At 68.2% G+C, this 55,880-nt stretch carries 51 protein-coding genes (1 of these 51 cut by a window edge); 24 read left to right on the top strand and 27 right to left on the bottom strand.

Annotated elements, in window-relative coordinates; translation table 11 throughout:
- From HMPREF2716_RS24880 to HMPREF2716_RS24890, 3 genes are all read left to right on the top strand, one after another.
- A partial coding sequence (locus tag HMPREF2716_RS24880; RefSeq protein ID WP_070622036.1) for a DUF1302 domain-containing protein occupies window positions 1-1,598 on the top strand: 1,598 nt, incomplete at its 5' end.
- A gap of 60 nt (window positions 1,599-1,658) precedes the next feature.
- Window positions 1,659-3,026, top strand: coding sequence for a DUF1329 domain-containing protein (locus HMPREF2716_RS24885; RefSeq protein ID WP_003103009.1), 1,368 nt, complete (start codon window positions 1,659-1,661; stop codon window positions 3,024-3,026).
- Between the two features lie 332 nt (window positions 3,027-3,358).
- Complete coding sequence (locus HMPREF2716_RS24890) at window positions 3,359-6,079, top strand: winged helix-turn-helix domain-containing protein (protein WP_003103006.1); 2,721 nt, start codon at window positions 3,359-3,361, stop codon at window positions 6,077-6,079.
- A 31-nt stretch (window positions 6,080-6,110) separates the two neighbouring features.
- On the opposite strand, the gene copA1 is transcribed toward HMPREF2716_RS24890, so the two are convergent.
- The gene (gene copA1, locus HMPREF2716_RS24895; RefSeq protein ID WP_003110791.1) at window positions 6,111-8,489 is read right to left on the bottom strand and encodes a copper-translocating P-type ATPase CopA1; all 2,379 of its coding nucleotides are present in this window, start codon (window positions 8,487-8,489) and stop codon (window positions 6,111-6,113) included.
- 503 nt (window positions 8,490-8,992) lie between these two features.
- Between copA1 and HMPREF2716_RS24900 the strand changes: the two genes are divergently transcribed.
- The 11 genes from HMPREF2716_RS24900 to HMPREF2716_RS24950 all read left to right on the top strand — a co-directional run bounded on the left by HMPREF2716_RS24900 (window position 8,993) and on the right by HMPREF2716_RS24950 (window position 20,438).
- The gene (locus tag HMPREF2716_RS24900; protein WP_003093038.1) at window positions 8,993-10,384 is read left to right on the top strand and encodes a PhoH family protein; all 1,392 of its coding nucleotides are present in this window, start codon (window positions 8,993-8,995) and stop codon (window positions 10,382-10,384) included.
- 273 nt (window positions 10,385-10,657) lie between these two features.
- Window positions 10,658-11,140: a cyclic pyranopterin monophosphate synthase MoaC gene (gene moaC, locus HMPREF2716_RS24905; RefSeq protein WP_003093030.1), complete on the top strand. Its 483-nt coding sequence runs from the start codon at window positions 10,658-10,660 to the stop codon at window positions 11,138-11,140.
- Window positions 11,137-11,388, top strand: a complete 252-nt coding sequence (gene moaD / locus HMPREF2716_RS24910) for a molybdopterin converting factor subunit 1 (protein ID WP_023084006.1) — start codon at window positions 11,137-11,139, stop codon at window positions 11,386-11,388. The genes moaC and moaD overlap by 4 nt, the downstream gene beginning before the upstream one ends.
- 4 nt (window positions 11,389-11,392) lie before the next feature.
- On the top strand, window positions 11,393-11,845 hold the full coding sequence (gene moaE / locus HMPREF2716_RS24915; protein WP_003093025.1) for a molybdopterin synthase catalytic subunit MoaE: 453 nt from the start codon (window positions 11,393-11,395) through the stop codon (window positions 11,843-11,845).
- A gap of 101 nt (window positions 11,846-11,946) precedes the next feature.
- Window positions 11,947-12,504, top strand: a complete 558-nt coding sequence (moaB, locus tag HMPREF2716_RS24920; protein ID WP_003093023.1) for a molybdenum cofactor biosynthesis protein B — start codon at window positions 11,947-11,949, stop codon at window positions 12,502-12,504.
- Window positions 12,501-13,724, top strand: a complete 1,224-nt coding sequence (gene glp, locus HMPREF2716_RS24925; protein ID WP_023084007.1) for a molybdopterin molybdotransferase MoeA — start codon at window positions 12,501-12,503, stop codon at window positions 13,722-13,724. Before moaB ends, glp begins: the two co-directional genes overlap by 4 nt.
- Before the next feature lie 114 nt (window positions 13,725-13,838).
- A complete protein-coding gene (locus tag HMPREF2716_RS24930; RefSeq protein WP_003093020.1) occupies window positions 13,839-14,834 on the top strand; it encodes a ubiquinone anaerobic biosynthesis protein UbiU in 996 nt (331 codons plus the stop codon).
- Between the two features lie 11 nt (window positions 14,835-14,845).
- On the top strand, window positions 14,846-15,736 hold the full coding sequence (locus HMPREF2716_RS24935; RefSeq protein WP_003132621.1) for a U32 family peptidase: 891 nt from the start codon (window positions 14,846-14,848) through the stop codon (window positions 15,734-15,736).
- Window positions 15,730-16,245 (top strand): ubiquinone anaerobic biosynthesis accessory factor UbiT, encoded by a 516-nt coding sequence (locus HMPREF2716_RS24940; RefSeq protein ID WP_003104247.1) that lies wholly within the window; start codon window positions 15,730-15,732, stop codon window positions 16,243-16,245. The genes HMPREF2716_RS24935 and HMPREF2716_RS24940 overlap by 7 nt, the downstream gene beginning before the upstream one ends.
- Window positions 16,246-16,496: 251 nt before the next feature.
- Window positions 16,497-18,059 (top strand): alkaline phosphatase D family protein, encoded by a 1,563-nt coding sequence (locus HMPREF2716_RS24945; RefSeq protein ID WP_033862817.1) that lies wholly within the window; start codon window positions 16,497-16,499, stop codon window positions 18,057-18,059.
- A 36-nt stretch (window positions 18,060-18,095) separates the two neighbouring features.
- Entirely contained in the window at window positions 18,096-20,438 is a 2,343-nt protein-coding gene (locus HMPREF2716_RS24950; RefSeq protein ID WP_015502394.1) for an endonuclease/exonuclease/phosphatase family protein, read from the top strand.
- Window positions 20,439-20,630: 192 nt separating this feature from the next.
- Here HMPREF2716_RS24950 and tsiT read toward each other — a convergent pair whose 3' ends face one another.
- From tsiT to HMPREF2716_RS24980, 6 genes are all read right to left on the bottom strand, one after another.
- The gene (gene tsiT / locus HMPREF2716_RS24955; RefSeq protein WP_023089432.1) at window positions 20,631-21,350 is read right to left on the bottom strand and encodes a type VI secretion system immunity protein TsiT; all 720 of its coding nucleotides are present in this window, start codon (window positions 21,348-21,350) and stop codon (window positions 20,631-20,633) included.
- Window positions 21,347-22,132, bottom strand: coding sequence for a type VI secretion system effector protein TseT (tseT, locus tag HMPREF2716_RS29190; protein ID WP_003104240.1), 786 nt, complete (start codon window positions 22,130-22,132; stop codon window positions 21,347-21,349). The genes tsiT and tseT overlap by 4 nt, the downstream gene beginning before the upstream one ends.
- Window positions 22,129-22,512, bottom strand: a complete 384-nt coding sequence (locus HMPREF2716_RS24965; protein ID WP_003132626.1) for a hypothetical protein — start codon at window positions 22,510-22,512, stop codon at window positions 22,129-22,131. Before HMPREF2716_RS24965 ends, tseT begins: the two co-directional genes overlap by 4 nt.
- On the bottom strand, window positions 22,505-23,032 hold the full coding sequence (locus tag HMPREF2716_RS24970) for a DUF4123 domain-containing protein (protein ID WP_003104236.1): 528 nt from the start codon (window positions 23,030-23,032) through the stop codon (window positions 22,505-22,507). The genes HMPREF2716_RS24965 and HMPREF2716_RS24970 overlap by 8 nt, the downstream gene beginning before the upstream one ends.
- On the bottom strand, window positions 23,029-23,424 hold the full coding sequence (locus HMPREF2716_RS24975; RefSeq protein ID WP_003093006.1) for a PAAR domain-containing protein: 396 nt from the start codon (window positions 23,422-23,424) through the stop codon (window positions 23,029-23,031). Before HMPREF2716_RS24975 ends, HMPREF2716_RS24970 begins: the two co-directional genes overlap by 4 nt.
- Window positions 23,425-23,808: 384 nt before the next feature.
- A complete protein-coding gene (locus HMPREF2716_RS24980) occupies window positions 23,809-25,392 on the bottom strand; it encodes a peptide chain release factor 3 (RefSeq protein WP_003093004.1) in 1,584 nt (527 codons plus the stop codon).
- A gap of 220 nt (window positions 25,393-25,612) precedes the next feature.
- On the opposite strand from HMPREF2716_RS24980, the gene ivy reads away from it, so the two are divergent.
- On the top strand, window positions 25,613-26,074 hold the full coding sequence (gene ivy, locus HMPREF2716_RS24985; RefSeq protein WP_003093002.1) for a lysozyme inhibitor Ivy: 462 nt from the start codon (window positions 25,613-25,615) through the stop codon (window positions 26,072-26,074).
- Window positions 26,075-26,169: 95 nt separating this feature from the next.
- Here ivy and fecA read toward each other — a convergent pair whose 3' ends face one another.
- From fecA to mdrR1, 4 genes are all read right to left on the bottom strand, one after another.
- Window positions 26,170-28,524 (bottom strand): TonB-dependent Fe(3+) dicitrate receptor FecA, encoded by a 2,355-nt coding sequence (fecA, locus tag HMPREF2716_RS24990; protein ID WP_043494407.1) that lies wholly within the window; start codon window positions 28,522-28,524, stop codon window positions 26,170-26,172.
- A gap of 94 nt (window positions 28,525-28,618) precedes the next feature.
- Window positions 28,619-29,572, bottom strand: coding sequence for a FecR domain-containing protein (locus tag HMPREF2716_RS24995; protein ID WP_003453883.1), 954 nt, complete (start codon window positions 29,570-29,572; stop codon window positions 28,619-28,621).
- Entirely contained in the window at window positions 29,569-30,078 is a 510-nt protein-coding gene (locus HMPREF2716_RS25000; protein WP_003092999.1) for a sigma-70 family RNA polymerase sigma factor, read from the bottom strand. Before HMPREF2716_RS25000 ends, HMPREF2716_RS24995 begins: the two co-directional genes overlap by 4 nt.
- Before the next feature lie 100 nt (window positions 30,079-30,178).
- Entirely contained in the window at window positions 30,179-31,060 is an 882-nt protein-coding gene (mdrR1, locus tag HMPREF2716_RS25005) for an efflux pump transcriptional regulator MdrR1 (protein WP_003122048.1), read from the bottom strand.
- A gap of 125 nt (window positions 31,061-31,185) precedes the next feature.
- Here mdrR1 and HMPREF2716_RS25010 point away from each other — a divergent pair, with 125 nt between their 5' ends.
- A complete protein-coding gene (locus HMPREF2716_RS25010; RefSeq protein ID WP_003092997.1) occupies window positions 31,186-32,088 on the top strand; it encodes a DMT family transporter in 903 nt (300 codons plus the stop codon).
- 17 nt (window positions 32,089-32,105) lie between these two features.
- Here the strand turns inward: HMPREF2716_RS25010 and HMPREF2716_RS25015 are convergent, their stop codons facing one another.
- Both HMPREF2716_RS25015 and HMPREF2716_RS25020 read right to left on the bottom strand, forming a co-directional pair.
- Complete coding sequence (locus HMPREF2716_RS25015; RefSeq protein ID WP_003104226.1) at window positions 32,106-33,083, bottom strand: 2-hydroxyacid dehydrogenase; 978 nt, start codon at window positions 33,081-33,083, stop codon at window positions 32,106-32,108.
- A gap of 94 nt (window positions 33,084-33,177) precedes the next feature.
- A complete protein-coding gene (locus HMPREF2716_RS25020; protein WP_003092994.1) occupies window positions 33,178-34,131 on the bottom strand; it encodes a LysR family transcriptional regulator in 954 nt (317 codons plus the stop codon).
- Window positions 34,132-34,376: 245 nt separating this feature from the next.
- Between HMPREF2716_RS25020 and HMPREF2716_RS25025 the strand changes: the two genes are divergently transcribed.
- From HMPREF2716_RS25025 to HMPREF2716_RS25040, 4 genes are read left to right on the top strand one after another with little or no spacing between them, the layout of a single operon-like run.
- On the top strand, window positions 34,377-35,867 hold the full coding sequence (locus tag HMPREF2716_RS25025; protein ID WP_003105655.1) for an efflux transporter outer membrane subunit: 1,491 nt from the start codon (window positions 34,377-34,379) through the stop codon (window positions 35,865-35,867).
- On the top strand, window positions 35,864-38,059 hold the full coding sequence (locus HMPREF2716_RS25030) for an FUSC family protein (protein ID WP_003119252.1): 2,196 nt from the start codon (window positions 35,864-35,866) through the stop codon (window positions 38,057-38,059). Before HMPREF2716_RS25025 ends, HMPREF2716_RS25030 begins: the two co-directional genes overlap by 4 nt.
- Window positions 38,049-38,249 carry a DUF1656 domain-containing protein gene (locus tag HMPREF2716_RS25035; protein ID WP_003082823.1) on the top strand — a complete coding sequence of 67 codons (201 nt, stop codon included), beginning with the start codon at window positions 38,049-38,051 and terminating at the stop codon, window positions 38,247-38,249. The genes HMPREF2716_RS25030 and HMPREF2716_RS25035 overlap by 11 nt, the downstream gene beginning before the upstream one ends.
- Window positions 38,250-38,285: 36 nt before the next feature.
- Window positions 38,286-39,194 carry an efflux RND transporter periplasmic adaptor subunit gene (locus HMPREF2716_RS25040; RefSeq protein WP_003113767.1) on the top strand — a complete coding sequence of 303 codons (909 nt, stop codon included), beginning with the start codon at window positions 38,286-38,288 and terminating at the stop codon, window positions 39,192-39,194.
- A gap of 127 nt (window positions 39,195-39,321) precedes the next feature.
- Here HMPREF2716_RS25040 and HMPREF2716_RS25045 read toward each other — a convergent pair whose 3' ends face one another.
- The 4 genes from HMPREF2716_RS25045 to HMPREF2716_RS25060 are packed head-to-tail and all read right to left on the bottom strand — an operon-like array spanning window position 39,322 to window position 42,817.
- A complete protein-coding gene (locus tag HMPREF2716_RS25045) occupies window positions 39,322-40,485 on the bottom strand; it encodes an osmoprotectant ABC transporter ATP-binding protein OsmV (RefSeq protein ID WP_003113768.1) in 1,164 nt (387 codons plus the stop codon).
- Between the two features lie 12 nt (window positions 40,486-40,497).
- Window positions 40,498-41,160, bottom strand: coding sequence for an ABC transporter permease (locus tag HMPREF2716_RS25050; protein ID WP_003119254.1), 663 nt, complete (start codon window positions 41,158-41,160; stop codon window positions 40,498-40,500).
- Window positions 41,160-42,095: a glycine betaine ABC transporter substrate-binding protein gene (locus HMPREF2716_RS25055; RefSeq protein WP_003105663.1), complete on the bottom strand. Its 936-nt coding sequence runs from the start codon at window positions 42,093-42,095 to the stop codon at window positions 41,160-41,162. The genes HMPREF2716_RS25050 and HMPREF2716_RS25055 overlap by 1 nt, the downstream gene beginning before the upstream one ends.
- Window positions 42,095-42,817, bottom strand: coding sequence for an ABC transporter permease (locus tag HMPREF2716_RS25060; RefSeq protein WP_023517995.1), 723 nt, complete (start codon window positions 42,815-42,817; stop codon window positions 42,095-42,097). Before HMPREF2716_RS25060 ends, HMPREF2716_RS25055 begins: the two co-directional genes overlap by 1 nt.
- Window positions 42,818-43,259: 442 nt before the next feature.
- On the opposite strand from HMPREF2716_RS25060, the gene HMPREF2716_RS25065 reads away from it, so the two are divergent.
- Entirely contained in the window at window positions 43,260-44,534 is a 1,275-nt protein-coding gene (locus HMPREF2716_RS25065) for a cation:proton antiporter (RefSeq protein ID WP_003105667.1), read from the top strand.
- Window positions 44,535-44,592: 58 nt separating this feature from the next.
- Here HMPREF2716_RS25065 and HMPREF2716_RS25070 read toward each other — a convergent pair whose 3' ends face one another.
- From HMPREF2716_RS25070 to narX, 10 genes are all read right to left on the bottom strand, one after another.
- The gene (locus tag HMPREF2716_RS25070; RefSeq protein WP_003092978.1) at window positions 44,593-44,838 is read right to left on the bottom strand and encodes a YgjV family protein; all 246 of its coding nucleotides are present in this window, start codon (window positions 44,836-44,838) and stop codon (window positions 44,593-44,595) included.
- 29 nt (window positions 44,839-44,867) lie between these two features.
- On the bottom strand, window positions 44,868-45,767 hold the full coding sequence (locus HMPREF2716_RS25075) for a TIGR01459 family HAD-type hydrolase (protein ID WP_023517994.1): 900 nt from the start codon (window positions 45,765-45,767) through the stop codon (window positions 44,868-44,870).
- Window positions 45,768-45,871: 104 nt separating this feature from the next.
- Entirely contained in the window at window positions 45,872-46,528 is a 657-nt protein-coding gene (gene tpbA, locus HMPREF2716_RS25080; RefSeq protein ID WP_003105672.1) for a tyrosine phosphatase TpbA, read from the bottom strand.
- Between the two features lie 94 nt (window positions 46,529-46,622).
- Entirely contained in the window at window positions 46,623-47,009 is a 387-nt protein-coding gene (locus tag HMPREF2716_RS25085; protein WP_023517993.1) for a hypothetical protein, read from the bottom strand.
- Window positions 47,010-47,029: 20 nt separating this feature from the next.
- Entirely contained in the window at window positions 47,030-47,860 is an 831-nt protein-coding gene (locus HMPREF2716_RS25090; RefSeq protein WP_023083316.1) for an SDR family oxidoreductase, read from the bottom strand.
- A gap of 86 nt (window positions 47,861-47,946) precedes the next feature.
- On the bottom strand, window positions 47,947-48,696 hold the full coding sequence (locus HMPREF2716_RS25095) for a class I SAM-dependent methyltransferase (protein ID WP_033862818.1): 750 nt from the start codon (window positions 48,694-48,696) through the stop codon (window positions 47,947-47,949).
- A 15-nt stretch (window positions 48,697-48,711) separates the two neighbouring features.
- Window positions 48,712-49,176 carry a hypothetical protein gene (locus tag HMPREF2716_RS25100; protein ID WP_023517991.1) on the bottom strand — a complete coding sequence of 155 codons (465 nt, stop codon included), beginning with the start codon at window positions 49,174-49,176 and terminating at the stop codon, window positions 48,712-48,714.
- Window positions 49,177-49,347: 171 nt separating this feature from the next.
- A complete protein-coding gene (anvM, locus tag HMPREF2716_RS25105) occupies window positions 49,348-49,743 on the bottom strand; it encodes an anaerobic/virulence modulator AnvM (RefSeq protein WP_003092971.1) in 396 nt (131 codons plus the stop codon).
- Between the two features lie 84 nt (window positions 49,744-49,827).
- Entirely contained in the window at window positions 49,828-50,487 is a 660-nt protein-coding gene (gene narL / locus HMPREF2716_RS25110) for a two-component system response regulator NarL (RefSeq protein WP_003092968.1), read from the bottom strand.
- Window positions 50,484-52,352: a two-component system sensor histidine kinase NarX gene (gene narX, locus HMPREF2716_RS25115; protein ID WP_070622037.1), complete on the bottom strand. Its 1,869-nt coding sequence runs from the start codon at window positions 52,350-52,352 to the stop codon at window positions 50,484-50,486. The genes narL and narX overlap by 4 nt, the downstream gene beginning before the upstream one ends.
- 174 nt (window positions 52,353-52,526) lie before the next feature.
- Between narX and HMPREF2716_RS25120 the strand changes: the two genes are divergently transcribed.
- The 3 genes from HMPREF2716_RS25120 to HMPREF2716_RS25130 all read left to right on the top strand — a co-directional run.
- Window positions 52,527-53,822, top strand: coding sequence for a nitrate/nitrite transporter (locus tag HMPREF2716_RS25120; protein ID WP_003105298.1), 1,296 nt, complete (start codon window positions 52,527-52,529; stop codon window positions 53,820-53,822).
- A gap of 11 nt (window positions 53,823-53,833) precedes the next feature.
- Window positions 53,834-55,240 carry a nitrate/nitrite transporter NarK2 gene (gene narK2 / locus HMPREF2716_RS25125; RefSeq protein ID WP_003105301.1) on the top strand — a complete coding sequence of 469 codons (1,407 nt, stop codon included), beginning with the start codon at window positions 53,834-53,836 and terminating at the stop codon, window positions 55,238-55,240.
- 75 nt (window positions 55,241-55,315) lie between these two features.
- Window positions 55,316-55,880: the 5' portion of a nitrate reductase subunit alpha gene (locus HMPREF2716_RS25130; protein ID WP_003092960.1), read on the top strand. It continues 3,221 nt past the right edge of the window; only the first 565 of its 3,786 coding nucleotides appear in the window; it begins with the start codon at window positions 55,316-55,318; its stop codon lies off the right edge, out of view.

The following is a 55,880-nucleotide window of genomic DNA, read 5'->3' on the forward strand; positions in this document are numbered from 1 at the left end:
GCAAGTACTGGTACGACTTCGAGCTGAAGGACGAGCACCGCGAGTTCAAGGACATCGACGACAGCGGCCGCAAGACCCTGGCCAAGTCCTCCGGCGCCGAACTGCTCGACGCCTTCATCTACCACAACTATGCCATCGGCGACCTGCCGGGCAGCGTGCGTCTGGGCAAGCAGGTGGTGAACTGGGGCGAGAGCACCTTCATCCAGAACGGCATCAGCGCCATCAACCCGATCGACGTCACCGCCTTCCGCCGGCCCGGCTCGGAGATCAAGGAAGGCCTGATCCCGGTGAACATGTTCTACCTGTCGCAGAACCTCACCGACAACCTGTCCGCCGAAGGCTTCTACCAGATCGAGTGGGACCAGACGGTGGTCGACAACTGTGGCACCTTCTTCTCCCAGCCGGACGTGGTGGCCGATGGCTGCGACCAGAACCTGGCGGTGCTGACCAACAACAAGGCGTCCATCAACCTGCTCAACAACGTGCTCGCCGGGGCTGGCCTGAGCGTTACCCCGTCGCCCTGGGACGAGGGCATCCTGGTCCGCCGCGGGCCGGACCGCGACGCTCGCGACAGCGGCCAGTACGGCTTCGCCCTGCGCTACTTCGCCGACGAACTGAACACCGAGTTCGGCGCCTACTACATGAACTACCACAGCCGCCTGCCGATCTTCAGCGGCCAGGGCGCCTCGGCCAGCACCATGGCGGCGATCAACGACCTCGCCACCCGCCTCGCCGCGATCAACCCGGCACTGGCCGCCCAGGCTGCGGCGGCGGCCACCGCCGGCAACTCCAGCTACTTCATCGAGTACCCGGAAGATATCCGCATGTTCGGCCTGAGCTTCTCCACCACGTTGCCCAACGGCACCGCGTGGAGCGGCGAAGTCAGCTACCGGCCCAACGCGCCGGTGCAGTTGAACACCACCGACATCCTCTTCGCCGGCCTCGACCCGGTGAGCATCGGGGGCAACCGCCCCTACGACAACGCCTCGGTGCTGAACGGCCAGGCCGGGCAGGACCTGCACGGCTATCGGCGCAAGGAGATCACCCAACTGCAGACCACCCTGACGCACTTCTTCGACCAGGTGATGGGCGCCGAGCGCCTGACCCTGGTGGGCGAGATCGGCTGGACCCACGTCGGCGGCCTGGAAAGCACCTCCAAGGCACGCTACGGGCGTGACCCGGTCTTCGGACCGGGGCCGCTGCCGGGGACCATCTCCGGCCTGGCCAGCTGCCAGGCGCTGAACGTCAGCACGCTGGGCACCGCCGAAGCGAACAACGTCAGCCGCTACTGCGAGAACGATGGCTATACCACCTCGGACGCCTGGGGTTATCGCGCCCGTGCGATCTGGGACTACAACGACGTGTTCATGGGCGTGAACCTCAAGCCCAGCGTGGCCTGGTCGCACGACGTCGATGGCTATTCGCCCGGTCCCGGCGCCAACTTCGAGGAAGGCCGCAAGGCGGTCAGCCTGGGGGTGGACGCGGAGTACCAGAACACCTACACCGCGAGCCTCTCCTACACCAACTTCTTCGACGGCAAGTACACCACCGTGGACGATCGCGACTTCGTCGCGCTCAGCTTCGGCATGAACTTCTGATGTACGCCGGCCCGGTGCGAACCGGGCCGGCGAGCAGGACTTAACGAGGACGACGAGCGAATGAAAACAACGAAGATTCTTCTGCATACCGGTGTACTGGCCCTGAGCCTGCTGGCCACCCAGGTGATGGCGGCGGTATCCGCCGACGAAGCGGCCAAGCTCGGCACCAGCCTGACTCCGTTGGGGGCGGAGAAGGCCGGCAACGCCGACGGCAGCATCCCCGCCTGGGACGGCGGCCTGGCGACCAACGCCGGCAGCGTCGACAGCCGTGGCTTCCTCGCCAACCCCTATGCCAGCGAGCAACCGCTGTTCACCATCACCGCGCAGAACGTCGACCAGTACAAGGACAAGCTGACTCCCGGCCAACTGGCCATGTTCAAGCGCTACCCGGATACCTACAAGATCCCGGTATACAAGACCCACCGCAGCGCCACCGTCCCGGCGGCGGTGCAGGAGGCGGCCAAGCGCAACGCCACCACCACCAAGCTGGTGGAAGGCGGCAACGGCCTGGAGAACTTCGATACCGCCAACCCGTTCCCGATCCCGCAGAACGGCCTGGAGGTGATCTGGAACCACATCACCCGCTATCGCGGCGGCAGCGTCCGGCGCCTGGTGACCCAGGCCACTCCGCAGGTCAACGGCTCCTACCAGCTGGTCTACTTCCAGGATGCCTTCACCTTCCGTACCAACCTGAAGGACTACAACCCGAACAAGCCGAGCAACGTGCTGTTCTACTTCAAGCAGCGGGTCACCGCGCCCTCGCGCCTGGCCGGTAACGTGCTGCTGGTCCACGAGACCCTCAACCAGGTCAAGGAGCCGCGCCTGGCGTGGCTCTACAACGCCGGCCAGCGCCGCGTGCGGCGGGCTCCGCAGGTGTCCTACGACGGTCCCGGCACCGCCGCCGACGGCCTGCGCACCTCGGACAACTTCGACATGTACAACGGTGCGCCGGACCGCTACGACTGGAAGCTGGAAGGCAAGAAGGAAATCTACATTCCCTACAACAGCTACAAGCTCGACGATCCGAAGATCAAGTACAGCGAAATCGTCAAGGCCGGCCACATCAACCAGGACCTGACCCGCTACGAGCTGCATCGCGTCTGGCATGTGGTCGCGACCCTGAAGCCGGGCGAGCGGCACATCTACGCCAAGCGTGACTTCTACATCGACGAGGACACCTGGCAGGCCGCCGAGATCGACCATTACGACGGTCGCGGCACCCTGTGGCGCGTGGCCGAGGCGCATGCCGAGCAGTACTACGACAAGCAGGTGCCCTGGTACGCGGTGGAAACCCTCTACGACCTGCTCTCCGGCCGCTACCTGGCGCTGGGCATGAAGAACGAGGAGAAACAGGCCTACGACTTCAACTACAGCGCTTCGGAAAGCGACTACACCCCGGCGGCGCTGCGCCAGGAAGGGGTACGCTGAGAAACGGCGTTCCTAGCCACGAAGAAACCGGCCTTGTGCCGGTTTCTTCGTTTTCGCGGGCGGCGTGCCGCTCCGGCCGTCAATTCATTACAAAGTGTTTTCCCGCCTCGCCCGCGGATTCCGTCGTCGCCATCCTCCCGGCGGGCACCTGTGTGGCCGGGAAACGTTTGCCGCGCCTGGACCGCGCCGGGAAACCGGTCTTTCCTTGGTTATCGAGCTGAAGCGCCGGTGCGCTATTTCGTCCGAGCCGATGGATAGTGCTTCAAATAGCCATCACTTGTGGTTAGTCTCCGGAGCGTTCACGCCCCATACATAAACCAAGAAACCGGGTGATGACTGACTTCTCGCGCACCTTCTCGGGCACTCCATCCGCCGTCCTGCCGACGGCCAACCGCTTTTTCCGCCCCCCGCTGCCGTCGGCCCATGTGGCGCGCCCGCGTCTTTGCCGTCGACTGCGCGACGGACTGGACGGTCGCCTGCTGCTGATCGCCGCGCCCGCCGGATTCGGCAAGAGTTCCCTGGCCATCGAGTTCTGCGAAAGCCTCGATCCGCGCTGGCAGAGCCTCTGGCTGGGACTGAGCAGCCGCGAGAGCGATCCCGGACGTTTCCTCGAACGCCTGCTCGATGGCTTGCGACAGTACCACCCGACCCTGGGCGAAGAGGCCCTCGGCCTGCTGAAGATGCGCCAGCGTCACCAGCCGTTCGCCTTCGAGACCTGGCTCGACGACCTGCTCGACGAACTCGCCCCCTGCCTGGACCCGCAGCGTCCCCTGCTACTGGTGCTGGACGATTACCACCTGGCCCAGGGCGCGGTGCTCGACCGTTGCCTGCAATTCCTCCTCAATCACCTGCCCGAGGGCCTGGTGCTGCTGGTCACCAGCCGGCAGCGGCCGGACTGGCACCTGGCGCGCCTGCGCCTGTCGCGGCAATTGCTCGAACTCAGCGAACAGGACCTGCGCCTGACCGCCGAGGAGAGCGGGGCGCTGATGGCCGCCAGCGGCCTCGAACTCGACGAGGACGCGCTGGACGCGCTGCTCGAGCGCAGCGAAGGCTGGGTCGCCGGGCTACGCCTCTGGCTGCTGGCGCGCGGCGATCCAGAGGAGCAGGTCAGCCCCGGGGTACACGGCGCCGACGAACTGATCCGCGACTACCTGCTGGAGGAGGTGATCGAGCGGCAGCCGCCCGAGGTCCAGGCGTTCCTCGCCCAGACCGCGCGCTTCGAGCGCTTCTGCGCCGAGCTCTGCGATACCGTGCGCGAGGCCGGCGACAGCGCGGCGATCCTCGACCACCTGCAGCAGCACCAGGTTTTCCTCGTGCCGCTGGACGAAAACGGCCAGTGGTTCCGCTACCACCACCTGTTCTCCGACCTGCTGCTGGCGCGTCCCTTGCCCGACTTCGGTCCGTCCGCCGGCTCCCTGCACCTGCGCGCCTGCGGCTGGTTCAGCCGCCATGGCCTGCTCGACCAGGCGGTGGAGCAGGCGCTGCGCGCCGGCCAGCCGGACGTGGCGGCGAGCCTGGTGCAGAACCTGTCGGAAGAGCAACTGCTGGCGGAGCAGAACATCGCCACCCTGCTGCGCTGGAAGATGGACCTGCCGGACAGCCTCCTGGCGAGCACGCCGCGCCTGATCCTGCTGTACGGCTGGGCGCTGGCGCTGGCCTGCCAGCTGGATGCCGCGGAAGAGCTGGCCGGCCAACTGGCGCGTTTCCTGCCGGCGCCGGACGAGTCCGCGCAGCGCGACCTGCTGGCCCAGTGGCAGGCCCTGAGCGGGGTGATCGCGCGCGGCCGCGGCGATATCGACAAGGCCGAGGCGCACTGCCGCGAGGCCTTGCAGGACCTCGCCGGGGAGCGCTATGGCACCCGCCTGCAATGCCTGTCGACGCTGAGCAACCTGGCGGTGACCCGTGGCGACTTCTGGCAGGCGCGCAACTACAACCGCGACGCCCTGGAGTTCGCCCAGCGCTACGGCAACCCGCTGTTCGAGGCACTGGTCCATTACGACCGCGCCCGCGTCCTCCAGGCGCGCGGCGAGGTGGCGCGCGCCGAGGAGGAGGTGCGCCAGGGCCTGGAACGCCTCCAGCACCTGCCGGCGCAACGCCGCTACGCGGTGCGCGGGCGGCTCCTGCTGTACCGCGGCTACCTGCGCAGCCTGGCGCTGCAGCCGGACGAAGCGCGCAAGTGGATCAAGCAGGGAATCGAGGAAACCCGCAGCTGCCGGGATGTCAGCCTGGTGATCGGCTATTGCGTCCTGGCCAGCCTGGAAGGGCGCCTGGGCAACTACGCGGCGGCGTTCGCCCGGCTTGGCGACGTCGAGCGGTTGATGCATGCCTGGGATATCCCGCCGATCTACTACCTGGCGGCGATCACCCTGATCAAGTGCGAACTCTGGCTGGCCCAGGGCCAGACCGAACTGGCCGGCGTCTGGCTACAGCGCCTGGGCGGCACCTACGGTGGGCAGGCGGCCACGCCGCCGGAATGCAGCCCGCTGCTGCCGCTGCATGTGGAGTTGCTCCAGGCCGGCCTGGAGCGCCGCGAAGGACGCCCGGAGGAAGCCGCCCGGCGCCTGGATCGGCTGGCCCGCTCGACGCGGGAGAACGGCGCGTTGCTGCCGGCTCGCCTGGCCCTCGGCCAACTGGCCGCGCTGCACCTGGAGCAGGGCCGCGAGCGCGAGGCGCTGGCGACCCTGCAACAAGCCATGGAGGGCGCAGTCGGCGGAGCCTTGCTGCCGCTCCACGAATTGCTCGTGCAGCAGCCGGAATGGTTGCGCGAACAGTTGCAGCGCTTCCCTGCCTGTCCCGGCGCCCAGCGCATGCGCGCGCTGTTGCCGGAGCCGCCCGCCGAGCCCGCGGGCAGTGCGGGCGAGGTGCTCAGCGGGCGCGAACTGGCGGTGCTGGAGCTGATCGCCCAGGGGTTGTCCAACCAGGAGATCAGCGAGCGGCTGTTCATCTCGCTGCATACGGTGAAGAGCCACGCCCGCCATATCAACGACAAGCTCGGCGTCGAGCGCCGCACCCAGGCGGTGGCGCGGGCCAAGCACATGGGGTTGTTGCGCTAGGCGCGCCACCCCATGTACCTGGCGTGCTGGCTCAGGGCTTCCAGCGTCGCAGGAGCAGGGCGTTGCCGACCACGCTGACGCTGGAGAAGGCCATCGCCGCGCCCGCCACCATCGGGTTGAGCAGGCCGAAGGCCGCCAGCGGGATGCCGATCACGTTGTAGATGAAGGCCCAGAACAGGTTCTGGCGGATCTTCGCGTAGGTCCGCCGCGAGATGTCCAGCGCCGCCGGCACCAGGCGCGGGTCGCCGCGCATCAGGGTGATGCCGGCGGCGTGCATGGCCACGTCGGTGCCGCCACCCATGGCGATGCCGACGTCTGCGGCGGCCAGCGCCGGGGCGTCGTTGATGCCGTCGCCGACCATCGCCACCACCCGGCCCCGGCCTTTCAGCTCGGCGACCGTGGCGGCCTTGTCCGCCGGCAGCACTTCCGCGTGTACGTCGTCGATGCCCAGGGCCTTGGCCACCACCGCCGCGCTGCCGCGGTTGTCGCCGGTGATCAGGTGGCTGTGGATATCCCGTTCGCGCAGGGCCTCCACCGCTTCGGCGGCGCCGTCCTTGAGGCTGTCGCCGAAGGCGAACAGGCCGAGCACGCGTTTCTCCGGAGCCAGTTCCAGCAGCCAGGACAGGGTGCGGCCCTCGGCCTCCCAGTCCGCGGCGGCACTCGCCAGCGCGCCGGGCTTGAGTTCCTGCTCGTCGAGCAGGCGGCGGTTGCCTAGGGCCAGCCGGCGACCCTCGACCTCGCCCTGGATGCCGCGACCGCTGAGGGCCTGGCTGGCGTTCACCGGCGGAACCTCCAGGTCGCGCTCGGCGCAGCGCTCGAGCACGGCCTTGGCCAGCGGGTGCTCGCTGCCGCGTTGCAGGGCGCCGGCAAGCCTGAGCAGTTGCTCCTGGTCGTCGCCGCCGAGGTGGATGATCTGCGGTCGCCCGGAGGTCAGGGTGCCGGTCTTGTCGAAGGCCACGCTGGTGACCGCATGGGCGACTTCCAGGGACTCGGCGTCCTTGATCAGGATGCCGTGGCGTGCGGCCACGCCGGTGCCGGCCATGATCGCGGTCGGGGTGGCCAGGCCGAGGGCGCAGGGGCAGGCGATCACCAGCACCGCCACGGCGTTCACCAGGGCCTGCTCCAGGCCGACCCCGGCGACCAGCCAGGCGCCGAGGGTGACCAGTGCGATGAGGATCACCACCGGGACGAAGACCTGGCTGACCTTGTCCACCAGCTTCTGGATCGGCGCCTTGGCGGCCTGGGCGTCTTCCACCAGGCGGATGATCTTCGCCAGCACCGTTTCCCCGCCGAGCGCGGTGGTGCGCAGGAGCAGGCGGCCTTCGCCGTTGATCGCGCCGCCGGTGACCTTGTCGCCGGGAGCCTTGGGCACCGGCAGGCTCTCGCCGGTGATCAGCGCCTCGTCGGCGTGGCTGCTGCCGTCGAGCACCTCGCCGTCCACCGGGAAGCGTTCGCCGGGACGCACCACCACCTCGTCGCCGAGGCGCAACTCGGCGATCGCCACCTCTTCCTCGCGACCGTCGCGCAGGCGCACCGCGCGCTCCGGGCGCAACGCCTCGAGGGCGCGGATGGCGCTGGCGGTCTGGCGCTTGGCGCGGCTTTCCAGGTACTTGCCGAGGAGGATCAGGGCGATCACCACGGTCGAGGCTTCGAAGTAGAGGTGCGGCATGTGGCCGGGCGGGGCGGTCAGCCAGAGGTAGACGCTGAGGCCGTAGCCGGCGCTGGTGCCGAGGGCGACCAGCAGGTCCATGTTGCCGGCACCGGCTTTCACCGCGCGCCAGGCGGAGACATAGAAGCGCGCGCCGATGACGAACTGCACCGGGGTCGCCAGGAGGAACTGCGCCCACGGCGGCAGCATCCAGTGCAGGCCGGCCCATTCCACCAGCATCGGCAGCACCAGCGGCAACGCCAGCAACAGCGCGGCGATCACCCACCAGCGTTCGCGGCGCAGGCGGCGCTCGGCATCGTCCTGGCGTGGTTGCCCCGCGTCGAGCAGGCGGGCCTTGTAGCCGGCCTGTTCCACCGCCTGCAGCAAGGCCTGGCTGTCCACGGCGCCGAGCAGGTCGAGGTGGGCGCGCTCGCTGGCCAGGTTGACGCTGACCTCGCGTACGCCGGGCACCTTCTTCAGCGCCCGCTCGACCCGGCCGACGCAACTGGCGCAGGTCATGCCCTCGATGGACAGTTCCAGGCTGCGCGCCGGAACCTGGTAGCCGGCCTGCTCGACCGCCGCCACCAGGGCCGGCAGGCTGTCCGCCGGGGCCTGTACGCGGGCCTGCTCGCTGGCCAGGTTGACCGAGGCGGCCGCGACCCCGGGCACTTTCTTCAGGGCTCGTTCGACACGGCCGGCGCAGGACGCGCAAGTCATGCCGCTGACCGGCAGATCGAGCTCGGTTAGCGTGGCGCTGTTCATGAGTCCTCCTTGGAATGGACAGAAGTGGCACCGCAGGCGCCCTGGGAGGCGCCGGTGAGATCTGTCGCCAGGTTCAGCCTTGACATCGTGTCAAGGTCAAGCCCCGGATTCATACAGGAAGGCGGCGCAGGGCGCAGTGGCGGCTTTATGTCGCAGGGGCAGGGGGGAGGGGGAATGGCGCTGGAAAACCGTTGCGGCACGGAAAAGCGGAGGGTTTTCACAGGGGTGGGACCGATAACACTAGACCTCGCGAAGGGCTGCGCCAAGGTATTTCGTCGCTTGCGGAAAAAAAACCTGCTGATGACGAAAAGTACTTTTTACCGTCATATTTTTTGCGGTATTTGTGGAACCGTAGACCGCCGAACCCTGCAGCACAGGTGGCGGCCCCGGCCCTCACCTCTGCTGTCAGGCTCTCCCCACCGGAAGAGAGAAGGCGGCTCGCCCCCCGGCGGAGCGCCGACCCGGCATTCCGTCGCCAGGCCCTTAGCAGAAGGTGATCGCGTATGGATGACCACGGACGTTCCCGCCCCACCCAGCCCACCCTGTACGTCCTCGATACCAATGTCCTGATCCACGATCCGAATGCCCTGTTGAACTTCCAGGAACACCGCGTCGCGATCCCGATGACGGTGCTCGAAGAGCTGGACAAGCTGAAGACCGGAAAGCACACCATCGCCGCCGAGTGCCGCCAGGCCATCCGCCTGATCGACCAGGTACTCGGCGAGGCCACGCCCGAGCAGGTAGAGGGAGGGGTACCGATCCAGCGTGGCAAGAACGGCCCCAGCGGCAGCCTGTCGATCCTCATGAGCAAGCGTGCCGAGCCCATCACCTGGCTGCCGGAGCACCTCAACGACAACAAGATCATCAACCAGTTGGTCGAGCTGAAGAGCCGCCACAGCGGCGTGCGCGTGGTGCTGGTGACCAAGGACATCAACATGCGCCTGAAGGCGCGCGCCTGCGGGGTGGACGCGGAGGACTACCACACCGACCAGTTGATCGACGACGTGGCCCTGCTGTCGCGCGGCTACCATTCCCTCGCCGGCTCTTTCTGGGACCGCGTGAGCAAGGTCGAGACCCGCCAGGACCACGGCCGTACCTGGCATCGCGTGCAGCTCACCGACAACCTGCCGGCGGTGCACATCAACGAGTTCATCGTCGACGAACAGGGCTTCGTCGGCTGGATCAAGGGCATCCAGCAGGACGAGCTGACCATCCTCGACCTGCACCAGGAGCCGCTCCTGCACCAGGAAGCCTGGGGCCTGCGGCCACGCGACGTGTACCAGTCGCTGGCGCTGTACGCGCTGCTCGACCCGGACATCCACCTGGTCAACCTGTCCGGTGCCGCCGGTTCCGGCAAGACCATCCTGGCGCTCGCCGCGGCCATCGAGCAGACCATGGTCAGCAAGCGCTACCGGCGCATCATCGCCACCCGCAGCGTGCAGGGCCTGGACGAGGACATCGGCTTCCTGCCCGGCACCGAGGCGGAAAAGATGGAGCCCTGGCTCGGCGCCATCACCGACAACCTCGAAGCGCTGCACATGGACGACGAATGCACCCATGGCAGCGTCGACTACATCCTCAGCAAGGTGCCGTTGCAGTTCAAGTCGCTGAACTACATCCGCGGGCGCAGCTTCCAGCAGAGCCTGATCCTCATCGACGAATGCCAGAACCTCACGCCGCACCAGATGAAGACCATCATCACCCGCGCCGGCAGCGGTTCGAAGGTGATCTGCCTGGGCAACCTGGCGCAGATCGACACGCCCTACCTGTCCGCCACCAGCTCCGGCCTGACCTACCTCACCGAACGCTTCAAGGACTTCCCCCACGGCGTGCACGTGACCCTGCAAGGGGTGCCGCGCTCGGTGCTGGCGGAGTACGCCGAGGCGCACATGTGAGGTAGCCGGCGGCAATCGCCGGCCGATATCCCGCCCGGTTGAAAAAGCCGGGCGGGATATACATCCTGCCAGGCCAGGCCAGGCCAGGCCAGGCCAGGCCAGGCCCGGGGACCGGGCCCGCATCGTTACCCGATCGGGATGAGGTGCCTTGCGCCGGCCTGCCCTACCTCTTTATGTATACAATCATCCCCCTTCCGAACCTCCCCCAGGCATCGCGTCATGCCCTCCAGGGCTTACAATGACTGGCCAGTATCCTCTTCCAGGAGCACCCACGTGCTGACCCATCTCGATTCCCAGGGCCGCGCCAACATGGTCGACGTCACGGAAAAGGCCGTGACCTCCCGTGAAGCCACGGCCGAGGCCGTGGTGCGCATGCGCCCGGAAACCCTGCAACTGATCCAGGACGGCGGCCATCCCAAGGGCGACGTCTTCGCCGTGGCGCGGATCGCCGGCATCCAGGCGGCCAAGCGCACCCACGAACTGATCCCGCTGTGCCATCCGCTGCTGCTCACCAGCGTCAAGCTCGAACTGCAGGCCGAGGCGCCGGACGCCGTGCGCATCCGCGCGCGTTGCCGGCTGGCCGGGCAGACCGGCGTGGAGATGGAGGCGCTCACCGCCGCCAGCGTCGCGGCCCTGACCATCTACGACATGTGCAAGGCGGTGGACCGCGGGATGGTCATCGAGCAGGTCCAGTTGCTGGAGAAGCTCGGCGGCAAGAGCGGCCACTACCGCAAAGAGGAGGAAGGGCAGGCATGATCCGCGTGCAGTATTTCGCCCGTTACCGCGAAGCCCTCGGCGTCGACGGCGAGCAGTTGAACTGGGACGCCGGGCTGGCGACCCTCGGCGCCTTGCGCCAGCTCCTGGTGGAGCGTGGCGGGGTCTGGGAGCGTACCCTCGGCGAGCAGAACCTGATGTGCGCGCGCAATCAGGAACTGTGCGGCCTCGACGAGCCGTTGCAGGACGGCGACGAAGTCGCCTTCTTCCCCACCGTCACCGGAGGTTGAACCCATGGCCATCCGCGTCCAGCAGGCCGCTTTCGATCCGGGGCAGGAGCTTAACGCCCTGCATGCGCAGAACGTCGGCATCGGCGCGGTGGTCGGCTTCGTCGGCTACGTGCGCGACTTCAACGACGGTCGCGAGGTCGGCGGGATGTTCCTCGAACATTATCCGGGCATGACCGAGAAGGCCCTCGGCAAGATCGCCGCCGAGGCCGGGCAGCGCTGGCCGCTGCTGCGCCTGGAGATCCTCCACCGCATCGGCCGCCTGGAGCCGGGCGAGCCGATCGTCTTCGTCGGTTGCGCCAGCGCCCACCGGCAGGCGGCGTTCGACGCCTGCAACTTCGTCATGGACTACCTGAAGACCCGCGCGCCGTTCTGGAAGAAGGAAGACACCGCCGAAGGCCCGCGCTGGGTCGAAGGCCGCTGCAGCGACCAGGCCGCCGCGCAGCGCTGGGAGGAGTGACGTCTACCTCCTCGCGCCGCCGGCTTACCTCTTCGGAGGAATAGCCAGCCGGGGGCCCGCGGTTCAGGCTGAGGCATCGCCCGTTCCTAGGACCCCCTTCCATGAGCCACCTGGCCACCTCCACCTTCCAGCCGCTGAACATCGCCATCCTCACCGTCAGCGACACCCGTACCCTGGAAACCGATACTTCCGGCCAGACCCTCGCCGACGCGCTGCTGGCCGCCGGTCATCGCCTGCACCAGCGGAGCCTGAAGACCGATGACATCTACCAGATCCGCGCGGTGGTCTCGGCCTGGATCGCCGACCCCGAGGTACAGGTCGGCCTGATCACCGGCGGCACCGGCTTCACCGCGCGGGACAACACCCCGCAGGCGGTCGGGCCGCTGTTCGAGCGCGATGTCGAGGGCTTCGGCGAACTGTTCCGCCAGGTCTCGCAGCGCGAGATCGGCACTTCCACCATCCAGTCGCGGGCGCTGGCCGGGCTCAGCAACGGTACCCTGGTGTGCTGCCTGCCCGGCTCGCCGGGCGCCTGTCGTACCGCCTGGAACGAGATTCTCCTGGCGCAACTGGACAGCCGCACCCGCCCGTGCAATTTCGTCCCGCACCTGAAGACCCCGCCAGCCGTGGCGCCGGTGGCCGGCTGCGGGTGCCGCTCGTGAGCGCTTGCGCCTGCGATGGCGGCCAACTGCGCCCGCTCGACGAGGCGCTGGCCGAACTGCTGGCGCGCGCGCCGTGCCCGCCAGCCTGCGAGAGCCTGGCCCTGGAGCGGGCGCTGGGACGAGTGCTCGGCGAGGACCTGCTGGCGCCGATGGACCTGCCGCATTGGGACAACAGCGCGATGGACGGCTACGCCTTGTGCTCCGCCGACCTGCCGCGCAGCGGCGGCAGCCTGACGGTCGGCGCGCGGATCGCCGCCGGCGACACCCGCGGCATGAGCCTGCCGCTGGGCCAGGCGGCGCGGATCTTCACCGGCGCGCCGCTGCCGACCGGCGCCGACTGCGTGGTGCCGCAGGAACTCTGCGTGGTCGACGGCGAGCGCGTGCAGTTGCCGCCGGTGAGCGCCGGCCAGCATGTGCGCCGGCGCGGCGAGGAGTTGCGTCGCGGCGCGCCGGTGCTGCGTGCCGGACAGCGCTTGCGCCCGCAGGAACTCGGCCTGCTGGCGAGTCTCGGCGTCGCCACGGCCTCGGTGCGTCGGCGCTTGCGCATCGGCCTGCTGAGCAGCGGCGACGAATTGCGCGAGCCCGGCCAGACACTGTTGGCCGGGCAGATCTACAACGCCAACCGTTACTGCATCGGCGCCTTGCTGCGCGGTCTCGGCTTCGAGGTGCACGACGAGGAAGTGCTCGCCGACGAACTGGTGGCCAGCCGCGATGCGCTCAGCCTGGCGGCCTCCGAATGGGACGCGCTGGTCACCAGCGGCGGTGTCTCGGTAGGCGAGGAAGACCACCTCAAGCGCGCCATCGCCGAGCTTGGCGAGGTCAACCTGTGGCGCCTGGCGATCCAGCCGGGCAAGCCGTTCGCCTTCGGCTCCGTGGCCGGCAAGCCCTGGCTGGGGCTGCCCGGCAACCCTGCGGCGGCGCTGGTCACCGCATTGCTGGTGGCGCGTCCGTTCCTGCTTCGCCAGCAGGGACTGTTCGACGTAGTGCCGCGGCCGCTGGCGTTGCCGGCGGCCTTCGACTGGCCGCAACCGCGGGCGCGTCGCCAGTACCTGCGGGCGCGGCTCGATGAACGGGGGCGGGTGGAAATCCACCCGCAGCAGGGCTCGGCGATGCTGCTTGCCGCCAGTTGGGCGGACGGGCTGGCGGTGATCGAGCGCGGCGCCACCCTGGGCGTGGGTGATGCGATCGACTTTCTGCCGTTCTCCGCACTGATGGCCTGAGGCCTTCTTGATCCCGGTCAAGCGCCGACCGGGAGCGTCTTTCTAGAGTGTGGCGCCTGTGCCCCGGGGTTGCCCACTGCCGCGGAGCGCGTTTTTCGCCAGAGGAGCAACCCCATGCAACTGGTCTGTCCGGCGGGCAGCCTGCCCGCCTTGAAGTCGGCCCTGCGACAGGGCGCCGACGCCATCTACGTCGGTTTCCGCGACGACACCAACGCCCGCCATTTCGCCGGCCTCAACCTTGACGAACGCCAGTTGCAGGAAGGCCTGCGGCGGGTCCACGAGGCCGGGCGGCAGCTCTACGTAGCGGTCAACACCTATTCCAGCGCGCAGGGCTGGGAGCGCTGGCAGCGCGCGGTGGACCAGGCCGCCGACCTCGGCGTCGATGCCTTGATCGCCGCCGACGTGGCGGTGCTCGGCTATGCCGCGAAGCGTCATCCGCGGCTCAATCTGCATCTGTCGGTGCAGGGCTCGGCAACCAATGCCGCGGCCCTGGCCCTCTATCACGAACGCTACGGCATCCGTCGCGCGGTCCTGCCCCGCGTGCTATCGCTGGCGCAGGTACGCCAGGTGGCGGCCGGTAGCCCGGTGCCGGTGGAGGTGTTCGCCTTCGGCAGCCTGTGCATCATGGCCGAGGGCCGCTGCCACCTGTCCTCCTACGTCACCGGCGAGTCGCCGAACCTCTGCGGCGTCTGTTCGCCGGCCAGGGCGGTGCGCTGGAGCGAGGAACCGGAGGGGTTGACCTCGCGCCTCAACGAAGTGCTCATCGACCGCTACGCCGCCGGCGAGGCGGCCGGCTACCCGACCCTCTGCAAGGGCCGTTTCCTGGTCAATGGCCAGCGCTTCCATGCGCTGGAGGAACCGACCAGCCTGAACACCCTGGACCTGGTCCCGCAACTGGCGGAAATCGGCGTGGCGGCGGTGAAGATCGAAGGCCGCCAGCGCAGCCCGGCCTACGTCGAGCAGGTCACCCGGGTCTGGCGCCAGGCGCTGGACAGCTACGCCAGCGCGCCGGGCGCCTATAGCGTGCAGCCGCAATGGCAGCGCGCGCTGGCCGGACTTTCCGAAGGGCACCAGACCACCCTGGGCGCCTATCACCGTTCCTGGCAGTGAGGACCGCCGCGATGAAACTGAGCCTGGGACCGCTGCTGTTCTACTGGGACAAGCGGCAGATATTCGATTTCTACGCCGAGATGGCCGGCCAGCCGCTCGACGTCATCTACCTCGGCGAGACCGTCTGCGCCAAGCGCCGGGCGCTGTCCCTGAACGATTGGCAGGCGCTGGCCCGCGAGCTGGCGCAGGCGACCCGTGCCGAGCTGGTGCTCTCCGGGCTGGCGCTGATCGAGGCCGCTTCGGAGCTGTCCAGCCTGCGCCGGCTATGCGAGAACGGCGAACTCCGGGTCGAGGCCAACGACATGGCCGCCGTCTATTACCTCAGCCAGCGCGGCGTGCCCTTTGTCGGCGGTCCGGCGCTGAACCTCTACAACGGTCATGCCCTGGCCGAACTGTATTCCTGGGGCATGCGCCGCTGGATTCCGCCGGTGGAAGTCTCCGGCAAGCTGCTGCGCGGGGTGCTCGACCAGGCTGCGCAGCTGGGCCTGGAGCAATTGCAGACCGAGGTCTTCGCCTACGGTCACCTGCCGCTGGCCTACTCGGCGCGCTGCTTCACCGCGCGGGCGGAGAACCGGCCCAAGGACGACTGCCAGTTCTGCTGCCAGCAGTATCCCGAAGGTATCCCGCTGCTCAGCCAGGAGGGCGAGGCGCTGTTCACCCTCAACGGCATCCAGACCATGTCCGGCAAGGTCAGCAACCTGCTGGCCGACTACCGCTCGCTGGAACATAGCGGCGCCGACCTGCTACGCCTGAGCCCTCGGGCGCAGGGCATGGCCGAGGTGATCGCGGCCTTCGACCGGGTACGCCAGGGTGCCGCTCCGCCGCTCGCCGTGGAAGGCTGCAACGGCTACTGGCACGGCCGGCCGGGGATGCTGCGGGCAGAGGAGGCAGGGCTATGCTGAACCGCCAACGCCTGCTCCTCGGCGTCGCCGGACGCCTGTTGCCGCTGGCGGCGAAGGTTCCGCGCGGGCTCCAGCACCTGGTCCTGCAACGGGTCGCCAACCGGCTGTTCGCCCAGCCGCTGGAGGAGGGCGCCTTCGACCTGCTGGAAGGTCGCTGGCTGCGCCTGGAAGTCAGGGACCTCGGCGTCGGCTGGTGCGTCACCCGGGTGCCCGGCGGCCTGCGCCTGGTCGAACGGCCACGGGCCAGCGTGACCATCCGTGGCGACTGGCGCGACTTCCTGCTGCTGGCCAGCCGGCATGAGGACCCGGATACCCTGTTCTTCCGCCGCCGCCTGGTGATCGAGGGCGACACCGAGCTGGGCCTGGCGGTCAAGAACCTCCTCGACAGCCTCGACCCGGAGCACCTGCCGCCCTGGTTGTGGAACGCCGTGGAACGGGCCGGGCGGGCAGTGCAGGAGGAGCGCGGCGAGGCGCCCCAGGGGCCGGTCCAGGGCGCGCGGGGCGGCTGAGGTCGGTGGAAAGGGGCGTATAGCGACGCCAATGTCGCTGGGCGCGCCCCTCCGATTGGGTGTATTCCCTGAAGCCTGAAACTCACTGAGGCTCTTTTCAGCGAGGCAACGCCCGGTTCGTTGCCGCATGGGCGGCGCGGAGCGAATGGGCGTTTCCCCTGACCAAACGGATAGCCTGTCTGTCCCCGTAACGCCCCTGTCAACTTGCCCCGGTAAACCGGACCTTCGTGAAGCCTGCGGAGAACTCCGGTATGAGTGGGATGGACCTCAAGCGCCGCCGCGTCGTGCAAGGCCTGGGCGCTGGACTGCTGTTGCCGGCGCTGGGCGCGCCGGCGGTGATCGCCTCGCCCAGGGCGCGGCCGAAGCTGACCGATGGCGTGCAATCCGGCGATGTGCAGGGCGACCGCGCGCTGGTCTGGAGCCGCACCGACCGCCCGGCGCGGATGATCGTCGAATGGGACACCCGTAGCGTCTTCAGCGAGCCGCGTCGGCTGGTCTCGCCGGTCACCGACGAGCGCCTCGACTACACCGCGCGCATCGACCTGCGTGGCCTGCCGGCCGACCAGTCGATCTTCTACCGGGTGCGCTTCGAGGATGCCCGCGACGGCAGCCTGAGCAAGCCCTGGTTCGGCCACCTGCGCAGTGCGCCGAGCGAGGCGCGCAATATCCGTTTCGTCTGGAGCGGCGACACCTGCGGGCAAGGTTTCGGGATCAATCCGGATATCGGCGGCATGCGTATCTACGGAGCCATGCGCCGGCGCCAGCCGGATTTCTTCCTGCACAGCGGCGATACCATCTATGCCGATGGGCCGATCCCCGAACGCATCGAGACCGAGAGCGGGCGCATCTGGCGCAACCGGGTGACCGAGGCCAAGAGCAAGGTCGCCGAGACCCTCGACGAGTTCCGCGGCAACTACCGCTACAACCTGCTCGACGACAACCTGCGCCGCTTCAACGCCGAGGTGCCGCAGATCTGGCAATGGGACGACCACGAGACCACCAACAACTGGTCCTCCAGCAAGCAGCTCGACGAGCGCTACCAGGTGAAGGACATCGACGTGCTGGCGGCCCGCGCGCGCCAGGCGTTCCTCGAATACGCGCCGCTGCGCTTCCAGCGCCAGGGGCGCGATGGGCGGATCTACCGCAAGGTCGCCTACGGCCCTTTGCTCGACGTGTTCGTCCTCGACATGCGCAGCTACCGCGGCGGCAACAGCGCCAACCTGCAGGCGCGGCGCAGCGCCGCCACCGATTTCCTCGGCCGTGAGCAGTTGCAATGGCTCAAGCGCGAGTTGCGCGGTTCGCGCGCGCAGTGGAAGGTGATCGCCGCCGACATGCCGATCGGCCTCTGCGTGCCCGATGGCAAGGACGCTCAGGGCCGCGACCGCTGGGAGGCCATCGCCAACGGCAACGACGGCGCCGCCCTCGGCCGCGAGCTGGAGATCGCCGATCTGCTGCGCTTCGTCCAGCGCGCCGGGGTGCGCAACACCGTCTGGCTGACCGCCGACGTGCATTACTGCGCAGCCCACCACTACAGCCCGGAGCGCGCCGCGTTCAAGGACTTCGCGCCGTTCTGGGAGTTCGTCGCCGGGCCTCTCAATGCCGGTAGTTTCGGACCCAACGCGCTGGATGGCACGTTCGGCCCGCAGGTGATGTTCCAGAAGGCCCCGCTGGTCCAGAACAGTTCCCCCTTCGCCGGCTACCAGTTCTTCGGCGAGGTGGAGATCGATGCGCAAAGCCGCGCGCTCACCGTCACCCTGCGCGACCTCGACGGCGAGCCGGTGTTTTCCCAGGAACTGCAACCCGACGGCGCCTGAGCCGCGGCGACCCCATTCCGATAAAGGAGTATCCCGATGCACCCCTTGCGTAACGCCGCCCTGCTGGGCGGCCTGGCCCTGCTGGGCCTGCCGGTGGCCAACGCCGCCGAGCTGATCATCTCCGAGTATGTCGAAGGCAGCGGCAACAACAAGGCGCTGGAGTTCTACAACAGCGGCAGCCAGGTCCTCGACCTCTCCGCCTACCGCGTCGAGTTCTATTTCAACGGCGCCAGCGCGGCGGGCCGCAGCATCGACCTGAGCGGTAGCCTGGCGCCGGGCAAGACCTTCGTCCTCGCCAACGGCGTGGCCGACCCGGCGTTGCTGGCGCTGGCCAGCCAGCGGGTGGAGGGCAGCTGGTTCAATGGCAACGATGCGGTGCTGCTGCGCCGGCGCAGCGGCGAGATCCTCGACAGCCTCGGCCAGGTCGGCTTCAACCCCGGCACGACCTGGGGCAGCGGCGATGTGCAGACCCTCGACCGGAGCCTGGTGCGCAAGGCCGACATCCGCGACGGCGACAGCGATCCCAGCGACGCCTTCGACCCGGCGGCGCAATGGCTGGGCTACCCGCGCGACACCTTCGCCAACCTCGGCCAGCATGGCGCTGGCGAGCCCGGCGGCGGCGAGGAGGTCGGCCTGCGACCGATCCACGAGGTGCAGGGCGCCGGCGCCGAAAGTCCGCTGGTGAACCAGCGGGTCGCCATCGAGGGCGTGGTGGTCGGCGACTTCCAGAACGCCAGCGAGCTGAAGGGCTTCTACGTGCAGCAGGAAGATGCCACGGTGGACGGCGACCCGGCGACCTCCGAAGGCATCTTCGTCTACGACGGCGGCAACGGCAGCGACGTCAAGCTCGGCGACCGCGTCCGGGTGACCGGCCAGGTCCGCGAGTTCAACGGCCTCACCGAACTGGTCGGGCCGCTGCAGGTCAGCGTCCTGGCGAGCGGCGTGGCCTTGCCGACGCCGGCCGGCATCAGCCTGCCGCTGGCCAGCGCCGATGCGCTGGAGCGCTACGAAGGCATGCGCGTGCAGCTCCGCCAGACGCTGACCGTCAACGAGGTCTACAACCTCGGCCGCTACGGCGAGGTCCTGCTGTCCTCCGGCGGCCGCCAGATGACTCCGACCAACGTGGTGGCTCCCGGCGAACAGGCCAAGGCCATGCAGGCGCGCAACGACCTCGACCGGATTCTCCTCGACGACGGCCGCAGCGGGCAGAACCCCGACCCGATCCGCTACCCGGCACCGGAACTGAGCGCCTACAACAGCCTGCGCGTCGGCGACCGTACCAGCGCCATCGACGGCGTGCTCGACTACTCGGCCGGCAGCTACCGTATCCAGCCGTTGCAGACGCCGACCTTCGAGGCGGCCAATCCGCGTCCGGCCCAGCCGGCGGTGGAAGGGCGCCTGCGGGTGGCCAGCTTCAACGTGCTCAACTACTTCAACGGCGATGGCAAGGGCGGCGGTTTCCCCACCTCGCGCGGAGCCAACACGGCCGAGGAGTTCCAACGGCAGAAAGCGAAGATCGTCGCGGCGATCCTCGCCTCGAAGGCGGACATCGTCGGCCTGATGGAGATCGAGAACGACGGCTACGGCGAGTTCAGCGCCATCGCCGACCTGGTCAACGGCCTCAACGCCAGCCTGCCCCAGGGCCAGCGCTATGCCTTCGTCAACCCGAACCGGGCGAAGCTGGGCAGCGACGAGATTGCCGTGGGGCTGATCTATCGCGGCGACAAGGTCCGCACCTATCGATCCGCGGCGGTGCTCGACAGTTCGGTGAACCCGGAGTTCGACGATACCCGCAACCGTCCGACCCTGGCCCAGACCTTCCAGGAGATCAATGGCGGCGAACGCCTGACCATCGCGGTGAACCACCTGAAGTCGAAGGGCTCGGCCTGCGACGGCGACCCGGACACCGGCGACGGCCAGGGCAACTGCAACCTGACCCGGGCGCGCGCCGCCCAGGCCCTGGTGGACTGGCTGGCGGGCGATCCGACGGGTGCCAAGGAACCTGACCGCCTGATCATCGGCGACCTCAATTCCTATGCCAAGGAAGACCCGGTGAACGTCATCCGCGGCGCCGGCTACACCGACCTGGTGGCGCGTCAGGCGGGCGCAGGAAAGGGCTACTCCTACGTGTTCTCCGGGCAGTCCGGCTACCTCGACCACGCCCTCGCCAACGCCAGCCTGGCGCGCCAGGTACGCGGCGCGGTGGAGTGGCACATCAACGCCGACGAGCCCCGGGTGCTGGACTACAACGTCGAGTTCAAGACCCCTCGGCAGCAGGACAGCCTGTACAACGCCGAGCCGTACCGGGCCTCCGACCACGACCCGGTGGTGATCGGTATCGACCTGCGCCGGGTGGCGATGAAGAAGCACCGCAGGTAGGCAGCGGAGAGCGCCCGTGGTGTTGGTCGCCATGCAGAAAGGCCACCCGAGGGTGGCCTTTCTGCATGGCACATGGGCCTGGTAGGGCGAATAACCGCCTGCGGTTATCCGCCGTTGCGGTGGGATCTCGGCGAATAACGCCGGTGGCGTATTCGCCCTACGGAACGCAGGCGGCTTTTGCTTCGTACGTCGTCAACCGCGCAGCGGGGGCAGGTAGCCCAGTTCCATCAGCTTGATGTCCGCTTCGCCGACGCGCTCGAAATGTTCGCGACGGGTTTCGTCCATCGGTTCGCGGCCGTTCAGCAGCAGGGTGCCACGGCCGGGAATGTCGACCAGCTCCGTAGCTGCCGGGAAGTCCGTGGCCCTTAGCGGATGCGGGCAGAAGCCGATCCAGCCGATGCTGCGGCGGTCCGGGAAGGTCCGCTGGTGTACGAAGTACGCATGCGGAGCGAGCATGCCCCAGGTCGCTTCGGGCCAGATTTCCAGCGCCGCGAGGAAGATCGCGACGAAGGAGGAAGCCGGTGCGTCGAACACCTGCAGCAGGCTGCCGGCATCTTCCAACTGGAGCCTGGTCGAGACGGCCCTGCCGCTGGCCTCGTAGTCCAGCGACAACCCGCCCTTGAGCGGATCCTCCTCGCCGTTCCATAGCACCAGTTCCACCGCCCGGGTGCGTCGGTCACGCGACAGGGCCTTGGCGAGATCCTGGCGGTGCTCGGTGACGTTGTGGCTGAGGGCATCGCGCAGGGAGTCGCCGCACAGGTACCAGTTCTCCAGCACCGGATGGAGGGGCGCGAGGGCATCGAGGAAGCGCTCTATCCGTTGCAGGTGCTGGTCGTCGTCCAGTTCGAGGAGCCGTGCCGGATCGAAGTACAGCTCGAATATGTAGCGCCTGAAAGCCTTGGCGTCCGTCATGCGCAATACCCCGGGTTCTCTTCGCAAAACCTTTTCATCTCTTCCTGTTCCTTCGCGCGGGTTTCCTGGTAGTCGTCGTGCTCGTCCGTTCCCGGCATCGGATTCCAGAATGCCTTCAGGTTGGCCAGTCCCATGCGCAGGTACTCCGCGGCGCAGTACTCGTAGACGATCCGCTGCAGGAAGTGCCATTCGACGAACACCGGCGGGGTCGGTCGGGCCTTGTCGCTGTGGACCTCGGCCTTCTGCAGCAGGTCCGACTTCACCTTGGCCCGCGCCCAGGGCCTGGGCACGCCGAGCAGCGGGACGAACAGGAAGGCGTAGTTGGCCTTCGCCTCCAGCAGGGTGCAGCGCGGCTCGTCGAAGCCGTCCCACCAGGTGCCGCTCCAGAACCATTCGTGGGGAAACGGGAAATTGGTCACCCACTGCTGGTAGCGCGCGGATAGGTCCGACATGCTGTGGCCCTTGCCGTTATTGGCGATGGCCATTTCGCCCCGGGACGGCGGGCACTCCACGCAGTCCTTGTCGCGGCCCTGGCTCTTGCTGCAATCGCGCTCGGCTTCCCGGGTCCGGTCGCGGCTCAGCGTGCCGGTCTCGGTCCTGGGCAGGGTCTGCGGCACCGGCATCGGACGCGGTACCGGCCTGGGTAGCGCGCCGGGGGCCGGTCGCGGCAGCGGGCGCGGCGCCGGCATCGGCAAGTGCGGCCGGGGCGGCGCGGGTAGCTCGAAGGGCAGCCGCGGGCCCATGCGGGGCAGCGGTCGGAAAAGCGCGCCTATGCCGCTCATGCCGGTCTCCCCGAGGTTTCGTACGCGCGCCATTTCTGGCTGGCCAGGCGAAACTCGACGATCCGTTCGTAGTCCTGGAAGCGTTGTTCCGGGCTGTCCGCCAGCGGCCGGCGCATGTGTGCGAGAAACGCCGGCGTGTCCTGGAAGCCGGGGAAGGCCAGGCCGTGCAGGAGAAAGCGTTCGATCGTCCCGGGCTCTTCGATACCCAGTTCCAGCGCCGTCGCGCGCAGCTCGCCGAGTTGCCGGATGGCGGGCAGCAGGCCGCGCCGTTCGAGCCAGGCGGGAGCTTCCCGGCGCACCTCCAGCAAGACCCGCTCGATGACTTCGTCGTCGCGGACCCGCTGCAGGCGATCCAGTTGGCCGGCATCCAGTTCAAGCATCGGCGGTCCGCTCCGTTTCCCGGTCATAGACGAGGTAGCCGCCCTGCAGGGGCTGCCAGACCTGCCAACGCTCCAGCGGCGCCATCACTTGCGTCCATTGCCGCGCGGTCATGACCTGTTCCAGCGCCCGGCGCACTTCCGGGCTGTAGTAGCGCAACAGCGCCCGGCGGCCGTCGGGCATGCGGGTGAAGAGCAGCCCGGCGAAGTGTTTCGCGAGGTTTTCGAAGGACGCCCGGCTCCACAGCCAGGAGGCCATGGGCGAGCGGCGGTCCCAGTCGCGCAGCCAGCCGAGGAACTCGCCCGATGACGAAAGCGGGGCGCTGTCCATGAATTCGATCAGGACCGGCCCGGCATGGGCGATTTCGTCCAGCTCGCTCCCGGCCAGCAGCCAGCGCGAGCGGATTTCCCCCGCGGCCTTTTCCAGGCGGGTGTCCAGGGTCAGGTAGCGGGCGCCGTCCGCCAGGGCGAACAGGCGGCTGTCCGGCGTAGGCGCCGCGAGCGCCGGCTGGAGCCGGCTCACGGTGCGCCGCCGAGGCTTTCCAGGGGCACCAGGGCCTGGTTGCGGCGTGCCGCCAGCAGCAGGCATTGCAGGCACAGCTTCGGTGGGGCGAGGGCGAGAGCGGGTGCGCCGCCGCCGCTGTTGCCGATCAGCACCGTGCCCGCCCCGCCGACCACCAGGTTGCCGTGGGTGCCGACGCTACCTACCACGGTGGCGGGCTTGCCATTGATCAGTACGTTGGCGATGACGTTGGCGCTGAGGGTGGCGCCGCAGGCGGTGGCGTCGCCCTGGCGGGCGGCGGACCGATGGTCGAAGAAGACGTCGGGCGAGCCGCCGACGATCGGGTTGCTGCCGTGGCCCGGCAGCGGACACGCGGTCGGATCGCCCAGGCGCGCAGCGGGTTTGCCGCTCATGCTCAAGTCCCTATGAGATAAACCCTGGCACTCTGCCGTGCCACTCGGGGGCGGACAACCTATCTGAACTGCTCAGGAGGCACCTTCGGAAACGGCTTGGGCAACCGCGTCCTTGCCTGGTTGCGCTTGAAGGGATTTCCTACCTGGAAGTCTCGTCACCCGCCTGCGAAAGGCGCAGGCGTACGGAGCGATGGCGCGATGGGGAGGGGAGCCTGGGAGGAGGGAAGGAGGCGTTTCGCGCAGCGTCGCGTTCGCTTTGCCTGCGCAGGGACTGTCCGCCGATATCGCGCTGGAGCGACGGATAGCCGCGATAGGGTTATCCGCCCTGCGCCGAGACCGCCGCGGGAGGAGCCAGGGAGGCTGTCCCTGGCTCCTCCCGTGCGATCAGTGATGCTCGCGCGTCGCGCGGAAGCGGATGTCCGGCCAGCGTTCTTCCATCAGGCTGAGGTTGACGCGGGTCGGCGCCAGGTAGGTGAGGTGCCCGCCGCCGTCCACGGAGAGGTTCTCGAAGGCCTTGTCCTTGAACTCCTTGAGCTTCTTCTCGTCGTCGCACTCGATCCAGCGTGCCGACCAGACGTTGATCGCCTCGTAGGCGCACTCGACCTTGTATTCCTCCTTCAGGCGGCTGGCGACCACGTCGAACTGCAGCACGCCCACCGCACCGAGGATGATGTCGTTGTTGCGCTCGGGGAAGAACACCTGGGTCGCACCTTCCTCGGCCAGTTCCTGCAGGCCCTGGCGCAACTGCTTGGATTTCAGCGGGTCTTTCAGGCGCACGCGGCGGAACAGTTCCGGGGCGAAGTGCGGGATGCCGGTGAAACCGAAGTTCTCGCCTTCGCTGAAGGTGTCGCCGATCTGGATGGTGCCGTGGTTGTGCAGGCCGATGATGTCGCCGGCATAGGCCTCTTCCAGTTGCTCGCGCTCGGAGGAGAAGAAGGTCAGCGCGTCGGCGATCTTCACGTCCTTGCCCAGGCGCACGTGGCGCATCTTCATGCCTTTCTCGTACTTGCCCGAGCAGATGCGCATGAAGGCGATGCGGTCGCGGTGCTTGGGATCCATGTTCGCCTGGATCTTGAACACGAAGCCGGAGAACTTCTCCTCGGTCGGCTCCACGCTGCGTTCGTGGGTGGCGCGCGACAGCGGCTGCGGCGCCCAGTCGACGATGCAGTCGAGGACCTGGTCGACGCCGAAGTTGCCCAGCGCGGTGCCGAAGAACACCGGGGTCATCTCGCCCTTGAGGAAGGCGTCCTTGTCGAATTCGTGGCAGGCGCCTTGCACCAGCTCCAGCTCCTCGACGAAATTGTCGTAGAGATCGCCGAGGTGGGCGCGGGCTTCGTCGGAGTCGAGCTTTTCGATGACCTTGGTCTCGATGCGCTCGTGGCCGTGGCCCGGGACGTAGACGATGATCCTGTCGTCGGCCAGGTGGTAGACGCCCTTGAAGTCCTTGTAGCAGCCAATCGGCCAGGTGATCGGCGCGGCCTTGATCTTCAGCACCGCCTCGATCTCGTCGAGCAGCTCGATGGGGTCGCGGATGTCGCGGTCGAGCTTGTTGATGAAGCTGACGATGGGCGTGTCGCGCAGCCGGCAGACTTCCATCAGGGCGATGGTCCGCGGTTCGACGCCCTTGCCGCCGTCGAGCACCATCAGCGCCGAGTCCACCGCGGTCAGGGTGCGGTAGGTGTCTTCGGAGAAGTCTTCGTGGCCGGGGGTGTCGAGCAGGTTGATCATGTGCTCGCGGTAGGGGAACTGCATCACCGAGGTGGTGATGGAGATGCCGCGCTGCTTTTCCATCTCCATCCAGTCGGACGTGGCGTGGCGGTCGGACTTGCGCGACTTCACGGTACCGGCGACGGCGATCGCCTTGCCCATCAGCAGGAGCTTCTCGGTGATGGTGGTCTTACCGGCGTCGGGGTGGGAAATGATCGCGAAGGTACGGCGCTTCGCGACTTCGGCGGCCTGAGTGGTCATGGATGCGTGCCTGCTGGAATCCGTTGGCGTGGGCGCGGGACGGCCCGGAAAAACGCGGGATTATAGCGGTAAAACGCGGCGCGTCGGGATGCCTGTCATCCGGCGATCGATGGAATTGCCGGTGGACAGCGAACTTGTCGCAGTCGTGCCGTTCCAAGCAGCCAGCGGCGGCCACCGCCGGATAGACTGCTTTCATTTCACCCGATCGAAGGAAATCACCATGAACGGAGTATCCAGACTGCTCTCCCTGGCGTTGCTGGGCGCGGCGCTGCACTGGGCGCCGGCGCAGGCCGAGGAGCAGCCGCGGCTGTTCGAACTGCTCGGCCAGCCCGGCTACAAGGCCACCTGGCACGCCATGTTCAAGGGCGAGAGCGACGTGCCGAAATGGGTTTCCGACGCCAGCGGCCCGAGTTCCCCGTCCACCAGCCTGAGCCTGGAGGGCCAGCCCTACGTCCTGGCCAACAGTTGCAAACCCCACGATTGCGGCAACAACCGCCTGCTGGTGGCGTTCCGTGGCGACAAGAGTGCCGCCTACGGGCTGCAGGTGAGCCTGCCGGACGAGCCCGCCGAAGTCATGCAGACGCCGAGCAAGTACGCCACCTATCGCTGGTACGGCGAACCCTCCAGGCAGGTCCGCGAGCTGCTGATGAAACAGCTGGAGAGCGATCCGAACTGGAAGTGACGCCGGGCCTGAGGGGGACCAGGCCCGGCGGCGGGGAGGGCGGATGATCGCTGGCGATCGTCCGCCGTTGCGCCATGCGCTCCCGCGGTCTTCCTTCAGAAACCGACCGAGGCCTGTACGTACAGGGTGCGCGGCTGGCCGACGTAGAGGCCCTTGTTGTTGTCGTCGAACGAGCGGGTGTAGTAGCGGCGATCGAACAGGTTCTTCACCCCCAGGCCGAGCTTGAGGTCGTTCAGTTGCGGGCCGAAGTCGTAGGTGCCGCGCGCGCTCCAGACCATCCAGCCGGCGATCCGCCCGGTGCTGCCGTCGGCGCTTTCGCTCTCGGTGTTGGCGTTGTCGGCGTACTGGCTGGTCTGGAAGCTGCCGTCGAGGTTGTAGCTCCAGGCGCCGGTGCGGTAGTTGGCGCCAAGGGTGCCCTTGTGCTTCGAGGAGAACGGCACCTGGTTGCCCTTGTTCGGCCCGTCCTCGCGAATGCTCGCGTCGACGTAGGCGTAGCTGGCATAGACGTCGAAGCCGGAGAGCAGCGGGTCGAGATCGGCCAGGTCGTAGGCGATCGCCGCCTCGATGCCCTTGTGCCGGGTCTTGCCGCGGGCGGTCACGCTGTCGGTCTGCTGGTTGCTCTCGTACTGGTTGTCGAAGTTGATCAGGAAGGCGCCCAGTTCGGCGCGCAGGATGCCGTCGTCGTAGCGGCTGCCGAGTTCCCAGGTGCGGGCCTTCTCCGGCTCGATGTCGCCGCTCTGCACCGCCTTGCCCATCTGGCTGTACTGCACGGTGCCGAACGAGCCCTCGGTGTTGGCGTAGAGGTTCCAGCTCGGCGTGAGGTGGTAGGTCACGTTGAGCGCCGGCAGCGAGGCGTTGTAGCGGCCGCTGTCCTTGCTGTTCTTCAGCAGGTTCTTCTGTTCGGAGTCGATCTTCTCGTAGCGGATGCCGGGGGTGATGGTCCAGTTGCCGATATCGATGCGATCGTCGATGTAGAACGCGTTGGCTTCGGTGCTGCCGCGGGTGTCGCGGTCGTTGCGGCTGCCGGTGCTGGGTAGCTGGCCGCTGTCGGCGCGGGTCCAGTAGCGCAGCTCGTGGCTGGCTTCGTTGACGTAGCGGTGGCCGATGCCCACTTCGTGGCGACTTTCGCCCAGCTCGAAGCCCTGGCTGAAGCGGGTTTCCAGGCCTCGTACCCAGTATTCGCGCGGCGACAGGGTGAGGTTGCGGCCCTGGTCGAGGTAGCCGCTGCGCAGGGTCTTGGTGAAGAAGCCGGTGACGTTGAGCTTCTGGCTGGCGTTGGGGGTGTATTCGTAGCTGGCGCTGGCCAGGGTACGGCGGCCCCAGAACTTGTCGTAGGGACGGGTCGACTGGTACGGGTCGTCGCGGTAGGCCGCGGTGCCGAGGCCGCCGGGCATGTCGGCCTCGCCGTCGTAGTACTGGGTCATCGCCGAAAACGCGTGTTCGTCGCTGGGCTGGAAGCGGCCCTTGAGGATCAGGTCGTCGATCCGCGTATCGCTGTGCTCGCGCCAATCGCCGCCGCGGGTGCCGGAGTAGAGCAGGGCGCCGCCGAGGCCGTTGGCGCCGGTGCCGCCGATCAGCACGTTGTGGGTGGTCTTCAGGCCGTCCTGGCTGGAGCTGGGGCTGAGTTCGCTGTGCACGTCGAGCTTGGTGGCGAAGTCCTCGGGGATCGCCCGGGTCACGAAGTTGACGATGCCGCCGACGTTCTGCGGCCCGTAGCGCACCGCGCCGCCGCCGCGGACCACGTCCACCGCGTCCATGTTGCCGATGGACACCGGCGCCAGCGACAACTGTGGCTGGCCGTAGGGGGCGAAGGGCACCGGGATGCCGTCCATCAGCACCGTCGAGCGCGACGCCAGGCGCGGGTTGAGGCCGCGAATGCCGAAGTTCAATGCCAGGTCGTGGCTGCCGGTGCCGTTGTTGAGCGGCGCGCTGACCCCGGGAATGCGCTCCAGCACTTCGCGGGTGCTGGCCGCGCCTTGGGCCTGGAACTGCTCGCGGCGGACCACGTCGCGCGCACCGGGATGCTCGAAGACGTCGGCGGCGCTGGCGTCGGCCAGCCAGTCGCCGACCACGGTGAGCGCCTGCAGGTTGGCCGGGTCTTCCACCGGCAGCGCTTCCAGGGTGTAGGCGCCGTCGCCGCGGGCGCGCGCCTCCAGGCCGGAGCCGGCGAGCAGGGCGGCCAGGGCTTCCTCCAGGGTGTACTCGCCGTCCAGCGCCTGGCTGCGTCGCGCGGCGGTCTGTTCCGGGCTGAAGGCGATCAGCACGCCGGCCTGGCGGCCTAGGTGGTTCAACGCCTGCTCCAGCGGCTCGGCAGGCAGGCGGTAGTACTGGCGGGCATCGGTGCGGATCTCGGCGGCGCAGGCGCTGCCGGCGGAAACCAGGACGGGACCGCCGAGGCAGGCGAGGAGCAGGGCGCGGCTGAGCGGCGACAGGGCGCGTGACGGGGACATGAGGGACACTCCAGTGGATCTTTCGAGGTTGGCTTTCCTCCTCTGTCACGCGAGGTGGGGAAAAAGGCTCAGGTGCGCGGAAATATCTTTCCGCTCATTCGCGCGGGTGCACGCCGACCCAGTAGCGGGTGATGCGCCGTACCTCCACGGGCAGCACCGCCGGCAGGGTGGCGAGGATCCGCTCGCTATCGTCCAGCGGATAGCTGCCGGAAATCCGCAGGCCGCCGATGCGCGGGTCGCAGCCCAGCCGGCCGGGGCGGTAGCGCGCGACTTCGGCGAGGAATTCGTCCAGGCGCATGCCGGCGGCCACCAGCATGCCGTCGGTCCAGGCGCCGCTGCCGACCGGCAGCGGCTGCGGAGCGCCGAGTCGCTCGCGGTCGAAGTCCAGTTGCCGGCCGCTGGGCAACAGCAGGCCCTGGCCGGCGCGGTTCTCCACCTGTACCGCGCCTTCGTGGACGGCGACGCGGGTGCGTCCGGCGAACTGGCGCACGTCGAACCGGGTGCCCACCGGTCGCAGCCGGCCTTCCGCGCTGTACACGTGCAGCGGGCGCGGGTCGTGGCCGGTGCTGAGCTGGATTTCCCCGCGCAGCAGGAGCAGGCGCCGTTCGCCGGCATCGAAGCGGACATCCACCGCCGTGTCGCTGTTCAGCTCGAGGCGACTGCCGTCGGCCAGGGCCAGGCGCCGGCGTTCGCCGACGCCGGTGGCATAGTCGGCGCTCCAGCGCTGCAGGCTGCCGCTCTCGCGCAGGCCCCAGGCGCTGCCGCCGGCGGCCAGGACCAGCAGCAGGGTCTTCAGCGCGCGCCGGCGTTGCGGCGAATGCGGTGCGTTGATGGCGGCCAGGGCCAGTGGCGTGCCTATCCCGGCCAGGCGCTGGTTGACCGCCTCGATGTGGCGCCAGGCCTGCTCGTGTTCCGGGGCCGCCTGGCGCCAGCGCTGCCAGGCCTGGCGCAGGCGTTCGTCGTCGGCGCCGCCCTGCAGCTCGACCAGCCAGCGCACGGCCTGTTCGGCCACCTGCGGCGGCACCTTGGGTGCGGCGGGCAGGCTCATGGCAGCTCGGCGAAGTAGCAGCGTTGCGCAGCCTTGAGCATGTAGCGCTTGACGCTGCTCAGGGAGATGCCCAGCTGCGTGGCGATCTCGGCGTAGCCCAGGCCGTCGAGCTGGGCCAGCAGGAAGGTCTCCTTGGCCAGCGGCGGCAGACCGTCGAGCAGACGGTCCAGCTCGACCAGGGTCTCCAGGACGATGGCGCGGGTCTCTTCGCTGGGGACTTCCCGCTCGGGCAGGCTGGCCAGGGCTTCCAGGTAGGCGCGCTCGACGTCCTGGCGGCGGTAGTGGTTGCACAGCACGCGGCGGGCGATGGTGGTGAGGAAGGCGCGCGGTTCGTCGATGCGCGCGGCCTGGCGCGAAACCAGGACCTTGACGAAGGTGTCCTGGGCCAGGTCGGCGGCGTTCTGCGGGCAGCCGAGGCGGCGCCGCAGCCAGCCCGTGAGCCAGTGGTGGTGGTCGCTGTAGAGGGTATGCAACGCGGCCGCATGGGCGAGGTCGGCGCTCGACACCTGGACATTCCCGGAGCAGAAGGATTAACGAATGATAATAGTTATCATTTTATGCTGCGGGAATGCCTGCCTACAACCGCAGGCTGTCGGCGCCTGGCTTTCAGGAGCCTTTCAGGGCGGCGCGGTACTGCCCCGGGGTGGCGCCATGGGCTTCGCGGAAGCGCCGGTTGAAATGGCTCGGACTGGCGAAGCCGCAGGCCAGCGAGACCTCCTGGAGCGACTGCGCGGAGTACGCCAGCAGGTCGCGGGCCCGCGCCAGGCGTCGTTCCAGCACGTAGCGGTGCGGCGGCAGGCCGAAGGAGACGCGGAACATACGCGCGAAGTGGTACTCGGAGAGCGCCGCCAGCTCCGCCAGCGACCCCAGTTCCAGCGGCTGCTCCAGGTGGCTTTCGATGTAGTCGGCCAGGCGCCGCCGCACGTGCGCGGCCAGCCCGCCCTGCCAGCGTACGTCGGTACGCCTGCCGCACCCGGTGAGCAGCAGGTGGTCCACCGCCTGGTGGGCGAGGCTGGTGCATAGCAGGCGCTCGCCGGGTTCGTTCCAGTCCTGTCGTTCCAGGGTCCGGCACAGGGCGGCCAGCGGCTCGTCCTGGATGTAGGTGCGCTCCTCCAGTTGCAGGCTGCGTGGTTCGCAATCGAGGGTGCGTACCGCCGCGCCGGCCAGGCGTTCCGGGCTTATGTACAGGTGCATGAAGCCCAGGCCGCGTGTCACCGCCCAGTCGGAGTGGTGTTCGGCCGGCATCACGCAGAAGCGGTCGGGGCCGCCATAGAGCCCGGGACGATCGCGGCGGAAGGTCTGCCAGCCGCCCTGCAGGTAGAGCGACAGGGTGTGATGGCCGGGGTCGCTGTAGCCGAGGATCTCCGCTTCGTCGCGGTACCAATGGGCGAGCGCCAGGCCGTCGCTGAGCGTGCTGCTGCGCAGCAGGCGCGCATTGGAGGTCCGGTCGAGGGTGCGGAATACCTGGAAATCGCTGGGTTGGTGCATGCCGGCCATGCTACCCGCGCCCGGACGCTGCCGCGAGAGGCGGCGGATGAAAAGCGCAAGAATGGACAATGGTCGCGCCCGGCCTCGCCCGCAGACTGACGGCATCCTGTCGTTGCGGAGTCGCCATGAATCTTTCGCTGTACCTGCTCACCGTGCTCATCTGGGGCACCACCTGGATCGCCATCAAGCTGCAGATGGGCCCGGTGGCGATCACCCTGTCGATCGCCTACCGCTTCGCCCTGGCGGCGCTGGTGCTGTTCGCCGTGCTGCTGCTCGGCCGCCGCCTGCAAAGGCTGGACGCACGGGGCCAACGCCTGTGCATGGCCCAGGGCGTATGCCTGTTCTGCCTGAATTTCATCTGCTTCTATACCGCCAGCCAGTGGATTCCCAGCGGCCTGGTGGCCGTGGTGTTCTCCACCGCCACCCTGTGGAATGCGCTGAACGCCCGCCTGTGGTTCGGCCAGCGCATCGCGTCGAACGTGATGGCCGGTGGCGGTCTCGGCCTGCTCGGCCTGGGGCTGCTGTTCTGGCCGGAATTGGTGGGTCACCAGGCCACCCCGGAAACCTTCTACGGCCTCGGCCTGGCCCTGCTAGGCACGCTGTGCTTCTCCACCGGCAACATGCTTTCCAGCCTGCAACAGAAGGCCGGCATCCGCCCGCTCACCGGCAATGCCTGGAGCATGCTCTACGGCACCCTGATCCTCCTGGCGCTGTGCCTGTTCCAGGGCGTGCCGCTGAATTTCGACTGGAGCGCGCGCTACGTCGGCTCGCTGCTGTACCTGGCGATCCCCGGCTCGGTGATCGGCTTCACCGCCTACCTGACCCTGGTCGGGCGCATGGGCCCGGATCGCGCCGCCTACTGCACCGTGCTGTTCCCGGTGGTGGCGCTGAACATCTCGGCCTTCGCCGAGGGCTACCGCTGGACCGCACCGGCGCTGGCCGGGCTGGTCCTGGTGATGCTCGGCAACGTCTTGGTGTTCCGCAAGCCGAAGGCGCCGGCGCTGGCCGGGCCGGCGCGCTCGACCTAGCGGAGAGGGAGGCGCGCTCAGCCGCGTCGCCACACCTGTGGATTGACCAGGTCCAGCGGCCGCTCGCCGCGCAAGGCCGCCTCGAAGTTCTGCAGCGCCCGCTCGGCCATGGCCCGGCGGGTCTCGTGGGTGGCCGAGCCGATGTGCGGCAGGGTCACCACGTTGTCCAGGGCGAACAGCGGCGATTCGGCCAGCGGTTCCTTCTCGTAGACATCCAGGCCGGCGCCGAGGATGCGCTTCTCCCGCAGGGCGGCGACCAGCGCGGCCTCGTCGACCACCTGGCCGCGGGCGACGTTGACCAGGATCGCCGAGGGTTTCATCAGGCCCAGTTCGCGCGCACCGATCAACTGCCGGGTCTGCGCTCCCAGCGGCACCACCACGCAGACGAAGTCGGCCTCGCCGAGCAGTTCGTCGAAGCCGAGGAAGCGCGCGCCGAGTTCCTGTTCCAGTTCCGGCTTGCGGTTGTTGCCGTGGTAGAGCACCTGCATGCCGAAGCCGAAACGGCCGCGCCGGGCGATGGCCGCGCCGATCCGGCCGAGGCCGAGGATGCCGAGTTTCTTGCCATGCACGTCGGTGCCGAACTGCGGGGCGTCGACGGTGCGCTTCCAGTTCCCGGCCTTGACCCAGGCGTCCAGCTCGGCGACCCGTCGCGCGGCGCTGATCAGCAGGGCGAAGCCGAGGTCGGCGGTGGTCTCGGTGAGGACGTCGGGCGTGTTGGTGAGGGCGATGCCGCGGCGGTTCAGGTAGTCCAGGTCATAGTTGTCGTAGCCGACCGAGACGCTGGAGATGACTTCCAGCTGCTTCGCCTGTTCCAGTTGCCTGGCGCCGAGCGGCCGGCCGACGCCGATCATGCCGTGGGTATCGGGCAGGGCGGCGGCGTACTGGGCGTCGATGTCGCCCTGTTTCGGTTCGAGCACGCGGACGTTGAACTGGCATTGCAGGCGTTCGAGATGCTCGGGGGCGAGGCGACTGAAGACGAAGACGTTCTTTTTCATGACGGGACTCTGCAAGCGGGAGCGAAAGCGCCGACCATACCACCGCCATCGAAGCGGCGGGCAGGGGCCCGCCACTGGGCGGGCGATTATCGGCTCAGGAGGGTCTTCCGAGTTCCAGGCCCAGCTCCACCAGCGCCGCTTCGTCGCGCTGGAGCAGGCCGGGCAGGCTTTCCTTGAGGTATTCCACCCAGGTCTTGATCTTCGCGTCGAGATACTGCCGCGAAGGGTACAGCGCATAGACGTTGAGCTGTTGCAGGCGGTGTTGCGGCAGGACCCGCACCAGGGTGCCCTTGCCCAGGTCCTCGATGGCCGAATACACCGGCAGGATGCCGATGCCCAGCCCGGAGCGGATTGCCTCGGTCATGGCGTCGCCGACATTGACCTGGAACGGCGAGGCGCCGATGGAGACCATTTCCTGGCCGTTGGGACCGTCGAACAGCCAGCGATCCAGCGGCACCACCGGGCTGACCAGGCGCAGGCAGTCGTGGCTGGCCAGCTCCGAAGGCTCGCTCGGCGTGCCGTTCAGGCGCAGGTACTCCGGCGAGGCGCAAAGAATGCTGTAGGTCTCGCCGATGCGCTGGGAAATGAAGCCGGAATCGGGCAGCTCGGAGGCCACCACGATGGCCACGTCGAAGCCCTCGTCGAGCAGGTCCGGCACGCGGTTGGCCATGGTCAGGTCGAAGGTCACGTCGCGGTACTGCTGGCGGTAGCCGGCGATGGCGCGGATCACGTAGTGCTGGCCGATGCCGGTCATCGAATGCAGCTTCAGCTTGCCGGCGGGTCGGGCATGGGCGTCGCTGGCTTCGGCCTCGGCTTCCTCGACGTAGGCGAGGATCTGCTCGCAGCGCAGCAGGTAGCGCTGGCCGGCCTCGGTGAGGGCGATGCGACGAGTGGTACGGTTGAGCAAGCGGGTGCGCAGGTGCGTCTCGAGGTTGGCCACCGCCCGCGAAACATAGGCGGTGGTGGTGTTGAGCTGCTGGGACGCCGCGGTGAAGCTTCCGGTTTCCGCCACGCAGACGAAGGCTCGCATGTTTTGCAGGGTGTCCATCGACGGGGCCTCCTAGGCACGCGCAGAAGTGTGTCAGATTGTTGCGATGGCGGATTATTTCACATTACGCAATAAACAATCGCACTTGAGCCAGCTTATCAGCAGCCGCCAGCCTCTTAAAATTCATCGGCCCCCGAGCGCACGAACGCTCGAGCGGGTTGAACGGCGCCCGTACCGTTCAAATTCCGTGCTTCGCCCCTCCAGGATCAGACAACGTGCCGCGTGCTCTCAGGAAGGAACTGACCTTGGTCGGCTCCTTCGTCGGTTTTCTCGTCGTTTTCTCCGCAATATCCGGTTGTGTCAGTACAGGCGATATCGCCCCCGAGGCCGCCACGCTCGACGCCAACGCCCTGGCCACCGACCATGCGATCCAGGCTGCCGCCCGCGAGGCCGGCTGGCCGCAGGCGCAGTGGTGGAAGGTGTATGCCGATCCGCAGCTGGACGCCTGGATCGAGAAGGCGCTGGACGGCAATCCAGGCCTGGCGGTAGCCCATGCGCGGGTACGCCAGGCGAAGTCCATGGCCGGGCTGGTGGAGTCCATCGAGTCGCCGCAGATCGAGGGCAAGGGCTCGCTGGTCCGCCACCGCTGGCCGGACGACTATTTCTACGGCCCCGGCGACCTGGCGCGGACCACTTCCTGGAACAACTCCACCGAGATCGGCCTGAACTACAAGCTCGATCTCTGGGGGCGCGACCGCAGCGACAGCGAGCGCGCCGTCGACCTGGCCCACATGGCCGCCGCCGAGGCGCGCCAGGCGCAGCTCGAGCTGGAGGGCAACATCGTCCGCGCCTACGTCCAGCTCTCGTTGCAGTACGCCGAGATGGACATCGCCAAGGCCATGCTGCAACAGCAGCGCGACATCCTCGCCCTGGCCCAGCGTCGCCTGCGCGGCGGCATCGGCACGCATTTCGAGGTCAGCCAGGCGGAAGTGCCGCTGCCCGAGACCGAGCGCCGCATCGAGGTGATCGACGAAGAAATCCAGCTCACCCGCAACCTGCTCGCCGCCCTGGCCGGCAAGGGCCCGGGCGAGGGCCGCACGATCCGCCGGCCAAGCCTGAACCTGGCGGCGCAGCCGAGCCTGCCCAGCGCCTTGCCGGCCGAACTGCTCGGTCGCCGCCCGGATGTGGTCGCCCGCCGCTGGCAGGTCGCCGCCCTGGCCAAGGGCGTGGACGTGGCGCGCGCCGACTTCTACCCCAACGTCGACCTGATGGCCTCGGTCGGCTTCAGTGCCGTCGGCGGCGGCATGCTGGAGTTCTTCCGCAGCGCCAAGTACACCTACAGCGCCGGCCCGGCGGTGACCCTGCCGATCTTCGACGGCGGCCGCCTGCGTTCGCAGTTGGGCGAGGCGGCGGCCGGCTACGACGCGGCGGTGGAGCAATACAACCAGACCCTGGTGGATGCGCTGAAGAACATTTCCGACCAGTTGATCCGCCTGCATTCGGTGGACATCCAGAAGGACTTCGCCGCGCAATCGGTGGCTTCCGCGCAGAAGACCTACGATATCGCCACCCTGGCCTACCAGCGCGGCCTCACCGATTACCTCAACGTGCTCAACGCGCAGACCCGGCTGTTCCAGCAGCAACTGGTCCAGGAGCAGGTGCAGGCCGCCCGGCTGGCCGCCCACGCCAGCCTGCTCACCGCCCTCGGCGGCGGCGTCGGGGCCGGCGCCGATACGCCGGCGCAGCGGAAGCTGGCGCCGGAGAACGTCCCGGTCAGAGCGGTGTCTTCGCGATGAGTGGCCGCTCCGCTGGTTTCGCCCTGCCCAGCCGCGACGAGTGGCGGCGCGCGCTGGCCGAGTGGGCGCGCAGCGACGGGGCGACCTGGATCTACGTGTTCAAGGTGCTCTGCGCGGCCTTCCTGACCCTCTGGCTGGCGATGCGCCTGGAATTGCCGCAGCCGAGCACGGCGACCATCACCGTGTTCATCGTCATGCAGCCGCAGAGCGGCCAGGTGTTCGCCAAGAGCTTCTACCGCATCCTCGGCACCCTGGTCGGCCTCAGCGTGATGGTCACCCTGATCGCCCTGTTCGCCCAGGAGCGAGTGCTGTTCCTGCTCAGCTCGGCGATCTGGATCGGCCTCTGCACCGCCGGGGCCGCCCGCTACCGTGACTTCCGCTCCTACGCCTGCGTGCTCGCCGGCTACACCGCGACGCTGATCGGCATCCCCGCCACCAGCCATCCGGAAGGCGCCTTCATGCAGGCGATCTGGCGGGTCCTGGAAATCAGCCTGGCGATCCTCTGCTCGGGGGTGGTCAGCGCGGTGATCATGCCGCAGACCACCAGCGCGGCGATGCGCAATGCGCTGTACGTGCGCTTCGGCCTGTTCGCCGCGTTCGTCCTCGACAGCCTGCGCGGGGTCGGCGGGCGCGAGCGCTTCGAAAGCAGCAACGTGGCCTTCGCCGCCCAGGCGGTGGGCTTGGAGACGATGCGCGCGGCGAGCGCCTTCGAGGATCCGCACATGCGCCTGCGCAATGGCCGGCTGATTCGCCTGAGCAGCGAGTTCATGGCCATGAATACCCGTTTCCACGCCCTCCACCAGTTGCTCGAACGCTTGCGCGCGCAGGGCTCCACCCAGGTGCTGGATGCGTTCGAGCCGTGCCTGGAGGAAATCACCGGGCTGCTCGAGGAGATCCGTGGCCGCGCCGTCACCGACCATGACGCCGAGCGCTTCGCCCAGCGCCTCGCCGACTGCCGCGAACGCCTGATGGCGCGTATCCGCCAGGCGCGCGGCGAGCTGCTGGCGCGAGAGCCGGGCGAAGAGGCGCGGCTGGACTTCAATACCGCCGCCGAGCTGCTCTACCGTTTCGCCGAGGAAATGCACGACTACGCCCTGACCCATGCCTCGCTGGCCGCCCACCGCCACGAGCGCGAGCAGTGGAAGGACGCCTTCACCGCCAAGGCCAACGCGGTGGCGGCGGCAGTGGCGGGGATGCGCACCGGGTTGATGATCCTGCTGTTCGGCTGTTTCTGGATCTACAGCACCTGGCCCAGCGGCGGCACCTTCGCCCTCAACGCGGTGGCGGTCTCGGCGCTGGCCTCGGCGGCGCCGAACCCGAAGAAGGTCGCCATGCAGATGGCCATCGGCACCATGGCGGCGGCGCTGCTCGGCTTCAGCGAGATGTTCTTCGTCTACCCGCATATCGACGGTTTCCCGCTGCTATGCCTGGTACTGGCGCCGGTGTTCGCCCTCGGCGCGTTCATCTCCTCGCGGCCGCAGTGGGCCGGCTACGGTCTCGGCCTGCTGGTGTTCTTCTGCTTCGGTTCGGTGCCGGCGAACCTGACCGTCTACGACCCGGCCCACGTGATCAACGAGTACATCGCCCTGATCCTCTCGATGCTGCTCTCGGCCGCGGCCGCCGCGGTCATTCTGCCGCCCAACAGCGCCTGGCTGTGGAAGCGCCTCGAGCGCGACCTGCGGATGCGCGTGGTGTTCGCCATCAGCGGCAGGAGCAGGGGGCTTGGCTCGGCCTTCGAAAGCGGTACCCGCGACCTGCTGAACCAGGCCTATGGCGTCGCCGCCGGGCGCCCGGACGTGCAGCGCGGGCTGCTGCGCTGGATGTTCCTGGTGCTCGAGGTCGGCCACGCGATCATCGAGCTGCGTCGCGAGCAGGAGCGCCTGCCGGACGAACCCTGCTACGCCGAGGCCATGCCCTGGCGCCAGGCGATCCGCGCCATGGGGCGGGCCCTGATCCGGCTGTTCGTGCGCCCCGGTGCGGAGAACCTGGAGCGCGCTCTGGCGGCTGTCGACCAGGCCATCCACGCGGCCAGGCACACCGACGAACCCTGCGCGCCGCACTTCGACAGCTCGCCGCTACGGCGGGTGCGCAGCTACCTGCACTTCATCCGTTCTTCCCTGCTCGCGCCGACCTCGCCACTGACCGAACTGGCCGGCCGGACGAGCGGCCAAGGTACCGTCCATGCCTCGTGAAATCGCCATCCATGGGGTCTACATGCCGACCCTGACGCTGTTGTTCGTGATCGCCGCGGCGCTCACCTGGGGGCTCGACCGGATCTTCGCCTCGGTTGGCCTGTATCGCTTCACCTGGCACCCGGCGCTGTTCCGGGTCAGCCTGTTCGCCTGCCTGTACGGCGGCCTGTCCCTGACCATCTACCGCTGAGGCGGTAGCGCACCTCTTCGTTATCGTGAGCCGACCATGACCTTGAAATCCGTAATCAGCCTGCTGGCGACCCTGCTGATCCTGCTGGTCGCCGTATTTATCGGGCGGACCCTGTGGGTCAACTACATGGACACCCCCTGGACCCGTGACGGTCGCGTGCGCGCCGACGTGATCAATGTCGCCGCCGACGTTTCCGGGATCGTCGTCGACGTCCCGGTGCGCGACAACCAGTTGGTGAAGAAAGGCGACCTGCTGATGCAGATCGACCCCGACCACTACCGTATTGCGGTGAAGCAGGCCGAGTCGCTGGTTGCCTCGCGCAAGGCGACCCTGGAGATGCGCCAGTTGAACGCCCGGCGGCGCGCGGAAATGGATGAGATGGTGGTCTCCCGCGAAAGCCGCGACGACGCCCACAACACCGCCGCCGCGGCGATGGCCGACTACGAGCAGGCCAAGGCCCAGCTCGACGCCGCGCGCCTGAACCTGGAGCGCACCCGGGTGGTGGCGCAGGTCGACGGCTACGTCACCAACCTCAACGTGCACCGTGGCGACTACGCGCGGGTCGGCGAGGCGAAGATGGCGGTGATCGACAAGAACTCCTACTGGGTCTACGGCTACTTCGAGGAAACCAAGCTGCCGTACATCCGCGAAGGCGACCCGGTGGACATGCAGCTGATGAGCGGCGAACACCTCAAGGGCCATGTGGAAAGCATCGCCCGCGGCATCTACGACCGCGACAACCCGGAAAGCCGCGAGCTGACCGCCGACGTCAACCCCACTTTCAACTGGGTGCGCCTGGCCCAGCGCGTGCCGGTGCGGGTACACATCGACGAAGTGCCGGACGGCGTGCTGCTCTCGGCGGGGATCACCTGCACGGTGATCGTCAAGCCGCAAGGGCGCGACGACCAGGCCTCGGCGGCGCAGGCGCCGGGGCGGGCCGGTTGAGTGGAAGGGGCAGGGAGAAGCCCGGCGGATGCCGGGCTTTTTCGTTTCGGCGGGGCGGAAGAGGGCGCCACTCGCCAGGAATACGCTGCGGTTGGCGGCTGCCGGCGGTGAATATCCACCCGGCGGCCTAGGCCCCGACCTGTTCGGCCGGCGACACGATCAGGCCCTTGCCGCCGCGCGAGCGGCCGGAGCTGAGGTAGTCGGCGATGGATTCCTGGGTGACCTCGCCGAGGAACTGCTGGTCGGGGTCGAGCACCGGCAGCCAGGAGCTGTTGAACTCGTACATCCGCGACAACAGGATGCGCAGGTGCTCGTCGTGGCTGGCGGTGACCCGGAACGGGGTGACGAACGGCGCGCAGGTGCCCTCCTGGCGGCGCAGGTCCTTGCGTCGCACGTAGCCCAGGCCCTTGCCCTGGTCATCCACCACGATCAGGTAGCGCCGGTCGTTCTCGTCCATCAGTTCCAGCGCCTCGGCCACCGGGGTCTGCGGCCGGGCGGTGACCAGGCTGCTGTCGGCGGCGTCTTCGGCGCGCACCAGGAGCAGGCGCTTGAGCGTGCTGTCCTGGCCGGTGAAGGCGCTGACGAACTCGTCCGCCGGGTGCGCCAGCAGGGTGTCCGGGTGGTCGTACTGGAGCAGCCGGCCGCTCTTGAACACCGCCACCTTGTCACCCAGCTTGATGGCTTCGTCGATGTCGTGGCTGACCATGATCACGGTCATGCCGAGCTTGCGCTGCATTTCGAAGAACTCGTTCTGGATCGACTCGCGGTTGATCGGATCGACCGCGCCGAACGGCTCGTCCATCAGCAGCAGCGGCGCGTCCGCCGCCAGCGCGCGGATTACCCCGACGCGCTGCTGCTGGCCGCCGGAGAGTTCGCGCGGGTAGCGTTGCAGGTACTGCTTGGGCTCCAGCTTGACCATGCTCATCAGCTCGCGGGCCTTCTCCTTGCAGCGCGCCTTGTCCCAGCCGAGCAGGCGCGGCACGACCATGATGTTTTCCTCGATGGTCATGTTCGGGAACAGGCCGATCTGCTGGATCACGTAGCCGATGTGGCGGCGCAGGGTGACTTCGTCGAGGTCCGCGGTGTCCTGGCCGTCGATCAGCACGCGGCCGGAGGTCGGCGGGATGATCCGGTTGATCATCTTCAGGGTGGTGGTCTTGCCGCAGCCGGAGGGGCCGAGGAAGACGCAGATCTCGCCTTTCTCCACGGTCAGGCTGACGGAATCGACGGCGCGGAACTCCTTGCCGTTCTTCTGGGTGAAGGTCTTGCTGAGCTTGTCCAGTTCGATCATGTTCGGCTCCTGTCAGTGCGCGCTGGCGCGCAGTCCCTTGGGGGTGAGGATGCGTTGCAGCCATTGCAGCAGCAGGTCGGCGGCGATGGCCAGGAGGCTGACCAGTACCGCGCCGACCACCAGCATCGGCATGTTGCTCTGGCTGATGGAAGTGAGGATCAGCACGCCCAGGCCGCCGGCGCCGATCACCGCGGCGATGGTCATCACGCCGATGTTCATCACCACGGCGGTGCGTACGCCGGCGAGGATCACCGGCACCGCGAGGGGAATGTCGACCATCCGCAGGCGTTGCCAGAAGGTCATGCCGATGCCCTTGCCGGCCTCGCGGATGCCCGCTTCGACGCCGGTCAGGGCGAGGTAGGTGTTGCGCAGGATCGGCAGCAGCGAATAGAGGAACACCGCGGTGATCGCCGGCAGCGGCCCGAGGCCCTGGCCGAATACCGAGTAGACCGGCATCAGCAGGCCGAACAGGGCGATCGAGGGGATGGTCAGCATCACCGTGGCGGCGCCCTGCAACGGGCCGGCCAGCCACGTGAAGCGGGTCATCAGCACGCCCAGCGGCACGCCGACGAGGATCGCCAGGCCTACGGCGACCAGTACCAGCAGCAGGTGCTGGAGGGTGAGCTGGCCGACCTGGGACCAGTCGAGATGGGAAAGCACGCTGAAGAAGTCCATTACTGGCTACCTCCCTGGCCGGCCTGGCCGTCGTCGAGCAGGTGGTGTTCGCGGAGGAAGTCGGCGGCGACCTTCTGTGGCGTCTGCTGCTCGATATCGACCCGCGCGTTGAGCGCCTGCATGGTGGCGTCGTCGAGCCGCTCGATGATCGGATCGAACAGCGTGGCGAACTCCGGATGGCGCTGCATGACCTCCTTACGCACCACCGGGGCGGCGTTGTAGAAGGGGAAGTACTGCTTGTCGTCCTTCAGCACGCGCAGCTTGAAATCCTTCAGGCGGCCGTCGGTGGTGTAGACGAGGCCGAGGAACACCTGGCGGTTCTTCAGCGCGGTGTAGACCAGCCCGGCGTCCATCTGGCGGATGTCGTTGCGGGTGAAGTGCAGGGCGTACAGCTCGCTCATGGGGCCGAGGCCGTCGGGGCGGCCGGCGAACTCCGGGTCCATGGCGAACAGGTGGGTGCTCCCGGGCTCGGCCTCCTGCTGTTCGGCGAGCACCCGCGCGAGATCGCTGACGCTCTGGATGCCCAGGCGCTCGGCCTGTTCCTCGGGCATGGCCAGGGCATAGGTGTTGTTGAAGCGGGTCGGCTTCAGCCAGACCAGGCCCTGGGCTTCGTCGAGTTGCTTGACCCGGCGGTAGGAAGCCGCGGCGTCGAGCTTCTCGTCGATGTGGTTGTAGACGATCAGCGACGAGCCGGTGTACTCCCAGACGATATCCAGTTGGCCGCTTTCCTGGGCGGCGCGGGCCAGGGTGCTGCCCAGGCCGGTGGTGACCGTCACGTCGTAGCCGCGCTTCTGCAGGAACTGCGCGGTGATGGCGGTGAGGATGCGCTGCTCGGTGAAGGTCTTGCCGCCGATGCGCAGGGTTTCCGCCTGCGCCAGGCCGGCGGCGAACAGGCCGGCGCAGGCCAGGCAGAGTGAGCGGATCAGTCGGTTCATCAGGCCTCCTTGGCGGTCAGGCCGCGTTCCAGGAACATGCGGCTGAACAGCACCACCAGGGCGTCCAGCAGCAGGGCGAGGAGCGCCGTGCAGGCGGCGCCGAGCAGCAGTTGCTGGTGGTTGTTCAGGTAGATGCCGGGGAAGATCAGGCTGCCCAGGCTGTTGGCGCCGATCAGGAACGCCAGCGGCGCGGAGCCGACGTTCAGTGCCAGGGCCACGCGCACGCCGCCGACGATGATCGGCACCGCGTTCGGCAGTTCCACCCGCAGCAGCACCTGGTTGGGCGTCATGCCGATGCCGGTGGCGGCTTCCTTCAGCGCCGGCGAGACATTGCGCAGGCCCTCGTAGGTGTTGCGCACGATCGGCAGCAGCGAGGCGAGGAACAGGGCAAGGATTGCCGGGCCGTTGCCGATGCCGATGATCGCCAGGGCGATGGCCAGCACCGCCAGCGGCGGGATGGTGTTGCCGACGTTGAACACCTGCATCAGGCGTTCGGCCTGGGCCTGCATGCCGGGACGGCTGAGCAGGATGCCGGCCGGCACGCCGACCAGCAGGGCGGCCACCATCGAACTGAAGACCAGCACCAGGTGGGCCTGCAAGTAGAACAGCAGGTCCTCGCGGTAGTGGAGGATGGTCGCGGGGGTGATCCAGTGGATCAGCAAGGCCAGTACGGCGGCTGCGGCGCAGAGGCCGAGCAGGGCCTTGCCACAGGTTTTCACCATGGTCGGGACTCCCTTCGGAATGAGCGTTGGCTACGCTGTCGGGCGCTTCGTCGAAGCGCGGAAACAGGCCGGAAATCAAAGGCTTCGGATGGGCACCGAATTCCCGACCCTGAAAGGGTTGACCGTTCGTCGTTCGCGGAGGTTCAACGAAACGGCCATGCTTGTGCCATGGCCGGGCCTGGGCAAGCGGCCGCAGCCGCCGTCTCGCCTGGGCTGGCGGCGAACGAAGAAATTTTCCCCGGGGAAGCGGTCGATAATGGCGCTGCCGCGTCGGCGGCGCGCCATGCACCGTATCGGTGCGCTGGACGTCCAGGGCTTTTCTGCGGTTATGATGCGGGTTCCGAAATTTTCTCGGGCTTTTCCAGACATTCGCACCCCACGGTTCACGGATCGGCCTTTTGGGGTAGGTGTTTTACCTTCTGCTAAGGGAGTACCCCGCGTCATGCTCGATCTCGTCGCGGCATTCATTGCCTTGACCACCTTGCTCACCTACGTGAACTACCGCTTCATCCGCCTGCCGCCGACCATCGGCGTGATGGCCACGGCGCTGGTGTTCTCGCTGATCGTCCAGGGGCTGTCGGAACTGGGCTATCCGATCCTCGAGGTGGAGATGCAGGAAATCATCCGCCGCATCGACTTCTCCGAAGTGCTGATGACCTGGTTCCTGCCCGCGCTGCTGTTCGCCGGCGCACTGCACGTCGACCTCTCCGACCTGCGCAGCTACAAGTGGCCGATCGGCCTGCTGGCCACCGCCGGGGTGCTGATCGCCACCTTCGTCATCGGTGGCCTGGCCTACTACACCTTCCCGCTGTTCGGCTGGCAGGTGGATTTCATCTACTGCCTGCTGTTCGGCGCGCTGATCTCGCCGACCGACCCCATTGCCGTGCTCGGCATCCTCAAGTCCGCCGGCGCGCCGAAACCGCTGGCGACCACCATCGTCGGCGAGTCGCTGTTCAACGACGGCACCGCGGTGGTGGTGTTCGCCATCATCCTCGGCATCCTCCAGCTCGGCGAGGCGCCCACGGTCAGCGCCACGGCGATCCTCTTCGTCCAGGAAGCCATCGGCGGCGTGGTCTTCGGTGCGGTGCTCGGCTACGGCGTGTTCGTGATGATGCGCGGCATCGACCAGTACCAGGTGGAGGTCATGCTGACCCTCGCCCTGGTCATCGGCGGTGCCGCGCTGGCCGCGCGCCTGCACGTATCGGCGCCGATCGCGATGGTGGTGGCCGGGCTGATCATCGGCAACCACGGACGCCACTACGCGATGTCGGACGAGACCCGGCGCTACGTGGACAAGTTCTGGGAACTGATCGACGAGATCCTCAACGCCCTGCTGTTCGCCCTGATCGGCCTGGAGCTGCTGCTGTTGCCGTTCTCCTGGCTGCACGTGGCGGCGGCCTTCGCCCTCGGCGGCGCGGTGCTGGTCTCGCGCCTGCTCACGGTGGGCCCGGCGATCCTGGTCCTGCGCCGTTTCCGTGGCGCCAACCGGCAGGTACCGGCGGGCACCATCCGCATCCTGGTCTGGGGTGGGCTGCGCGGCGGCGTCTCGGTGGCGCTGGCGCTGTCCCTGCCGTTGGGGCCGGAGCGCGACCTGATCCTCAGCCTGACCTACATCGTGGTGCTGGTATCGATCCTGCTCCAGGGGCTTTCCATCGGCCCGCTGGTGCGTCGTATCTACGCCGGCCAGCCGCTGGAGAAAAGCGAGGGGGCGCACTGAGCGCAGCCTTCGCAAAGCGAGCGCCCGCCGTCATGGCGGGCGTTTTCGTTGGCGGCCATCAGGCGCTGTCCTGTGGCGCTTCGTTGCGATGGGTGCCGCGCAGGTTCATCGCCGCCAGGCAGACCTGCAGCAGGATCAGCGCATAGGCCTGGGCGTAAAGGCCCCAGGCGATCCACAGCAGGTTGCTGGCGAGGAACACCCAGAAGCCGACCTTGCGTCTTCGCCGATGCGCCGACGCCACCAGCCAGGCGGCCACCACCGTGACCAGCATGGCGGGCCATTGCAGGTAGTCCAGCCAGTGCATGCGTGCATCCTTTTTCCGACCTTTGAGGGTCAGACCAGCCCTGGCGCGGCAAAGTGCGGTCGGATCGGATAGCCGTGCAGCAGCGACCTGACCCGCTCCTCGTCGAGCGCTCCGTTGAACTCGGCGCCCAGGGCTTCGCGGTGGATGCCGGTGGCGCCCAGCCAGAGCGTATCGATGCGCGCGGCGAGGGCGCCGGGGACGTCGGTCACCAGCGAGTCGCCGACGAACAGGATGTGCCGCGCGCCGCGCGCTTCCAGTTGCCGCTGGGCGATGCGGAAGGCCGCCGGGTCGGGCTTGCCGTACCAGCTGACCTGGCCGCCTTCCTCGCTGAACAGCTCGGCGAGCATGCCCGCGCCGTATACCGTGCGGCCGCCGGAAACCACCACGCGGTCCGGGTTGGCGCAGAGGAACGGCAGGTCGGTGGCGCCGCGCAGGGGCGCGAAGCGCTGTTCCAGTTCTTCCTGGGGAAAGCTGCCGACGCCGACGATCAGCGCCGCCTGGGCGATGTCGTCGACGAAGCGCTCGCGGATTTCCGCCGGCCAGCTCTGCTGGGCCAGGCCGACGCCGGCCAGGTAGATACCGCCACGCCGGTATTCGGCGGTTTGCAGCAGGGCGTCGATGGTCAACTGGCCGGACGTGGTGATGCCGGCGAACCAGTCGCGCCGGATGCCCAGGCGCTCGAGCCCGGCGCTCATTTCCGCCACGCTGCTGGACGAGTTGCTGAGGAACCAGACCGGGCGGCCTTCGGCGTGCCGCCGGGCGAGCCAGGCAAGGGCGCCGGGGAACGCCTCGGCGCCGTCCATCACTACGCCCCAGAGATCGAGAAGGAAGCCGTCATAGTCGGCGCAGAGCGCCTCCAGTTGCGCATGGTCGAGCAGGCGGGTGCTGGTGGCGGCGCTGAAGCGCGGGGAGGTCGGGGCATCGCTCATGGGAGTCTCGTCGCGGCTGTCGAAGTGGGCCGCCGCGTGCGGCGGCGAGTCCCAAGGGTGCCAAACTTGCGTGACGGGACCAAGCCTTTCGGTCCTGCGCGTGTTTACGGCCGGTCGAGCGCCTGGGCCATCCACTCGCGCACATGGCAGACGGCGAAGCGCGACGGGCTGCATTCGCCGTTGGCCATCGCCAGGCGCAGGCCGTCGACGTCGGCGCCGCGCACATAGGCGCTGGCGTCGCGCATGTCGTCCTCGTCGCCGAAACCGCCGTGCTGCATTTCCTCCAGCGCGGCCTGCTTGTCCCAGCCCTGCACGACGATGCGGTACATGGCGGCGAACAGTCCGGTGCGGTTGTTGCCGTGCTTGCAGTGCATCAGTACCGGGCCTTCGCGCTCGGCGGCCTGCAACTGGCGGAGGACGCTGAGCACCTCGGCGTCGTCGACCCGGTCGGCGTGGGTTGGCAGGCTGAGCACCCGCACCGGAGCCTGGCCCAGCCAGGCGCGGTCGTCGTCCTTGATGAAGCTGACCACCGTCTTCACCTGCAGGCGTTGCAGCAGCGCGACGCTCTGTGCGTTGGGCAGCGCGCTGCGATAGAGGGTGGGGCTCATGCGGTAGAGGTTGATCGACGGGTCGACCGCTTGCGCCCAGGCTGGCGAACGCGTGGCGGCAGTCTCGGCGGCATGCAGCGGGCCGCCGAGCAGGAAGGCGCCGAGCACGGCGGCGAGGAGCAGGCGGAGCCAGGCGAGCGGTGAACGGTGCATGTCGGCCTCGTGCGGTGGGTGGCCAACACTAGGCGAGGGCGGGTCAAGCCGAGCTGAAGAGAATGTGAAGAATTCGTTGAGGCAGCCTCACCTGTCAGAGCAGGAAGAATCCATAGACCCTGCCGGAGAAGAACACCAGCAACAGCGCCGGATAGCACAGGTAGTGCAGCACCACGATGAGCAGTGCCGCCGGGCTGGGATCGCCTTTCAGCGAGGCGAGGCCGACCAGCAGCAGGTAAAGGACCCCGAGCACTCCGCCATACAGGGCGACCAGGCGCAAGCGCTCGCCCCAGGTCGGCCAGCGCCGCTGCGCGCGGGCGAACCACCAGGCCAGGCCGCCGGCGACCAGCGCGGCGATCAGCAGGCTGGCCGGCAGGCCGCCGAAGCGGACCACCCCGCGCAGCAGCACGTTGAGCAGGATCGCCGCGGCGATCCCGGCCAGGGCGTAGTAGCGGATGGGTACGGCAAGGCGGTCGCCCATGGCGGTATCTCCTGGCGGTTTCAGAGGCGCGTGTCGAGGCCGAAGCGCTTCTTCAGCAGCCGCTCCAGCAGGCCGCGCGGTAGCCAGCGGGCCAGCGCCGGCAGGGCCCGGCTGCCATTGCCGATGCGCACCAGCGGCGGGCGCGGACGGCGCTGCACGGCGGCGAGCAACTGGCGGGCGAAGTCTTCGGCGGACGTGGGATTGTCCTGGGATGCCGCGGCGCGCGCCTGGATCTGCCGGCGCAACGGCCACCAGGGCGAGCGTTCGTCGACCACGCTGTCCAGCTCGCGGCTGGCGCTGGCGCCGAAGTTCGAGGCGATGGCGCCCGGCTGCACTTCCAGCACCTCGACGCCGAACGGTGCCAGCTCCAGGCGCAGGGCATCGCTCAGCGCATGCACCGCGGCCTTGGAGGCGCAGTAGGCGCCGGCGAAGGGCGTGACCAGCACGCCGGAGACGCTGCCGACGTTCACCACCAGGCCGGACTTGCGCCTCAGTAGCGGGAACAGCGCGCGGGTCACGCCGACCACGGCGAACACGTTGGTCTCGAACTGCCGGCGCATGGCTTCGACGCCGCCGTCCAGCAGCGGACCCATGGCGCCGTAGCCGGCGTTGTTGACCAGCACGTCGAGGCCGGCGGCTTCGACCCCCAGTTCCTCGGCCAGACGGGCCAGCGCGGCGGCGTCGTTGACGTCCAGTTGCACCGCCTGGAAGCCGGCCTCGGCCAGGGCACGCACGTCGTCCTCCTTGCGCGCGCTGGCCCAGACCCGGTAGCCGGCGCGCTGGAAGGCGTCGGCGAGGGCGCGGCCGATGCCGCTGGAGCAGCCGGTGACGAAGGCGACGGGTTGGCTCATGGGCAGCGTTCCTTGGCTGGGAGTTGGAAGGAGGGCGGCCTACCGTACTGGATTCGCCGGCCGCGGAAAACCGCTCGAAGGCTCGGTCAGGCGTCCTTGCGCGCGATCCGCAGCGCCAGCGGCATGCGAACCCTGCGTGTCGAGGTCGGCTCGCCCCAGAGCGCGGCGACCCGTTGCAGGGCCTGGCGCACGAAAGCGTTGCCCTGCGCCTCGCGGCACAGGCGGCTGGCCGACCAGGTGGCCATGTAGTCGAACAACCGGGCCAGGCTCCATTGTTGCTCGATGACGAAGGCCGGCGCGGGGAGTTCGCCCAGCGGCAGCTCGACATCCCGGTAGGCGTTCCACAGCAGGCGGTTCTGTTGCGCCCAGTACGGGCCGATCGGGCGCAGGTATTCCTCGTCGATGGCGGCATCGATCTGCGCGTCGATGCTGAACCAGCCGTAGCCCCAGGCGGCGAACACGCCGCCGGGACGCAGCACGCGCAGCAGCTCGCGGTTGAAGCGCGAGTGGTCGAACCAGTGCCAGGCCTGGGCTACGCAGACCAGGTCGAAGGCGGCGTCGGGATATTCGGTGGCTTCGGCGTCCTGCACGCTGTAGCGGATACCCGGATGGACAACGGCGTGTTCGATCTGCTGCGTGCTGGTGTCGCTGGCGAGGACTTCGCCGAAGTACTGCGCCAGGCCGAGCGCGGCCTGGCCGGTACCGGTGGCGCAGTCCCAGGCGCGCCGGCGCTGGCCGCAGAGCCCGGCGAGATGGCGGTAGAGCGCATCGGGATAACGCGGGCGGGCGCTGGCGTAGGCAGCGGAGCCCTGGTCGAACAGACGGCGGGTTTCCATCGGGTCCTCCCTCGGTCAGTTGCCGAAACGCCCGTCCAGGCGTTCGGCGCGGAATTCCAGGGTGCTGGCGCGATAGCCCGGACGCATCGGCGGCAGCGGCAGGCAATCGTGCCAGCTGTCGCCGCCGAGCAGGGCGTTCGGCGCCCGGTAGCGCGGGCTGTCGAAGCTGGTGTCGGCCAGGTTGACGCTGTCGCCGGGGCGGTAGGCGGCGATCCTCCAGCGTAGCTCCAGCAACGGTCGGTCGCTGCCGTTCTTCAGTTCGACCGCCAGCGGCCGGTCCACCGGACAGCGTTCCGGCGCATAGCTCAGGCGCAGTTCCTGGCGTTGCAGGTGGCGGCTTTCGTCGTTGTCCTGCCAGATCACCCAGGCCGCCACCAGGCCCAGCCCGGCGAGAGCCGCCAGGGAGACCGGCAGGGCCTTGGCCGGGTATCGGACGAGGAGGATGACCCAGGTGAGGACCAGCAGCGCACCGATCAGCATTGAAATGTCCTTTCTTCGAAGCCGAGGGGACATCCTAGCGCACTGCTGCGTATCGCAGGCGGTACGGGCACGCTTACGCGGCGGAGGCGCCGCGATATGCGCGAGGGAGGCCGAAAGGCGGGGATGCGGGTTTCGGCAGGCTGGGGATAGCCGCCGCCCCCGGCCTCGCCGTCATTCGCAGCGGCGCTTGCCGCCCGGCGTCAGCAGACGCTCCAGCTCGACGAACAGGCGCTCGGCGTCCTGCGCCTCGCAGTCCTCGCCGTAGCGCTTCTTCAGGCCGTGTTCGCTGAGGGTCAGGTGCAGGGTCGGGACTACCTCGTGGCGCGCCAGGCAGCCTTTCACGCAATGCAGCGGGCAACCGTCGAGGGCCAGGATCGGTCGCCCGGAGCGGGCCCGGCGGACCAGCAGCGGGACGTCGCCGCCGACTCCGGCGATGCAGGACATCTCCGCCAGCCGGGCGCGATCCAGGCGCAGCGCGAGATCGTTGGCCAGTTGCGCCACGTTGGAGCAGCCGGAGCAGGCGTAGACCAGGGGAAGGGGATCGTCGGGGCTGCGTTCGAACATCATGACGGGCGCCTCGTGGAAGGAAGCCGCCAGTATCGACGCAGCGCCGCGGTGGATTTCTTGACCGGAATCAAGCCTGCGCGCGGCTCACACCAGGTCGTTCTCCACCGCCCACACCGCGGCCTCGACCCGCGAACGCATGCCGAGCTTGTGCAGCACCCGCTTGACATGGACCTTCACCGTGCCTTCGGTGATGTCCAGCTTTCGCGCGATCATCTTGTTGCTGTAGCCGTGGGCGATCTGGCGGAGGATCTGCCGTTCGCGCTCAGTCAGCTCGTCGAGGCTCTTCGAGCGGTCGTCGCCCCGCAGGGCCTGGGCGAGGATCTGGGTCAACTGCGGGCTGAGGGTCATCTGTCCGGTGGCGGCCTGGCGGATGTGCTCGAGCAGGCGCTCCGGCTCCATGTCCTTGAGCAGGTAGCCGTCGGCGCCGGCGCGCAGGACGTTGACCACGTCGCCCTTGTCGTCGGACACGGTGAACACCACGATGCGCGCGTCGACTCCGGCCTCGCGCAACGCGCGCAGGGTATCCAGGCCGTTCATGCCCTTCATGTTCAGGTCCAGCAGGATCATGTCCGGGTCCAGCTCGGCGGCCAGGCGCAGGGCTTCCTCGCCGCTGCCGGCCTCGCCGACCACGCTGAGGTCGTCTTCCAGTTCGAGCAACTGGGCGACGCCCTTGCGCATCATCGGATGGTCGTCCACCAGCAGCAGGCGAACCGGCTCGTCGGCGGTGGCTGGCATGTCCGTCATGGGGTCGGCTCCTTGGCGGCGGAGGGTTGCAGGGCGGTCGGCACGAAGCTGAAGAGCACTCGCGTGCCGTGGGGCGCGCGCGCTTCGAAGCGCAACTGGCTGCCGAGGGTCTGGCCGCGCTCCTGCATGATGGTAAGCCCATAATGGCCGCTGCGGTTCTGCTGCGGATCAAAGCCGACGCCATCGTCCTCGACGGCGATGCTCACCTGGCCGTCGGCCTGGCTGCTCAGGCGCACCCAGGCCCGTTGCGCCTGCGAATGGCGAACCACGTTGGAGAGCGCCTCGCGGACGATCTGCAGGACGTGGATTTCCTCGTTGGGGCTCAGCGGCACGTGTTGCAGGCGGTTGTCCAGTTCGATCGTCACCTCGCCGCGCTCGCCGAACTCGGCCACGGCGTTCCCCAGCGCGGCTTCCAGGCTCGGCTCGTCGAGGCTGAGGCGGAAGGTGGTGAGCAGTTCGCGCAGTTGCCGGTAGGCGCCGTTGAGGCCTTCGCGCAGTTCGTCGAGGGTGTCCTCGATCTTCTCCGCCGGCGCCTCGCGCTTGAGCAGGGTGCCCAGGCGGCTGACCTGGATCTTCAGGTAGGGCAGCGACTGTGCCAGCGAGTCGTGCAGTTCGCGGGCGATGGTGCCGCGCTCGGCGAACAGGGCCAGGCGGCTTTCCTGTTCCTGTTGCAGGGACAGGGCGAAGGTGCGGGCGATGTTGTCGCAGAAGGTCTCGATCAGTTGCTGCTGCCAGTTCTCCAGGCGGCCGCTGCGGCTTTCGATGAACAGTTCGCCGAAACGGTGGCCGGCGATGGACAAGGGCTGCATCAGCAATGGCTGGGCCAGGGACGAGGGTTGGTCGCAGGCGCTGGCCTGCTCGCGGCAGCTACCGCAGTCGCCCTGCAGGCAGAAGTCCGCCGGGCGCTCGGTGGTGGTCAGCGAACTGTAGGCGCGCTCGACCCCGTCCTTGTTCAGGCAGAGGGTCACGCGGCCGGCGTCGAGCACTTTCTCCAACTGGTTCAGCAGCGGTTGCAGGGTGCGGCTGTCGTAGGGGTTCTCGCCCAGCCGGCGGGCGCTGGCGTAGAGCAGTTCGAGGCGCTGGTGGCTCTGCGAGAGGGCGCGGGTCTTGTCCTCCACGCGCTCTTCCAGGTCGCCGTAGATGCTCTTCAGCTCGCCGGCCATCTGGTTGAAGCGCTCGCCCAGTTGCGCCAGTTCGTCCTCGCCGCTGTAGGTGACCCGCGCGTCCAGCTCGCCGCGGCCCAGGCGGCGGGCGGTGCTGGTGAGTTCGCGCAGCGGGCCGATGACGTGATAGCTGAGGTCGTAGAGGGTGACGAACACCACCAGCAGGCTGAGGAACAGGCACAGGCCCTGCACCGTGCTGAGCAGTTGCGAGCGGCGCTCGGCCTTGGCCTGGAGGATGCCGACGAAACGGTCGATGTCGCCGACGTAGGCGTCCAGCACGGCGCGTCCGGGCAGCGCGCGCGGGTCCAGGCGCGCGAGGCCCTCGCGCAGCTCCTGGTGCAACTGGCGGATCGGGTCGTCGGCGTCCTGGCGTTGCAGCAGGCGGCGGATGTCGCCGCTGTCGAGGCGTTCGCCGAGGGTCCCGAGCAGCGCCTGGCGGCCTTCCAGGCTGGGCTCCAGGGCGACCCGGTAGGTGAGCATGCGCAACGAGCCGGCGTGGTTGATCACCGCGGCGTCCTGGTGCGTGTAGTCGGCGAAGAGCAGGGCGCTGAACATCCCGATCAGCGCCAGCGATACCAGCAGGGTGAGGTAGCAGCCGAAGCGGACTACCAGGGAGCGGCGCAGGATCGGCTTTCCGGCCCTGTCACTACCTCCAAAGAATCTGTCCCGCTGGTCAGCGTCCGGCGCGGTCGCCTTGTTCATGAGAAAAGCCTTTTAAAACAGTGAGTTGCGCAATAATTTCAGCCGTACCTCTTTCGAGGTAGGGGCGCGCATCTAGGCACGGAACGGCCGGTATTTCATTGATTCCTATCAAATTTGCATAGGAACACCTTCCCTAGGCTCTCGCTGAACGCTGTTCGTGCAGAGAGTTTAGCCATGGCTTCCCTACGTCAGAAACAGTACTCCGTCCTCGGCATGAGTACCTTGTCCTTCGCGGTGAATTTCGCCGTGTGGACGATGTTTTCGATCATCGGCATCCGCATCAAGGACGAGCTCGGCCTGAGCGAATCCCAGTTCGGCCTGATGGTCGCCCTGCCGATCCTCACCGGCTCCCTGGTGCGCCTGCCGCTGGGCCTGATCACCGACCGCTTCGGCGGCCGCATCGTGTTCTTCATCCACATGCTGCTGGTGGCCATCCCGATCTACGGCCTGGCCTTCGCCAGCCAGTACTGGCACTACCTGGTGCTCGGCCTGTTCGTCGGCCTGGCCGGCGGCTCCTTCGCGGTCGGCATCGCCTACACCTCGGCCTGGTTCGAGAAGGAGCGCCAGGGCACCGCGATGGGCATCTTCGGTGCTGGCAATGCCGGCGCGGCGATCACCAACCTGGTGGCGCCGATGATCGTGGTCGCCTTCGGCTGGCGCATGGTGCCGCAGGTCTACTCGGTAGCCATGCTGGTCACCGCCGTGCTGTTCTGGCTGTTCACCTGGACCGATCCGGCGCACCTCAAGGGTGCCGCCGAGGCCAGCCAGCGGCCGACCCTGGCCAAGCAACTGGCGCCGCTCGCCGAGCTGCGCGTCTGGCGCTTCGGCCTGTACTACTTCTTCGTCTTCGGCGGCTTCGTCGCCCTGGCCCTGTGGCTGCCGAAGTACTACATCGCCGAATACGGCCTGGACCTGAAGACCGCGTCCTTCATCACCATGCTGTTCACCCTGCCGTCCGGCCTGATCCGCGCCCTCGGTGGCTGGTTCAGCGACCACTACGGCGCGCGCTCGGTGAACTGGGGCGTGTTCTGGGTCTGCCTGGTGTGCCTGTTCTTCCTCTCCTACCCGCAGACCACCATGACCATCCACGGCATCCAGGGCGACCTCAGCCTGGGCATCGGCCTGAACGTCTGGCTGTTCACCTTCCTGGTGTTCGTCGTCGGCATTGCCCAGGGCTTCGGCAAGGCCAGCGTGTACCGGATCATCCACGACTACTACCCGAGCAACATGGGCACCGTCGGCGGCATGGTCGGGGTGATCGGCGGCCTCGGCGGCTTCTGCCTGCCGATCCTGTTCGGCTACGCCGCCGACCACATCGGCGTGCGCTCCTCCTGCTTCATGTTGCTGTTCGGCCTGACCGTGGTCTGCATGGTCTGGATGCACTACGCGATCAAGCAGCAACGCCGCATCGACGGCCAGGCCGCCTCGGCCGACGTCGACCTTCCTCCCACCCTTCCCACCCACTCCTGAGGAATGCCGTCATGGGCATGATCGCCAATACCCAACTGAAAGCCGCACGGGGACCGCTGCTGCTCGACTGGCGCCCCGAGGACCCCGAGTTCTGGGCGCGCAACGGCAAGCGCATCGCCAGCCGCAACCTGTGGATCTCGATCCCCGCGCTGCTGCTCGCCTTCGCCGTGTGGATGATCTGGAGCACGGTGACTGTGCGCCTGAACAGCGCCGGCTTCGCCTTCAGCAACGACCAGCTGTTCCTGCTCGCGGCGCTGCCGTCGATCTCCGGCGCCACCCTGCGGGTGTTCTATTCGTTCATGGTGCCGATCTTCGGCGGTCGTCGCTGGACCGCCCTGAGCACCGCCTCGATGCTGATCCCGTGCATCTGGCTGGGCTTCGCCGTGCAGGACCCGAGCACCCCGTACTGGGTGTTCGCCCTGATCGCGCTGCTCTGCGGCTTCGGCGGCGGCAACTTCGCCTCGAGCATGTCCAATATCAGCTTCTTCTATCCGAAGAGCCAGCAGGGCACCGCCCTCGGCCTGAATGCCGGGCTCGGCAACCTCGGCGTCTCGGTGATGCAGTTCGCCGTGCCGCTGGCGGTGGCCGGCGGCCTGTTCGGCGCCTTCGGCGGCGAGCCGCAGCAGCTCGGCGACGGCGGTCGCCTGTGGCTGCAGAACGCCGGCTGGATCTGGGTGCCGTTCATCGCCGTGGTATCGGTCGCGGCCTGGTTCGGGATGAACGACATCGCCGACGCCAAGGCCTCGTTCCGCGACCAGGCGGTGATCTTCAAGCGCAAGCACAACTGGCTGATGTGCTGGCTGTACGTGGCCACCTTCGGCTCGTTCATCGGCTTCTCGGCCGGCTTCGCGATGCTCAGCAAGACCCAGTTCCCCGACGTCAACCCGCTGCAATACGCCTTCCTCGGTCCGCTTGTGGGCGCCCTCAGCCGGCCCCTGGGCGGCTGGCTGGCGGACAAGTTCGGCGGCGCGCGGATCACCCTGTGGAACTACGCGCTGATGATCGGCGGGGTGTTCGCGGTGATCGCCTTCCTGCCGGGCGACGGTGGCCAGGGCAACTTCTTCGGCTTCCTTGGCGCCTTCATCCTGCTGTTCTTCTTCGCCGGCATCGGCAACGGCTCAACCTTCCGCATGATCCCGGTGATCTTCCGCAACGAGTGGGCCCGGCGGGTGCGCGACGGCCAGGCCGACGAAGCCGGCGCGGCGCGCAACGCGAGCATGGAGTCGGCCGCGGTGATCGGCTTCTCCGCCGCCATCGGCGCCTTCGGCGGGTTCTTCATCCCGAAGGCGTTCGGCACCTCGCTGCACATGACCGGCAGCGCCGAGGGCGCCCTCTACGTGTTCATCGCCTACTACCTGAGCTGCATCGTCGCCACCTGGTGGTGGTACGCGCGCAAGGGTGCGGAGAGTCCCTGTTGAGTCCGTCGGCAGCAGCCCGCGGCAACCCCTGATTAGCGTTGTAACGCCCGGCACAGACCGGGTGAGGAGATCAAGATGAGTCACCTGCTCGACCGCCTGCAGTTCTTCAAGAAGAAGCAGGGCGAATTCGCCGATGGCCACGGCGAGACCAGCAACGAGAGCCGCGCCTGGGAAGGTGCCTACCGGCAGCGCTGGCAGCACGACAAGATCGTGCGCTCCACCCACGGGGTGAACTGCACCGGCTCCTGCTCCTGGAAGATCTACGTGAAGAACGGCCTGATCACCTGGGAAACCCAGCAGACCGACTACCCACGCACCCGTCCGGACCTGCCCAACCACGAGCCGCGCGGCTGCCCGCGCGGGGCCAGCTACTCCTGGTACATCTACAGCGCCAACCGCCTGAAGTACCCGAAGGTGCGCAAGCCGTTGCTCAAGCTCTGGCGCGAGGCGCGGGCGCAGCACGGCGACCCAGTGAACGCCTGGGCCAGCATCGTCGAGGACGCCGCCAAGGCGAAGAGCTACAAGAGCCAGCGCGGCCTGGGCGGCTTCGTCCGTTCCAGCTGGGACGAGGTCACCGAGATCATCGCCGCGGCCAACGTCTACACCGCCAAGACCTACGGTCCGGACCGGGTGATCGGCT

The organism is Pseudomonas sp. HMSC076A11, from assembly GCF_001810205.1.
GTDB lineage: Bacteria > Pseudomonadota > Gammaproteobacteria > Pseudomonadales > Pseudomonadaceae > Pseudomonas > Pseudomonas aeruginosa.

Excerpts from the sequence above, each read along its gene's own strand:
- HMPREF2716_RS24900 (WP_003093038.1), top strand. The coding sequence starts at position 8,993 with ATGGATGACCACGGACGTTCCCGCCCCACCCAGCCCACCCTGTACGTC.
- moaE (WP_003093025.1), top strand. The coding sequence starts at position 11,393 with ATGGCCATCCGCGTCCAGCAGGCCGCTTTCGATCCGGGGCAGGAGCTT.
- moaD (WP_023084006.1), top strand. The coding sequence starts at position 11,137 with ATGATCCGCGTGCAGTATTTCGCCCGTTACCGCGAAGCCCTCGGCGTC.
- HMPREF2716_RS24965 (WP_003132626.1), bottom strand. The coding sequence starts at position 22,512 with ATGCTTGAACTGGATGCCGGCCAACTGGATCGCCTGCAGCGGGTCCGC.
- HMPREF2716_RS24995 (WP_003453883.1), bottom strand. The coding sequence starts at position 29,572 with ATGAGCCTGCCCGCCGCACCCAAGGTGCCGCCGCAGGTGGCCGAACAG.
- fecA (WP_043494407.1), bottom strand. The coding sequence starts at position 28,524 with ATGTCCCCGTCACGCGCCCTGTCGCCGCTCAGCCGCGCCCTGCTCCTC.
- HMPREF2716_RS25030 (WP_003119252.1), top strand. The coding sequence starts at position 35,864 with ATGAGTGGCCGCTCCGCTGGTTTCGCCCTGCCCAGCCGCGACGAGTGG.
- HMPREF2716_RS25040 (WP_003113767.1), top strand. The coding sequence starts at position 38,286 with ATGACCTTGAAATCCGTAATCAGCCTGCTGGCGACCCTGCTGATCCTG.
- mdrR1 (WP_003122048.1), bottom strand. The coding sequence starts at position 31,060 with ATGCACCAACCCAGCGATTTCCAGGTATTCCGCACCCTCGACCGGACC.
- narX (WP_070622037.1), bottom strand. The coding sequence starts at position 52,352 with ATGAACAAGGCGACCGCGCCGGACGCTGACCAGCGGGACAGATTCTTT.
- HMPREF2716_RS25085 (WP_023517993.1), bottom strand. The coding sequence starts at position 47,009 with ATGGGCGACCGCCTTGCCGTACCCATCCGCTACTACGCCCTGGCCGGG.
- HMPREF2716_RS25015 (WP_003104226.1), bottom strand. The coding sequence starts at position 33,083 with ATGAAAAAGAACGTCTTCGTCTTCAGTCGCCTCGCCCCCGAGCATCTC.
- HMPREF2716_RS24885 (WP_003103009.1), top strand. The coding sequence starts at position 1,659 with ATGAAAACAACGAAGATTCTTCTGCATACCGGTGTACTGGCCCTGAGC.
- tseT (WP_003104240.1), bottom strand. The coding sequence starts at position 22,132 with ATGAGCGGCATAGGCGCGCTTTTCCGACCGCTGCCCCGCATGGGCCCG.
- HMPREF2716_RS25020 (WP_003092994.1), bottom strand. The coding sequence starts at position 34,131 with ATGGACACCCTGCAAAACATGCGAGCCTTCGTCTGCGTGGCGGAAACC.
- HMPREF2716_RS25010 (WP_003092997.1), top strand. The coding sequence starts at position 31,186 with ATGAATCTTTCGCTGTACCTGCTCACCGTGCTCATCTGGGGCACCACC.
- tpbA (WP_003105672.1), bottom strand. The coding sequence starts at position 46,528 with ATGCACCGTTCACCGCTCGCCTGGCTCCGCCTGCTCCTCGCCGCCGTG.
- moaB (WP_003093023.1), top strand. The coding sequence starts at position 11,947 with ATGAGCCACCTGGCCACCTCCACCTTCCAGCCGCTGAACATCGCCATC.
- HMPREF2716_RS25090 (WP_023083316.1), bottom strand. The coding sequence starts at position 47,860 with ATGAGCCAACCCGTCGCCTTCGTCACCGGCTGCTCCAGCGGCATCGGC.
- HMPREF2716_RS25060 (WP_023517995.1), bottom strand. The coding sequence starts at position 42,817 with ATGGTGAAAACCTGTGGCAAGGCCCTGCTCGGCCTCTGCGCCGCAGCC.
- HMPREF2716_RS25065 (WP_003105667.1), top strand. The coding sequence starts at position 43,260 with ATGCTCGATCTCGTCGCGGCATTCATTGCCTTGACCACCTTGCTCACC.
- HMPREF2716_RS24950 (WP_015502394.1), top strand. The coding sequence starts at position 18,096 with ATGCACCCCTTGCGTAACGCCGCCCTGCTGGGCGGCCTGGCCCTGCTG.
- HMPREF2716_RS24930 (WP_003093020.1), top strand. The coding sequence starts at position 13,839 with ATGCAACTGGTCTGTCCGGCGGGCAGCCTGCCCGCCTTGAAGTCGGCC.
- HMPREF2716_RS24935 (WP_003132621.1), top strand. The coding sequence starts at position 14,846 with ATGAAACTGAGCCTGGGACCGCTGCTGTTCTACTGGGACAAGCGGCAG.
- HMPREF2716_RS25095 (WP_033862818.1), bottom strand. The coding sequence starts at position 48,696 with ATGGAAACCCGCCGTCTGTTCGACCAGGGCTCCGCTGCCTACGCCAGC.
- anvM (WP_003092971.1), bottom strand. The coding sequence starts at position 49,743 with ATGATGTTCGAACGCAGCCCCGACGATCCCCTTCCCCTGGTCTACGCC.
- HMPREF2716_RS25045 (WP_003113768.1), bottom strand. The coding sequence starts at position 40,485 with ATGATCGAACTGGACAAGCTCAGCAAGACCTTCACCCAGAAGAACGGC.
- HMPREF2716_RS25075 (WP_023517994.1), bottom strand. The coding sequence starts at position 45,767 with ATGAGCGATGCCCCGACCTCCCCGCGCTTCAGCGCCGCCACCAGCACC.
- HMPREF2716_RS25070 (WP_003092978.1), bottom strand. The coding sequence starts at position 44,838 with ATGCACTGGCTGGACTACCTGCAATGGCCCGCCATGCTGGTCACGGTG.
- narL (WP_003092968.1), bottom strand. The coding sequence starts at position 50,487 with ATGACGGACATGCCAGCCACCGCCGACGAGCCGGTTCGCCTGCTGCTG.
- HMPREF2716_RS25100 (WP_023517991.1), bottom strand. The coding sequence starts at position 49,176 with ATGCTGATCGGTGCGCTGCTGGTCCTCACCTGGGTCATCCTCCTCGTC.
- tsiT (WP_023089432.1), bottom strand. The coding sequence starts at position 21,350 with ATGACGGACGCCAAGGCTTTCAGGCGCTACATATTCGAGCTGTACTTC.
- HMPREF2716_RS24945 (WP_033862817.1), top strand. The coding sequence starts at position 16,497 with ATGAGTGGGATGGACCTCAAGCGCCGCCGCGTCGTGCAAGGCCTGGGC.
- HMPREF2716_RS24980 (WP_003093004.1), bottom strand. The coding sequence starts at position 25,392 with ATGACCACTCAGGCCGCCGAAGTCGCGAAGCGCCGTACCTTCGCGATC.
- narK2 (WP_003105301.1), top strand. The coding sequence starts at position 53,834 with ATGGGCATGATCGCCAATACCCAACTGAAAGCCGCACGGGGACCGCTG.
- ivy (WP_003093002.1), top strand. The coding sequence starts at position 25,613 with ATGAACGGAGTATCCAGACTGCTCTCCCTGGCGTTGCTGGGCGCGGCG.
- copA1 (WP_003110791.1), bottom strand. The coding sequence starts at position 8,489 with ATGAACAGCGCCACGCTAACCGAGCTCGATCTGCCGGTCAGCGGCATG.
- HMPREF2716_RS25055 (WP_003105663.1), bottom strand. The coding sequence starts at position 42,095 with ATGAACCGACTGATCCGCTCACTCTGCCTGGCCTGCGCCGGCCTGTTC.
- HMPREF2716_RS24890 (WP_003103006.1), top strand. The coding sequence starts at position 3,359 with ATGACTGACTTCTCGCGCACCTTCTCGGGCACTCCATCCGCCGTCCTG.
- HMPREF2716_RS25120 (WP_003105298.1), top strand. The coding sequence starts at position 52,527 with ATGGCTTCCCTACGTCAGAAACAGTACTCCGTCCTCGGCATGAGTACC.
- HMPREF2716_RS25050 (WP_003119254.1), bottom strand. The coding sequence starts at position 41,160 with ATGGACTTCTTCAGCGTGCTTTCCCATCTCGACTGGTCCCAGGTCGGC.
- HMPREF2716_RS25035 (WP_003082823.1), top strand. The coding sequence starts at position 38,049 with ATGCCTCGTGAAATCGCCATCCATGGGGTCTACATGCCGACCCTGACG.
- HMPREF2716_RS24940 (WP_003104247.1), top strand. The coding sequence starts at position 15,730 with ATGCTGAACCGCCAACGCCTGCTCCTCGGCGTCGCCGGACGCCTGTTG.
- HMPREF2716_RS24975 (WP_003093006.1), bottom strand. The coding sequence starts at position 23,424 with ATGAGCGGCAAACCCGCTGCGCGCCTGGGCGATCCGACCGCGTGTCCG.